Source organism: Lentzea sp. NPDC004782 (genome assembly GCF_040609115.1).
In the GTDB taxonomy this organism is placed as follows: Bacteria; Actinomycetota; Actinomycetes; order Mycobacteriales; family Pseudonocardiaceae; genus Lentzea.
In genome coordinates this window covers 1-57123 of the sequence record NZ_JBEXJN010000008.1, presented here as the reverse complement: position 1 = coordinate 57123, position 57123 = coordinate 1, and the positions used below count along the sequence as shown (strand labels likewise).

General features: G+C 69.3%; 53 protein-coding genes and 1 pseudogene (1 of these 54 only partly in view). 32 read left to right on the top strand and 22 right to left on the bottom strand.

All coding sequences use genetic code 11. The features are described 5' to 3' along the window. Window positions 1–509, top strand: a pseudogene (locus ABZV40_RS09770) (LysR family transcriptional regulator); its annotated part reaches 295 nt to the left of the window's first position; the annotation flags it as partial. Here the strand turns inward: ABZV40_RS09770 and ABZV40_RS09765 are convergent. Together ABZV40_RS09765 and ABZV40_RS09760 are read right to left on the bottom strand one after the other, a co-directional pair. After that, complete coding sequence (locus tag ABZV40_RS09765; protein ID WP_355438325.1) at window positions 411–1421, bottom strand: pentapeptide repeat-containing protein; 1011 nt, start codon at window positions 1419–1421, stop codon at window positions 411–413. The pseudogene ABZV40_RS09770 and the gene ABZV40_RS09765 sit on opposite strands and share 99 nt — an antisense overlap. Window positions 1422–1455: 34 nt before the next feature. Further along, on the bottom strand, window positions 1456–2328 hold the full coding sequence (locus ABZV40_RS09760; protein WP_355438042.1) for a hypothetical protein: 873 nt from the start codon (window positions 2326–2328) through the stop codon (window positions 1456–1458). A gap of 72 nt (window positions 2329–2400) precedes the next feature. Here ABZV40_RS09760 and ABZV40_RS09755 point away from each other — a divergent pair, with 72 nt between their 5' ends. Genes ABZV40_RS09755 through ABZV40_RS09745 form a run of 3 tightly spaced genes read left to right on the top strand, consistent with a single transcriptional unit; the run spans window position 2401 to window position 7271 of the window. After that, window positions 2401–3213, top strand: a complete 813-nt coding sequence (locus tag ABZV40_RS09755) for an SAM-dependent methyltransferase (RefSeq protein WP_355438040.1) — start codon at window positions 2401–2403, stop codon at window positions 3211–3213. Window positions 3214–3273: 60 nt separating this feature from the next. After that, window positions 3274–5439: an EAL domain-containing protein gene (locus ABZV40_RS09750; RefSeq protein ID WP_355438039.1), complete on the top strand. Its 2166-nt coding sequence runs from the start codon at window positions 3274–3276 to the stop codon at window positions 5437–5439. Window positions 5440–5459: 20 nt separating this feature from the next. After that, complete coding sequence (locus tag ABZV40_RS09745; RefSeq protein ID WP_355438037.1) at window positions 5460–7271, top strand: glycoside hydrolase family 15 protein; 1812 nt, start codon at window positions 5460–5462, stop codon at window positions 7269–7271. A 75-nt stretch (window positions 7272–7346) separates the two neighbouring features. On the opposite strand, the gene ABZV40_RS09740 is transcribed toward ABZV40_RS09745, so the two are convergent. Then, the gene (locus ABZV40_RS09740) at window positions 7347–9995 is read right to left on the bottom strand and encodes a glycoside hydrolase family 2 TIM barrel-domain containing protein (RefSeq protein WP_355438035.1); all 2649 of its coding nucleotides are present in this window, start codon (window positions 9993–9995) and stop codon (window positions 7347–7349) included. A 150-nt stretch (window positions 9996–10145) separates the two neighbouring features. Between ABZV40_RS09740 and ABZV40_RS09735 the strand changes: the two genes are divergently transcribed. The 5 genes from ABZV40_RS09735 (at window position 10146) to ABZV40_RS09715 (ending at window position 14974) form a co-directional block, all read left to right on the top strand. Beyond that, window positions 10146–10733 (top strand): DUF3558 domain-containing protein, encoded by a 588-nt coding sequence (locus ABZV40_RS09735; protein WP_355438033.1) that lies wholly within the window; start codon window positions 10146–10148, stop codon window positions 10731–10733. Window positions 10734–10849: 116 nt separating this feature from the next. Next, window positions 10850–11224, top strand: a complete 375-nt coding sequence (locus ABZV40_RS09730; protein WP_355438031.1) for a transcriptional regulator — start codon at window positions 10850–10852, stop codon at window positions 11222–11224. Window positions 11225–11238: 14 nt separating this feature from the next. Beyond that, on the top strand, window positions 11239–12471 hold the full coding sequence (locus ABZV40_RS09725) for a PPE domain-containing protein (RefSeq protein ID WP_355438029.1): 1233 nt from the start codon (window positions 11239–11241) through the stop codon (window positions 12469–12471). Beyond that, window positions 12468–13274 carry an ESX secretion-associated protein EspG gene (locus ABZV40_RS09720; protein ID WP_355438027.1) on the top strand — a complete coding sequence of 269 codons (807 nt, stop codon included), beginning with the start codon at window positions 12468–12470 and terminating at the stop codon, window positions 13272–13274. The genes ABZV40_RS09725 and ABZV40_RS09720 overlap by 4 nt, the downstream gene beginning before the upstream one ends. 56 nt (window positions 13275–13330) lie before the next feature. Then, window positions 13331–14974 carry a glycosyl hydrolase family 28-related protein gene (locus ABZV40_RS09715; protein WP_355438025.1) on the top strand — a complete coding sequence of 548 codons (1644 nt, stop codon included), beginning with the start codon at window positions 13331–13333 and terminating at the stop codon, window positions 14972–14974. Here the strand turns inward: ABZV40_RS09715 and ABZV40_RS09710 are convergent. Beyond that, window positions 14969–16657, bottom strand: a complete 1689-nt coding sequence (locus ABZV40_RS09710; RefSeq protein WP_355438023.1) for an FtsK/SpoIIIE domain-containing protein — start codon at window positions 16655–16657, stop codon at window positions 14969–14971. The two genes, ABZV40_RS09715 and ABZV40_RS09710, sit on opposite strands and share 6 nt — an antisense overlap. Beyond that, a complete protein-coding gene (locus ABZV40_RS09705; protein WP_355438021.1) occupies window positions 16654–18192 on the bottom strand; it encodes a hypothetical protein in 1539 nt (512 codons plus the stop codon). Before ABZV40_RS09705 ends, ABZV40_RS09710 begins: the two co-directional genes overlap by 4 nt. A gap of 58 nt (window positions 18193–18250) precedes the next feature. Between ABZV40_RS09705 and ABZV40_RS09700 the strand changes: the two genes are divergently transcribed. Next, window positions 18251–18628, top strand: a complete 378-nt coding sequence (locus ABZV40_RS09700) for a sterol carrier family protein (RefSeq protein ID WP_355438019.1) — start codon at window positions 18251–18253, stop codon at window positions 18626–18628. Between the two features lie 147 nt (window positions 18629–18775). Here the strand turns inward: ABZV40_RS09700 and ABZV40_RS09695 are convergent, their stop codons facing one another. Together ABZV40_RS09695 and ABZV40_RS09690 are read right to left on the bottom strand one after the other, a co-directional pair. Beyond that, the gene (locus ABZV40_RS09695; RefSeq protein WP_355438017.1) at window positions 18776–20815 is read right to left on the bottom strand and encodes an alpha/beta hydrolase; all 2040 of its coding nucleotides are present in this window, start codon (window positions 20813–20815) and stop codon (window positions 18776–18778) included. Beyond that, window positions 20812–21135 (bottom strand): type VII secretion target, encoded by a 324-nt coding sequence (locus ABZV40_RS09690; protein WP_355438015.1) that lies wholly within the window; start codon window positions 21133–21135, stop codon window positions 20812–20814. Before ABZV40_RS09690 ends, ABZV40_RS09695 begins: the two co-directional genes overlap by 4 nt. A gap of 94 nt (window positions 21136–21229) precedes the next feature. Here ABZV40_RS09690 and ABZV40_RS09685 point away from each other — a divergent pair, with 94 nt between their 5' ends. From ABZV40_RS09685 to arfB, 7 genes are all read left to right on the top strand, one after another. Continuing rightward, window positions 21230–21976, top strand: coding sequence for a maleylpyruvate isomerase N-terminal domain-containing protein (locus ABZV40_RS09685; protein ID WP_355438013.1), 747 nt, complete (start codon window positions 21230–21232; stop codon window positions 21974–21976). Then, window positions 21976–22296: a hypothetical protein gene (locus tag ABZV40_RS09680; RefSeq protein ID WP_355438011.1), complete on the top strand. Its 321-nt coding sequence runs from the start codon at window positions 21976–21978 to the stop codon at window positions 22294–22296. Before ABZV40_RS09685 ends, ABZV40_RS09680 begins: the two co-directional genes overlap by 1 nt. After that, on the top strand, window positions 22296–22421 hold the full coding sequence (locus ABZV40_RS09675) for a hypothetical protein (RefSeq protein ID WP_355438009.1): 126 nt from the start codon (window positions 22296–22298) through the stop codon (window positions 22419–22421). The genes ABZV40_RS09680 and ABZV40_RS09675 overlap by 1 nt, the downstream gene beginning before the upstream one ends. A gap of 114 nt (window positions 22422–22535) precedes the next feature. Beyond that, window positions 22536–24041 carry an amidophosphoribosyltransferase gene (gene purF, locus ABZV40_RS09670; protein ID WP_355438007.1) on the top strand — a complete coding sequence of 502 codons (1506 nt, stop codon included), beginning with the start codon at window positions 22536–22538 and terminating at the stop codon, window positions 24039–24041. Window positions 24042–24071: 30 nt separating this feature from the next. Beyond that, a complete protein-coding gene (purM, locus tag ABZV40_RS09665; protein ID WP_355438005.1) occupies window positions 24072–25133 on the top strand; it encodes a phosphoribosylformylglycinamidine cyclo-ligase in 1062 nt (353 codons plus the stop codon). A gap of 53 nt (window positions 25134–25186) precedes the next feature. Next, the gene (locus tag ABZV40_RS09660; RefSeq protein WP_355438003.1) at window positions 25187–26332 is read left to right on the top strand and encodes a SigE family RNA polymerase sigma factor; all 1146 of its coding nucleotides are present in this window, start codon (window positions 25187–25189) and stop codon (window positions 26330–26332) included. A 10-nt stretch (window positions 26333–26342) separates the two neighbouring features. Further along, entirely contained in the window at window positions 26343–26765 is a 423-nt protein-coding gene (gene arfB, locus ABZV40_RS09655) for an alternative ribosome rescue aminoacyl-tRNA hydrolase ArfB (RefSeq protein WP_355438001.1), read from the top strand. On the opposite strand, the gene ABZV40_RS09650 is transcribed toward arfB, so the two are convergent. Then, entirely contained in the window at window positions 26748–27419 is a 672-nt protein-coding gene (locus tag ABZV40_RS09650) for a response regulator (protein ID WP_355437999.1), read from the bottom strand. The two genes, arfB and ABZV40_RS09650, sit on opposite strands and share 18 nt — an antisense overlap. After that, on the bottom strand, window positions 27416–28951 hold the full coding sequence (locus ABZV40_RS09645) for a sensor histidine kinase (RefSeq protein ID WP_355437997.1): 1536 nt from the start codon (window positions 28949–28951) through the stop codon (window positions 27416–27418). The genes ABZV40_RS09650 and ABZV40_RS09645 overlap by 4 nt, the downstream gene beginning before the upstream one ends. 130 nt (window positions 28952–29081) lie before the next feature. On the opposite strand from ABZV40_RS09645, the gene ABZV40_RS09640 reads away from it, so the two are divergent. From ABZV40_RS09640 to ABZV40_RS09630, 3 genes are read left to right on the top strand one after another with little or no spacing between them, the layout of a single operon-like run. Further along, window positions 29082–30050 (top strand): tripartite tricarboxylate transporter substrate binding protein, encoded by a 969-nt coding sequence (locus ABZV40_RS09640; protein ID WP_355438323.1) that lies wholly within the window; start codon window positions 29082–29084, stop codon window positions 30048–30050. Next, the gene (locus tag ABZV40_RS09635; RefSeq protein ID WP_355437995.1) at window positions 30047–30550 is read left to right on the top strand and encodes a tripartite tricarboxylate transporter TctB family protein; all 504 of its coding nucleotides are present in this window, start codon (window positions 30047–30049) and stop codon (window positions 30548–30550) included. Before ABZV40_RS09640 ends, ABZV40_RS09635 begins: the two co-directional genes overlap by 4 nt. Next, window positions 30551–32068, top strand: a complete 1518-nt coding sequence (locus tag ABZV40_RS09630) for a tripartite tricarboxylate transporter permease (protein ID WP_355437993.1) — start codon at window positions 30551–30553, stop codon at window positions 32066–32068. 72 nt (window positions 32069–32140) lie between these two features. On the opposite strand, the gene ABZV40_RS09625 is transcribed toward ABZV40_RS09630, so the two are convergent. Both ABZV40_RS09625 and ABZV40_RS09620 read right to left on the bottom strand, forming a co-directional pair. After that, window positions 32141–33634, bottom strand: a complete 1494-nt coding sequence (locus tag ABZV40_RS09625) for a CoA-acylating methylmalonate-semialdehyde dehydrogenase (RefSeq protein ID WP_355437991.1) — start codon at window positions 33632–33634, stop codon at window positions 32141–32143. Then, the gene (locus ABZV40_RS09620; RefSeq protein WP_355437989.1) at window positions 33631–34632 is read right to left on the bottom strand and encodes a LacI family DNA-binding transcriptional regulator; all 1002 of its coding nucleotides are present in this window, start codon (window positions 34630–34632) and stop codon (window positions 33631–33633) included. The genes ABZV40_RS09625 and ABZV40_RS09620 overlap by 4 nt, the downstream gene beginning before the upstream one ends. A 134-nt stretch (window positions 34633–34766) precedes the next feature. Between ABZV40_RS09620 and ABZV40_RS09615 the strand changes: the two genes are divergently transcribed. The 10 genes from ABZV40_RS09615 to ABZV40_RS09570 all read left to right on the top strand — a co-directional run bounded on the left by ABZV40_RS09615 (window position 34767) and on the right by ABZV40_RS09570 (window position 45118). Next, entirely contained in the window at window positions 34767–35762 is a 996-nt protein-coding gene (locus ABZV40_RS09615; protein ID WP_355437987.1) for a Gfo/Idh/MocA family oxidoreductase, read from the top strand. Then, window positions 35759–36628: a TIM barrel protein gene (locus tag ABZV40_RS09610; RefSeq protein ID WP_355438322.1), complete on the top strand. Its 870-nt coding sequence runs from the start codon at window positions 35759–35761 to the stop codon at window positions 36626–36628. Before ABZV40_RS09615 ends, ABZV40_RS09610 begins: the two co-directional genes overlap by 4 nt. Before the next feature lie 14 nt (window positions 36629–36642). Beyond that, the gene (locus ABZV40_RS09605; RefSeq protein ID WP_355437985.1) at window positions 36643–37626 is read left to right on the top strand and encodes a sugar ABC transporter substrate-binding protein; all 984 of its coding nucleotides are present in this window, start codon (window positions 36643–36645) and stop codon (window positions 37624–37626) included. Between the two features lie 15 nt (window positions 37627–37641). Then, complete coding sequence (locus tag ABZV40_RS09600; protein ID WP_355437983.1) at window positions 37642–38691, top strand: ABC transporter permease; 1050 nt, start codon at window positions 37642–37644, stop codon at window positions 38689–38691. Beyond that, window positions 38688–39458, top strand: coding sequence for an ATP-binding cassette domain-containing protein (locus tag ABZV40_RS09595; RefSeq protein ID WP_355437981.1), 771 nt, complete (start codon window positions 38688–38690; stop codon window positions 39456–39458). The genes ABZV40_RS09600 and ABZV40_RS09595 overlap by 4 nt, the downstream gene beginning before the upstream one ends. After that, window positions 39455–40387: a 5-dehydro-2-deoxygluconokinase gene (gene iolC, locus ABZV40_RS09590; protein ID WP_355437979.1), complete on the top strand. Its 933-nt coding sequence runs from the start codon at window positions 39455–39457 to the stop codon at window positions 40385–40387. Before ABZV40_RS09595 ends, iolC begins: the two co-directional genes overlap by 4 nt. Next, on the top strand, window positions 40384–41289 hold the full coding sequence (locus tag ABZV40_RS09585; protein WP_355437977.1) for an aldolase: 906 nt from the start codon (window positions 40384–40386) through the stop codon (window positions 41287–41289). Before iolC ends, ABZV40_RS09585 begins: the two co-directional genes overlap by 4 nt. Beyond that, window positions 41286–42173, top strand: a complete 888-nt coding sequence (iolB, locus tag ABZV40_RS09580; RefSeq protein ID WP_355437975.1) for a 5-deoxy-glucuronate isomerase — start codon at window positions 41286–41288, stop codon at window positions 42171–42173. Before ABZV40_RS09585 ends, iolB begins: the two co-directional genes overlap by 4 nt. Further along, window positions 42170–44023 (top strand): 3D-(3,5/4)-trihydroxycyclohexane-1,2-dione acylhydrolase (decyclizing), encoded by a 1854-nt coding sequence (gene iolD, locus ABZV40_RS09575; protein ID WP_355437974.1) that lies wholly within the window; start codon window positions 42170–42172, stop codon window positions 44021–44023. The genes iolB and iolD overlap by 4 nt, the downstream gene beginning before the upstream one ends. A 105-nt stretch (window positions 44024–44128) precedes the next feature. After that, window positions 44129–45118 carry an NADH:flavin oxidoreductase/NADH oxidase gene (locus ABZV40_RS09570; RefSeq protein ID WP_355437972.1) on the top strand — a complete coding sequence of 330 codons (990 nt, stop codon included), beginning with the start codon at window positions 44129–44131 and terminating at the stop codon, window positions 45116–45118. A 73-nt stretch (window positions 45119–45191) separates the two neighbouring features. On the opposite strand, the gene ABZV40_RS09565 is transcribed toward ABZV40_RS09570, so the two are convergent. Then, window positions 45192–45374: a DUF3073 domain-containing protein gene (locus ABZV40_RS09565; protein WP_355437970.1), complete on the bottom strand. Its 183-nt coding sequence runs from the start codon at window positions 45372–45374 to the stop codon at window positions 45192–45194. 173 nt (window positions 45375–45547) lie between these two features. Between ABZV40_RS09565 and ABZV40_RS09560 the strand changes: the two genes are divergently transcribed. Beyond that, on the top strand, window positions 45548–46411 hold the full coding sequence (locus tag ABZV40_RS09560) for a hypothetical protein (protein WP_355437968.1): 864 nt from the start codon (window positions 45548–45550) through the stop codon (window positions 46409–46411). Here the strand turns inward: ABZV40_RS09560 and ABZV40_RS09555 are convergent. The 5 genes from ABZV40_RS09555 to ABZV40_RS09535 form a co-directional block, all read right to left on the bottom strand. Beyond that, the gene (locus tag ABZV40_RS09555; protein WP_355437966.1) at window positions 46354–47532 is read right to left on the bottom strand and encodes an MFS transporter; all 1179 of its coding nucleotides are present in this window, start codon (window positions 47530–47532) and stop codon (window positions 46354–46356) included. The two genes, ABZV40_RS09560 and ABZV40_RS09555, sit on opposite strands and share 58 nt — an antisense overlap. Before the next feature lie 43 nt (window positions 47533–47575). Beyond that, window positions 47576–48145 carry an aerial mycelium formation protein gene (locus tag ABZV40_RS09550; protein WP_112262787.1) on the bottom strand — a complete coding sequence of 190 codons (570 nt, stop codon included), beginning with the start codon at window positions 48143–48145 and terminating at the stop codon, window positions 47576–47578. A gap of 60 nt (window positions 48146–48205) precedes the next feature. Next, on the bottom strand, window positions 48206–49030 hold the full coding sequence (locus ABZV40_RS09545) for a 3-keto-5-aminohexanoate cleavage protein (protein WP_355437964.1): 825 nt from the start codon (window positions 49028–49030) through the stop codon (window positions 48206–48208). 183 nt (window positions 49031–49213) lie between these two features. Then, entirely contained in the window at window positions 49214–50275 is a 1062-nt protein-coding gene (locus ABZV40_RS09540) for a folate-binding protein (RefSeq protein ID WP_355437962.1), read from the bottom strand. Next, window positions 50272–50706, bottom strand: coding sequence for a Fur family transcriptional regulator (locus ABZV40_RS09535; protein ID WP_355437960.1), 435 nt, complete (start codon window positions 50704–50706; stop codon window positions 50272–50274). The genes ABZV40_RS09540 and ABZV40_RS09535 overlap by 4 nt, the downstream gene beginning before the upstream one ends. A 26-nt stretch (window positions 50707–50732) precedes the next feature. On the opposite strand from ABZV40_RS09535, the gene ABZV40_RS09530 reads away from it, so the two are divergent. Then, complete coding sequence (locus tag ABZV40_RS09530) at window positions 50733–51575, top strand: aminodeoxychorismate lyase (RefSeq protein ID WP_355437958.1); 843 nt, start codon at window positions 50733–50735, stop codon at window positions 51573–51575. Between the two features lie 54 nt (window positions 51576–51629). On the opposite strand, the gene ABZV40_RS09525 is transcribed toward ABZV40_RS09530, so the two are convergent. The 5 genes from ABZV40_RS09525 to ABZV40_RS09505 all read right to left on the bottom strand — a co-directional run bounded on the left by ABZV40_RS09525 (window position 51630) and on the right by ABZV40_RS09505 (window position 57033). Then, entirely contained in the window at window positions 51630–54164 is a 2535-nt protein-coding gene (locus tag ABZV40_RS09525) for a glycosyl hydrolase family 18 protein (RefSeq protein WP_355437957.1), read from the bottom strand. 85 nt (window positions 54165–54249) lie between these two features. Further along, window positions 54250–55101, bottom strand: coding sequence for a biotin-dependent carboxyltransferase family protein (locus tag ABZV40_RS09520; protein WP_355437955.1), 852 nt, complete (start codon window positions 55099–55101; stop codon window positions 54250–54252). Beyond that, window positions 55098–55685 (bottom strand): 5-oxoprolinase subunit PxpB, encoded by a 588-nt coding sequence (gene pxpB / locus ABZV40_RS09515; protein ID WP_355437953.1) that lies wholly within the window; start codon window positions 55683–55685, stop codon window positions 55098–55100. The genes ABZV40_RS09520 and pxpB overlap by 4 nt, the downstream gene beginning before the upstream one ends. A 62-nt stretch (window positions 55686–55747) precedes the next feature. Continuing rightward, window positions 55748–56392, bottom strand: a complete 645-nt coding sequence (locus ABZV40_RS09510; RefSeq protein ID WP_355437951.1) for an FABP family protein — start codon at window positions 56390–56392, stop codon at window positions 55748–55750. 410 nt (window positions 56393–56802) lie between these two features. Beyond that, the gene (locus tag ABZV40_RS09505) at window positions 56803–57033 is read right to left on the bottom strand and encodes an HNH endonuclease signature motif containing protein (RefSeq protein ID WP_355438320.1); all 231 of its coding nucleotides are present in this window, start codon (window positions 57031–57033) and stop codon (window positions 56803–56805) included. Window positions 57034–57123: the final 90 nt, after the last annotated feature.

The following is a 57123-nucleotide window of genomic DNA, read 5'->3' as shown; positions in this document are numbered from 1 at the left end:
AGTGTCTGCACGTGGTGCACCTGCCCGCGGTGCTGTCGCGGTTCCACGAGCTGCACCCCGGCGTGGAGATCAGGATGCGGCAGTCCGGCAACGCCGAGCTGGTCGAGGAGGTCCGCGCGGGACGGCTCGACGTCGCGTTCGTCGCGCGTCAGCCGAAGATCGCCGACGACCTGCGGGTGTCCACTTTGGCCAGTGAACCGCTGGTGCTCGCGTGTGCGCCGGAGAACCCGTTGGCGGGCCAGGAGTCCGTCGCGCTGGGAGAGCTCGCCGGGCAGCCGTTCGTCGACTTCAACCCGGACTGGGGCACCCGCGACGAGGTCGACCGCGCGCTCGCCGCGGCCGGGGTCGAGCGGCACGTCGCCGTGGAGGTCAACGACGTGCACTCGCTGCTCGACTTCGTCGGGTTCGGCCTAGGCGTCGCGCTGGTCCCGCAGTCCTTCGCCGTCAAGACCGACCGCGCCCGCTTCGTCGGTCTTCGCGGAGACCTTCCCGTCGCCGAGACCGTCGCCGTCACCCCGAACACCGTCAGCGCCGCCGCGAGCGTCCTGCTCGACATGGTCGCCGAGGCCCGCTCCGGCCGCCTCCGTGCTGCCGGTTAGCTGCCAGCCGAGGTGCCGGGTGCGCATCGCCGTGCCGGGCAGCAACTCCAGCTCGCCGACCTGCTTCGGCGGTGGCGGGTCGACGAGAGCCAGGAACGTGCCGACGGTGGCCGCGCGGAAGTCCACCTCGCGCTTGAACGTGACCTCGGTGAACGCGAGGCCGCCCTCCAGCTTCGCGTCCGTCAGGGAAAGCCGCCCGTGGAAGGTCGCGCCGGAGAACAACGCGGGTTTCCGCACGTGCAGCTCCCGGAACTCGGTGATCCCGTAGAACTGCGCGCGGCGGGCGGTGAACCTGTGCACCCGCCTGCCGTCCAGCCTGAAGTACTCCAGCGCGGCCCCGGTGAGGTCGAGGTCGAAGTACTCCTTCTTCTTGTCGCCCCAGGACAGCAGATCGCGGATCAGCCGTTGGGCGGTGCGCCGGACCTGCTGTTCCTGCTGTTCCTCCAGGGTGAGGTTCTCGGGGAGCTTCGTGTCCGGATCGGCGCCGTCGAGTGCCCACGAGGCGTGGACGAACGGCCGGCGCAGGTACGCGCACAGGACGTCGATCACCGTCTGCTTGTAGCGCGGCGTGGATTTCGCCAGCCACACCAGCGAATGCATCGCACCCACCCGCACCTGGTCGGCCTCGTTGCCGAGCATCTCGACCGAACGCGCGAACCGCTCGTCGGCGACCTTCTCGCTCTCCAGCCAGTGCTTGCGATCGTTGAGCCACAACGCGTACAGCGCCACGACGGCACCGCCCGCGACTCCGGCGGTCTTCACGATGTCGACGGGCGGCGCCTTGAACCACCAGAGGAGTGCCGCGGTGGCCGCGGTGACCACGGCCGCGGAGAGGACCGCGAGCAGCCACTTCACGTCAGTTCCTCCACGCTTCGGGCAGTTCCGGGTCGACCGCGAACGTACAGCCGTCCGCCTTCACGTCCGCCCACTCCGAGCCCGCGAACTTGGTCTCGCCGCCGAACTTCGTGTCCGTGAACAGCGCGGTCCCGGTGGACTTGAACCGGCTGAACCACGCCTTGCCGCGGATTTCCGTGTGCTGCACCTGGAACCGGCCGTTCGCGGTGGCCTCGGTGACGTAGAAGTGGCCGTGGATCAGCATGTGGTGGAAGGAGTTCGACTCCTCGAAGTGCGCGACCCGCAGGTAGAGGTCGCCGACCTGCCGGTAGGACAGGTCCATGAACTCGAGATGGGCCTTGGTCAGGTTGAGGTCGTACCTCGGCGCGTTCTCCTGGTCCCGGCGCGGCAGCAGGTCCTCGATCAGCCGTTGCGAGGTCAGCCGCACCTCCAGCTCGATCTCGGTCGGCTCGTCGTCCTTCTCGTGCCGGAACGGCCGCCGCAGATAGGCGCAGAGGATGTCCAGCACGGTCTGCTTGTAGTCCTCGGGCCTGGACTTGGCCAGGCCGGCGAGCGCGTGCATCGCGCCCACGCGCACCTGTGCCGCGTCGTGCCCCAGCAGCTCCACAGCGCGCGCGAACCGTTCGTCGGCCACGCGGGACCGGTCGTGGTCGATGCGCTGGCTTTCGAGCTCCTGACGGGCCTCTTCGACCTTGCGGCGGCGGTCGTTGAGCCACAACGCGTAGAGCGCCACGATCGCGCCGCCCGCCAGCCCGCCCGTCTTGATCGCCTCGTGCTTCGGCGCGCCGGGATCGATGATCAACAATGTGCCGCCGACCAGCAGAAACGCCGCCAACGAGGCGAGAATGGTGGACAGCAGCAAACTTTTCCTCACGAGGTCGGCATTCTGCCAAGCGGCGGGTGCATGATGGGCTGGAACGGCTCCGGACGCGGATGAGGTGAGCACGTGGAGCGGCCGAACTGGGCGCCGGGTGACATCGACCTGGAACGGCCGAGCGTGGCGCGGGTGTACGACTACTACCTGGGCGGCGCGCACAACTTCGCCGCCGACCGCACCGTCGCGCAGAAGACCATGGAGTCGATGCCCGAGCTGCGCGGTGTCGTGCTGAACCACCGCGCGTTCTTACGCAGGGCAGTCCGCCACCTGCTGAGCTGCGGCGTGCGGCAGTTCCTCGACCTCGGCTCCGGAATCCCGACCGTCGGCAACGTGCACGAGATCGCCCAGGCCGTCGACCCGGCCGCGAAGGTGGTCTACGTCGACATCGACTCGGTCGCCGTCGCGCACAGCCGGTCGCTCTTGTCGGGCAACGATCGGGTGAACGTGCTGCAGGCCGACGTGCGGGACCCCGCGGCGGTGCTGGCCTCGCGGGAGGTTACCGGCCTGCTCGACCTCGGCGCGCCGGTCGCGGTGCTGATGATCGCTTTGCTGCACTTCGTCTCGGACGACGAGAACCCGGCGGCCGTCGTCGGCGGCTACCGCGACCGTCTCGCTCCCGGCAGTTTCCTCGCCATTTCGCACTCGGGTTATGAGCTGGAGGAGGAGACGGAGTCGTATCGCGAGGCACGGGCCGTGTACGAGCGCGACGTCGTGCGGACGACGCTGCGCAACAAGGCCGAGATCACCGCGTTGTTCGAGGGGTTCGAGCTGGTCGAACCGGGCGTGGTGCGGTTGCCCGCGTGGCGCCCCGAGTCCAGCAACGACGTCGAGGCGGCGCAGCGGCCCTTCCCGGGCTTCTGCGGCGTGGGCCGAAAGGCTTAGAGGTGACTCCGCAGGGCGACCGCCCGTATGCTGCGCGTTCGTGGCGTTAGGGCCGAGCAGATGACCGAACGGGTTGACCACCGGGTGCGTGACGACCGCTCTCCTTTGGACCCGGCCGTTTTGGCCGGTGCCGAGTCGTTCGCGCGCAGCTGGGCGACGGCCGTGATCGGGTCGAGCTACGTGCCGATGACGCGCGCCGAGGTCGCCCAGCACCTGCAGGACCTCACCGAGCTGCTGGTCGAGGCGCTCTTCGCCAGCCCGTTCCGCACGGCACCCGGCTACGAGATCGGCTCACGGCTGGTCGACGCGCACTTCACCGGAACCGACACGCTCGGCCGCACGATCCAGCTGCTCGGCGACGACCTGCTGGCCGAGCTGGGCTGCGCGGCCGACGACCGGCTGCAGTCCCGCCTGGCCGCCCTGCAGGGCGCGCTGGCCGCCGGGTACGCCCGTGCGCTGCGCGAACGCACGCTCGCCGAGCAGGAGGCGATCCGGGCGGCCGTGCTGGACGCCCGTGACCAGGCAGAAGCGATGCTGCGGGCCTCGGAGGCCCGGTTCCGCGCGATGTTCACCGAGGCCGCGATCGGCATCGGCATCGCGGACATCGAGGGCCGGATACTGGACGTCAACCAGGCCCTGCAGGACATGCTCGGGTTCAGCGTCGAGGAGATGCGCCAGTACAACGTACGCGACCTCATGCACCCCGAGGACGCGGGCAGCGTGTGGCGGCTCTACGACCAGCTCATCGCGGGCGAGTGCGACCACTACCGCGCCGAGAAGCGCTTCCACCGCGCCGACGGCGAGCAGGTGTGGACGCACCTGACGTTGTCGCTGGTCCGCGACGACCACGGCGAGCCGCAGTACCAGGTGGCGATGATCGAGGACGTCACCGACCGCCACCTGCTGCAGAACCGGCTGCGCTACCAGGCCCTGCACGACCCGCTGACCGGCCTGCCCAACCGCGCGCTGTTCCTCGAACGCCTCGGCCGCGTGTTCACCAACCGCGGCAAGCACCTGAGAGCCGGCCTCTGCTACCTCGACCTGGACGGCTTCAAGGTCATCAACGACTCGCTGGGCCACGACACGGGGGACCAGCTGCTGGTCGAGGTCGGCCGGCGGCTCGACCACTCGGTGTCCGGCGAGGGCAAGCTGGTCGCGCGCATGGGCGGCGACGAGTTCGTGATCCTGGTCGAGGGCTCGACCGGTGAGCAGGACATCGTCGACGTGGCCGACCGCGTGCTGACCGAGCTGGAGGCCCCGATCCGCATCGCTGGCCACGAGCTGTCGATCTCCGCGTCCATCGGCATCGTCGAACGGCAGCTGTCCGGCACCACGTCCGCAGATCTGATGCGCGACGCGGACATCACGCTGTACTGGGCGAAGGCGGACGGCAAGGCCCGCTGGGCGCTGTACGACCCGGAGCGCAACGCCCGCGAGGTCGCCCGCTTCACGCTGTCGGCCACGATGCCGCGCGCGCTGGAACGCGGCGAGTTCTACGTCGAGTACCAGCCGCTCGTGCGCCTGGAGGACTCGACGGTCACCGGCGTCGAGGCGCTGGTGCGCTGGCAGCACCCGGAGTTCGGCCGCCTGGCACCGGACCGGTTCATCGAGCTGGCCGAGGAGACCGGCCTCATCGTCCCGTTGGGACGGTGGGTGCTGCGCAAGGCCTGCGAGGAGGCGCGGCGCTGGCTGGAGGAGTTCGGCGACGCGGCCCCGTTCGTGTCGGTGAACCTCGCCGTGCGCCAGTCCCGCGACCCCGAGCTGGTCCGCGACGTCAAGCGCATCCTCGACGAGTGCGCGCTGCCACCGCACCACCTGCAGCTGGAGCTGACCGAGTCGGCGATCATGGGCACCGCCGACGAGCCGCTGGAAGCGCTGCGGGCGTTGTGCGACATGGGCGTGCGCATCGCGATCGACGACTTCGGCACCGGTTACTCGAACCTGGCCTATTTGAAGCACCTGCCCGTGCACGAGCTGAAGATCGCCGGCTCGTTCATGGAGGGGCTGCGCGCGGAGACCGAGGAGGACCCGGTCGACTCGCAGATCGTCGCCACGCTGGTGCAGCTGGCGCACGCCCTGGGTTTGGGTGTGACGGCCGAGGGAGTGGAGACACCTGCCCAGTCCGCGCGGTTGTTGAGGCTGGGGTGCGACACGGGGCAGGGGTGGTTCTTCGCCCGGCCCGGCCCGCCCGAGGACATCGACAGCCTGCTGCGTGGTGATCTCTAGGTCGGGGAACACCGTGGGTCATGAAGTCATTGGCCCTGGTGGTGCTCCTGCTCGTCATGACGGCCCCGATCGCGCGCGCTGCCGACGTCGTCCCGCTGCCCGCCGACAAGCAGGGCTTCGGGACCGCGCGGTCCGCGGCGAGCCCGGTGTGGTTCACGCTCGGCCACCAGGGCCTGTCCGAGATCTTCCACCCCGACCTGAGCACGCCCGCGACCAGGGAAACCCGGCTGCTGGTCGACGGAAAGCCCGGTCAGGCCGTCACCGAGCCTGCGGACGACCGGTCGCTGACGTTCCGGCAACGGTTGCGCGGCGAAGGCTGGCACGCCGAGATCACCTACGTCACCGACCCGCAACGCGCGGCGGTTCTGGCGGACGTGGGGTTCTCGTCGAGTCGCCCGATGCGGTTGTCGGTCGATCACGTGCCGATGAAGGGCGGCAGCGAGGTGGTGAGCACGTTGCCCACCGAGCCGGTACGGCGTGCGCACGGCACGTTCGCGGTCGGGTTCGGCGCGGGCGTCGCCCAGGCCGCGCTGGACCGCGGGTTCGCTGCGGCACAACGGGAGTACGCGCAGGGCTGGCACACCTACCTGGCCGGGCTGCGGCGGCCGGCGTCGGCGGACCGGCGGCTCTACGACCAGTCCGTGATGGTGCTGGCCGCGACCGAGGACAAGCGCAACCCCGGCGCGTTGATCGCCTCGCCGAGCTTCCCGTGGGCGTTCGGCTTCGACCGCGAGCTCGCGCCGGAGCTCGGCCCGTACGCGCTCGTGTGGCCGCGCGACCTCTACCACGTCGCAACGGCCATGATCGCGGCCGGTGATCGCGGTATTGCCATGCGCGCGTTGGACTTCATGCTGAACAAGCAGCAGCAACCGGACGGCCATCTGCCGCAGAACACCCGCACCGACGGCACGCTGTTCTGGAAGAGCGTCCAGCTGGACGAGACCGCGGCACCGCTGCTGCTGGCCTGGCAGCTGGACCGGCGTGACGCGTCCACTGTGGACCATCTGCGCAAGGCCGCCGACTACCTGCTGAGCTACCCGAACGCGCCGTTCAGCGAGCAGGAGCGGTGGGAGAACCAGAGCGGCTACTCGCCGGCCACGATCGCCTCGGTCGTCGCCGGGCTGGTGTGCTTCGCGGACCTGTTGCACCGCAACGGGGAGAACGCCGACCGGTACCTCGAGGTCGCCGACGAGTGGCAGCGGAAGGCCGGGAGCTGGACCGCGACCACGACCGGCCCGTACGAGCCCAAGCCGTACTACCTGCGGCTCACCAAGGACGGCAACCCCGACGCGGGCACGAAGTACAACCTGGGTGACAACAACCCGGCCGACATCGACCAGCGCGCGGTCGTCGATCCGAGCTTCCTGGAACTGACCAGGCTGGGCGTCAAACGCGCCGACGACCCGACGATCCGCAACACCGTGCGCGTCGTGGACCAGCAGCTCAAGGAGCAGGGCTACTGGCACCGGTTCACGCAGGACGGTTACGGCGAGACGGCGGACGGCAGGCCGTGGAACATCAACTGGCCGACGCCCACGCGCACGTACGGGCGGCTCTGGCCGTTGCTGAGCGGCGAACGCGGCGAGTACGAGCTGCTCATCGGCCAGAAGGCCAGTGCTGCCAAGCGTTTGCGGGAGATCGCGGCAACGGCCAACAGCGGCCTCATGCTGCCCGAACAGGTGTGGGACGGCCGGGGAACCACCTCGGCCACCCCGCTCGCCTGGACGCACGCGCAGTACGTGCGGCTGGCCTGGTCGATCGACGCGGGCCGTCCCGTGGAACGGCCCGACGTCGTCGCGAACCGCTACGAGCCCGCTCACCGCGGTCGATGAAGGGCTCCTTACTCCACCTGGAGTGCATGAAGGAGCCCTTCATCGACGACCGGGTGCGCCCGAACGGGCCCGGTGCTAGCTGAAGGACTTCTTCGTCACGTTGTGGCCGGAGACCTCCACCACCGGCTGGGCCCCGCCGAGGTCGGACGCCCGGTACTCGGCCCGGATCGTCTGGGTCTCACCGGGGAACAGCGTGATGTAGTTGTCCGTCCACTCGGCCGGCAGCACCTCGGCGCCACCGGTTCCCTTGCGCAGCGACGCCCGCAGGAAGAACGCCACGGACGTGCCGGTGTTCTTGATGGTCACGTGCGTGGCCTGCCGGCCGTCCGTGCCGGGCGTCGTGGTCGTGGACACCGAGACCTGGCCGGCCTTGAGCGTGTTGAGCGACTTCAGGTCCGTGTACGCGGACTGCGGCGTGTAGTACCAGTCGCCGCCGCTGTAGTTCAGCGTGTCCGCCTTGGTGGACAGCCAGTACACGTTGCGGTCGACCTCCTTGCCGTTCGCGTCCTTGAGCAGCAGTCGCACGAAGTACGCGGTGGACAGGCCGGACGGCTGCGGCAGGGTGCCCACCCGCACCGACCCGTTGGCCTTGGCCGGGACCGGACGCGTCTCGTTCGCCTTCTGCGTGCCGTCGGAGTTGAAGACGGTCACCTGGAGGCTGAGGCCGTCCTGCGCCTGCAGGCCCATGTTCACGACGGCCAGTGACTTGTCGTCGTAGGAGTACTGCGCGTGCAGGGCCTTGTTGGCCGTCTTGGCACCGAAGTACGACCCCGCGGTCGCGAGGTTGTAGTTGTAGAGGTGCCAGTAGAGCTTGGGCCACGGGTCGTTCTGCATCCAGTAGATGACGCCCTGCGCCTGGTTCGAGCCGGTGTCGGAGAAGTCGCGGCCGAACGCCTCGAACTGCGCGCGGTTCGTTTCGTACTGCTGCAGCTGGGCCTTCTTCACGAAGTCGTCCACGGAGGACGGCTTGCCGTACCGGTTGTCCAGTGCGGTGCCCCAGAAGCCGAGCTTGCTGAACGTGCTCGACGGGGAGAGGTGGTACTGCGAGGCGTTGTAGTCGGTGAGCTTGCTGATCTCGGAGGAGCTGAGGAACTTCTTGAGCTCGTCCATCTCCGGGATCGCCGGGCCGGGGCCGATCTCCGACGCGAAGCCCGCGCTGCCGCCCTTCTGGTTGTTGTACCAGTAGACCGGCGGCTCCCACCAGTACGGACCGTCCATCTTCATGCCGGAGTCACCGAGCTGCGGTGAGCTGCGGCGGGCGGCCGCGGGGACGATCGGGGCCTGCCAGTCGGCACGCTTCAACGCGTCCAGGTAGATCGTCTCGACGGCGGCCGCCGGGGCCTCGTCCGAGCCGATCAGGAACGTGAACACGCTGGGGTGGTTGCGGATCCGCTTGGCCTCGCCCTCGGCGGACGCGCCCGCGACCCTCTTGTCCTCCGCGGAGAAGTTGCTGGTGCTCTGCCACTTCGAGCAGCACTCCCAGCCGGTCATGATCAGGATGCCGAGACGGTCGGCGATGTCGTAGAGCTCGTCGTTCTCCGGCTTGCCTTCGAGACGGATCGTGTTGAGCCCCATGGACTTCGTCAGCATCAGCTCGTCGGCGATCTTCTGCACGTTGGTGCGCAGGAAGAGGTCCGACGCCCAGCCGCCGCCGCGGATCAGGATCGGCTTGCCGTTGATCTGGTACTGGATGTTGCCGCTGACCATCTTCGAGGTGACCTCGCGGATGCCGAACGTGGTCTTCTGCTCGTCCGACTTCGCACCCGCCACGGTCGCGGTGGCCGTCGCGTCGTACAGCGGCTGCTCGCCCATCTGGAACGGCCACCAGAGCCGCGGGTTCGTGACGTTGAGCGGGAACGTGACGGTCTTGGTCTCGTTCGCGGCGAGGCTCACGTTCTGGCTGTAGTTCTGGCCCGCCGCGCTGCCGGTGACGGTCGTGGTGACCGCGCTGCCGGTGTTGTTGCGCGCGTCGACCTTCACGGTGACCGCGGCGCTGTCGAGGTTCGGCAGAGGCAGGTCGGTCAGCACGTGCAGGCCGCGCAGCGAGACCGGGCCGCTCTGGGCCAGGTCGACGTTGCGGAAGATGCCCTGGTTGCGGTCGGGCGGCAGCTGCGACCAGTCGATGAAGTGGATCACCAGGTCCTTGGCCGGGTCGGACGGCGAGGCCTTGATGGCCAGCGCGTTGTCCCCCTTGCGGAGCAGGCTGGTGACGTTGAACTCGAAGTTCGGGTAGGCACCGATGACGGTGTCCGTGCCGGCGACCTTCTTGCCGTTCAGCCAGACCTCACCGCGGGCGATCACGCCGCCGTTGAGCTTGAGGAACGTGTTGACGCCCGGCTGCGGATCGGCCTGGAAGACCTTGCGGTACCACCACGGCACCTGGAAGTCGGCGCGGTTGGCCTTCTTCAGGTTCTCCGAGTAGTTGACGTCGCCGTACTTGTTGTTCGCGATCAGACCGGCCATCACCGTCGACCGCGCGGGCACGGTCAGCCATCCGGAGTCCGAATAGGCCGGTCCGGAGATCACCTCACCGGACTGGGTGGCGGTCTTGCTCGTCTGCATCCGCCAGTCGGGCACGGTGGAGACCTGACCGGGGCCGGCGGCCACCTTGAGCGCCGCTCCCGTGCCGGGTACGGGACCCGCGTTGGCTGAGGTACCTGGCACGAGCAAGGCCAGACCCACCGCCGCCACGACCAGGGTCGGTAGTGGTCGGTTGCGCAGCATGTCGCTCCTCGACGCATCGGGGCGGCGGCGCTTCGGGGTATGGTAAAGAAGGTTTCCTTTTTATTGGGTAACCGGCAATGCGCCTTATGGGTGACGTGGGCCACACCAATTGCAACACTCCGTGCGCGACGATCCGATACGTTGACCGTCATGCGTCGACTTGTCGTCCCGTTCGTGCTGGCAGCGGTCCTGACCGGGTGTTCTTCGACCGAACCGGGAACGCCCACGGCGGGGAAGCAGGCGCCGAAGACCGGAACGTCGACCGGGACTGCCCCGGTGAACAGGCCCAAGGCCGTCGACATGAAGACCCTCGACCCCTGCTCGCTGATCACGCCGGAGGCGAAGGCCAAGCTCGGCATCCGCACGGTCGAGCTGGGCACCCCCGATGCGGACTACGGCGAGGGCAGCAAGTCATGCGGCACCAGCTACGAGGACCGCAAGTTCACCTACAGCATCGACACGCTGGTCAACGGCGGCGTCGACCGGTTGAAGAGCACGGAAGGCAAGGTCAAGCAACTCACCGAGCTCAAGGTCGCCGGCTACCCCGGCTATCTCACCAAGGGGCCGTCGCAGGCGACCGGCTCTCCCGAGTGCGATGTCTACATCGACGCGAACGACCAGCAGTTGCTCCTGGTGTCGGTGATCGGTGGATGGGGCAGTGACGGCACTTTGGACGGTGCCTGCGAGCGCGCCAAGGGGCTGGCGGAGGCGGCGGGTGCGGTGCTCGCCAAGAAGTGAGCAGAACTACGCGCCTTGTACCGGGAACCGGTCACCCGCGTCACGCATCAGAGCTAAAGTCGTCCCAAATGCACACGCGGCCCGTCCCTTGAGGGCCGTACTGAGGAGGGTGTGCCGTGTATCTCGCGGATGGTGGTGGCGGTGGTGCGTCCACGCCCACGGAGTTCGGTCAGCGCAAGCTGAAGGTGGACCCGTCTGCCATTCCGGAGGCCAGAAAGGCCTTCGAGCACGCGCTCGACGAGTTCGATGACAAGATCAAGAAGGCGGTCGAGCACCTGCCCACGAGGCCCTGGGCGGGGGACCCGATCAGCAGCGAGACGTCGAAGGCGTTCAACGAGCAGACCTCTGACAAGGCGCTGGCCGCGCTGACCTTCTACCGCGCGCAGCTCGTCGGCGTGATCGACCAGCTGAAGATGATCGAGGAGCAGTACCGCAAGGTCGAGGGCGACAACACGGCCATGTGGGGCAAGCACCAGCGGGACCTGGGCTGAGAGGGGGCTGACCGATGACCGACCACCGCTTTCAGGGGTACGACCACCCCGAGCTGTACAAGATGATCAACTCTGGTCCCGGCGTCGCCGCCTCCATCCCGGTGGAGCAGGGCTGGAAGACGATCAAGGACTCGCTCACCCAGATCGACGCCGACCTGCACGCCGCGCTGGCCAAGATGGGCGCGGGCTGGGAGTCCGACGCCGCCGACGCCGCGAAGGGCGCGCTGTCGCCGCTCGCCGAATGGGCCAGTTACGCGGCCAGCGGTTCCGGCACGATGGAGAGCTCCGCGCGGTTGCAGGGCGAGTTCATCGCCGACGCGCGCAAGAAGATGCCCGAGGTCGTGCCGGTCACCACCGAGAAGCCCGGCTTCATGGACATGGCGGTCGGCGCGCTGACCGGTCCCGTCGGCATGGCGCACGTCGTCGGCCAGCAGATGGACCACGAGAAGCAGGAAGCCGCGGCGGACAACGCGGCCGCCCAGGCCGTCAAGGTCATGGAGGACTACCAGTCCGACAGCCGCTGGAACTCCTCGACGCTCGGTGAGTTCCCGCAGCCGCCGCAGGTCGTGATCGACACGCCTCCGCCCAGCTCGTCCGGCACGGAGAACACGCGCGTCGGCTACACCTCGACCACTCCGCACACGCCGACCGGCACCAACGGCACGACCAACCCGTCGTGGACGACGCCGCCGGCGACCCAGCAGCACGTGCAGCCGGCCTGGACTCCGCCGCCGCCCACGGACACCACCCACACGTCGTGGGTGCAGCCTCCGTCGACGCCGCCGGTCACGCCTCCGTCGACCACCCTGCCGCACCCGACGCCCACCCCGACCCCGACGCCTTCGGTGACGTCCGGCCCGGTGTTCACCCGGCCGACCTCCGGTGGCGCTGGCGGCCTGCGCGGTGGCGGTGCCGGTGGTCTGCGCGGCGGTCAGCTGGGCAGCGGCAAGGCGTTCGGGCCGATGAGCGGTTCGCTCGGCTCGTCCGGTCAGCAGGGCTCCGTCAAGGGCGGCCTGCCCGGCATGGGCTCCGGTCCGGAGGGCATGCGCGCCGGTGCCATGGGCTCCGGTGCGGGTGCGGGCAAGGCCGGTGGCGCCGGTGCCGGTGCCGGTGGCGCGCACGGCCAGAAGGGCGAGGGCGAGGACGACCTCGAGCACAAGGCCGCCGACTACCTGGTCGAGACCGACGACGTGTTCGGTGACGAGCGCCTGGTCGCTCCGCCGGTCATCGGAGGCTTCTCGGAGTGAGCCTGTTCGGCGCTGCGGTGGAGAGGGAGCCGATCACCCTCTCCGCCGAGGAGTTCGACGTGGTGTGGGAACGGATGAACGTCGGCCCGATGCCGCTCGTGCTGAAAGTTCCCACGCCGGGCAAGACGCGGGACGAGCGCATCCAGCTCGAGAACCGCGTCTACCAGCAGTTGGACCACCGTCGGCTGGGCAACTCGCGTGGCCTGTCGTCCGAGCTGGACGGGTTGCTGCGCATGTTCGTCAAGCCCGAGCGGGAGGCGGACGGCCGCCTCTGGCTCGGGTACAGCCTGCGCGTCCTCGCCGTCGCGAACGGCGATTGGGGCGCGCTCGCGACGTTGCGGGACGACCAGCTGACGTTCCAGCCGTGGGCGGGCTCCGGGCTCGCCTCGGCGGTGCTGTCCGTGCTGCCCGCGCACCCGGCCGGAACAGGGCTTTCGGTGACGTTGCCGAGCGCGGACATCGAGAAGGCGATCTCGCGGACCGACGGTTCGCCGAAGTCGATGGAGGCCGCGTTCCGGGGTGTCGGACTGCGCGAGGACGACGCGAAAGCGCTGGTCAAGATGTTCACCGGGCTGGTGCACACCGGCAACTTCGGTGCCGCCGCCCGCGACAAGTACGGCAAGCGCTGGCGGCCCGACCGGGTGGTCGCGTTCTTCGACACCGAAGAGGGTCGTTACCTGCAGCAACGTCGTGCGTCGAACGGTCAGCCGCCGTGGAGCACGTTCACGCCGACCGACGCCCGCAGGATGATGCACCAGGTGGACGAGCTGATCTCCGAGGCGGTTCGTTCCGCGGGCGGCTGATCTCTGGTTTGATCTGACCACCGCCGCCGTGGCCAAGACCCCTTGGAGACGGCGAAATGAACATCGACAGAAGGCGATTCCTGCTGGCTACAGGGGTCGCACTGGTCGGAACGCAAGCGTTGACGGGGACCGCTTCCGCCGCGTCCTCCGCCTCGTTGTGGCAGGAGTTCGCGGCGAACCCGTACAACCACCCGCAGATCCCGAACATCGCGTATGCGGGCTACCGGACTGGTGAGCGGCCTCCTCGTCGTCCCGTGCTGGCGAACGTGCAGTTCTTCGGTGCGCGCCGGGACGGCTCGGCGGACGCCTCGGTGGCCATCAACCGCGCTGTCGAGTTCGTCGGCAAGCTGGGCGGCGGCACCGTGTTCGTGCCGCCGGGCCGCTACCGGATCGACGACATCATCCGGGTCGGCCACGACAACGTGGTGCTGCGCGGCGCGGGCAGCGACAAGACGACGTTCTACGCGACCAGGTCGCTGGAGGAGATCGTCGGCATCAACCGCAGCCGCTACGGCTCGGAGAACTCGGCGTGGAGCTGGTCCGGCGGCCTCGTGTGGGTGTGCCACCGCGACCGCTTCCAGCCGTTGGTCGACGCGATCAAGGCGCACAGGTGGCCGTTCGAGGGCTGGACGGGCAACGAGCTGGAGCTGGGGTCGACCCTGACCGCGGTCACCGGCTCGGCGGCGCGCGGTTCGTTCGTCGTGACCGTCGAGAACGGACGGAACCTGCGGCCCGGTCAGCGCGTGTTGCTGCGGCTGGACGACGACAACTACTCACTGCCCAAGCACATGTGCGGTGACATCCCCGGCACGGCCACGTACAAGTGGGACGACAAGGACAAGCTCCTGTCGTACTTCCCGTTCCTGTGGCCGGTGCGCGTGGAGTGGGTGCGCGGCAACAGGGTCAAGCTCGCGCAGCCGCTGCCGGTGGAGATCCGCCCGGAGTGGAAGGCGCGCCTGACCACGATGGCCCCGGTGATCACGGGTGCGGGCGTCGAGGGCATCAAGATCGAGATGGCCAAGGTGCCGGCGCCGAAGCACCTGCAGGACAAGGGGCACAACGGTCTGGTGTTCCAGTGCGCGTGGGACTGCTGGGCCGACGACGTGCACGTCCAGGACGTCGACAACGGGTTCTTGCTGGTGTCCTCCAAGGGGGTCTCGCTGCTGAACACACGGGTTTCCGGACGCGGTCACCACCACGCCTACGCGACGCGCGAGCAGTCGCACGACAACCTGACCGACGGGTTCGTGATCGAGGCACCGTCAGAGCCCTCGCAGCCGGGCGCGGGCAACCACGGGCTGAACGTCGAGGGCCTGTCGTGCGGCAACGTGTGGACGCGTGGGCGGATGGACTACGACGTCTTCGACACCCACCGCGGTCTGCCGTTCGGCAACGTCCGCACCGAGATCACCATCAACAACGTCGGCGCGCACGGCGGCAGCGCCAACGCGGGTCCGTTGTACGGCGCGCGTTTCACGCACTGGAACGTCACCGTCACGAACCAGCGCGCCGGCAACGTCCGGATCGACCAGGTTGCGCCGTGCAGCGCCACCGTGGCGATCTCCGAGGTCCGCGACTTCGGTCAGATCGACAAACCGGACTTCACCGGCCCGCTGAACTCGCGCCTGGAGCTCTACGGCACGACCGACGTGACACCGCCCAACCTCTATGACGCACAACGGAAGTTGCGCCGCTCATGAGGTAGCCGCGTACATCGCGACCGGCAGTGACCGCACGACCGAGGCGAGGTCGGTGGGGAGCACGAAGCTCTCCACCGATCTGCCGATGCGGCGTTCCCAGCCCTGCTCGGTGAGCTCCAGGCGGTACGTCGTGTGCAGTCGTGGCAGGTCGCGGACCGAGGTCGTGTCGGAGAGCAGCAGGTGCTGGCCGTAGGTGCGGCCGACCTCGGTGAGGGTCTGCAGCGTGGTGAGGAACCCCGGTTTCGCTTCGATCAGGCCGTGGACCCCGTCCACGCAGACGAGCAGCCGCGGTGGTGCGTTGCCGTCCACCAGCATGCTGATCCGGCGTTCCAGGTCGTCCATCAGGTCGTGCGGCTGCACGTGCGGTGCGTGCTCCAGGCCCGCGAACACGCCCGTGCCGTGGAAGTCGACGAGAACCACCTGCAGCTCGTCCGGCGAGTGCCGCAGCATCAGGCCGAGGATCAGCGCTTTCAGGGCGTCGGCACGACGTTCGGGAGGCGCGACCACCTCGCCGTGCGGGCCCATCCCGTCCTCCGCCAGACCCGCCTTGACGTCGATCTCGACCGGTTGACCGTGCTCGTCCACGCCCACCGCGGTCCGGTACCGCAGCTTGGCCGGTCGCGGTCGCCACGCGTGCGCCGGGTCGAACTTCGGCATGTCGTGCAACGTGAAGAAGTCCGGCGGCGGTTCGGGCTGGTGCATCAGCCGGGGCAGTTCGTCGGCGTGCTGGTCGAGGTTGGCCGGCGTGGTGCAGTCGTCGATCTGGAGGTTCGTCAACTCGTGCGGGGCGTCCAGCAGCAGCTGCATCCCGGATCTGCCGACGTCCCGTGCGATGGTGGTGAGGGCGTTGCCGAGTTCTGTCGCCGCGAGGTCTGTGAACCCGTTGACGCAGATCAGGAGTTGCGGCAGCACCTGGCCGAGTGAGCGGTGGTCGAAGATCGTCCAGGTGTTGCCGACGAGCTCCAGCCGGCGTTCCGACTCGGCCAGGAGAGCCTCTGCGAGCGGCACGGGATCGGCTTTGGCGTTGCGGTGATGAGCCTGCACGTGCGGTGCCTGGTCGAGTCCGGTGAAGATGTTCGTGTCGTGCGCGTCGATGAAGATCGCCTGGAACACCTTGGGCGAGTGGGTGGTCATCAGCCCGAGCACCAGACTCCGGAACGCGTCCGGCGCGGTGACGGCGAGGTGCGATCCGGTGCGCCACTTGCCGTCCGCGAAGTGGGTGAGCTCCACGACGACCGGCTGACCGCTGCCATCGATGCCGATCGGCACCTTCCACCACCGGCCCCGCCACACGAGCGCCTTGCTGAACCGGCTCAACCCGTGCAGCGCAAGGAAGTCCACGACCTCCACGTGCAGCGGCACCCGTGCCGGCAGGTCACCGAGCGACCGGGCGGTGACGACCACCCGCACGCCGCGCGCGGTCGCGGTGATCCACCTGACGGCGTCGGCGAGGCCGGGATCGCTGTCCGCGCAGAGCTTCCAGTCGTCGACCAGCAGCGTCGCGCCGGGTTCCGCCCCGCGTTCGAACCACGTCAGCAGGTTCTGGCACCGGCGCTGGTCGCTCGGGTCGAAGCTGACCGCCGCAACCGGTGACTCACCGTGCCCGATGCGGTAAAACCCTTGCGCCGCAGGGATTCGCGGCTCGGTGAGGTGCGGCGGTCCGACGAGCGCGAGATGGGTCACGGCAGCGCGATCTGGGCGTGCAGGCGGTCCGGCACGGACAGGCAGAAGCCCGGCTTGTCCGGCACGCGGGCCGCCTCGCGAGCACCGACGAGCGAGGTGGCCGGGTCGTCGAGCCGGAACTCGATGCCGAACGCCAGGCTGTCGCGGATGAACGGCGGCACCTGGTCCCACGACCGGGCGGTCACCACGATGTGGCGCTGCGGGTCGAGGGGTTCGCCGGGACCGTCGAGGAGCTGACAGCGCGCCAGGTCGTCGCCGAGGACGCCGGCCAGGGTCCGCAGCGTCGTGCTCTTGCCGGTGCCGGGTTTGCCGACGATGGCGCCGTGCCGCAGCTCGTCGGTGAAGCCGGGGACGAGAACGTCACGGCGTTGCTCGAACGGCTTGTCGACCAGCCCGATCGCGCCCGGTGGCAGCATTTCCAGCGTCAGGTCGACGTAGCTCTTGTGCAGCGGCGGCAGCACGATCGGGCGTGCGGGCGGCGCGGATCCGACCAGTGCCTGCGGCAGGACGTTCACCCACTCGGCGAAGTCGTGCGGCGGCGTCGCGAACGGCCACTCCGGTACCCGGAACGGCAGCTGCGGCGGGAAGGCGTCGCCGGAGTAGAGCAGGTGGATGCCGAGGGTGCGGCCCGCACGCGTGAGCGACTCCAGGACGTTCTGGAACCCCGGCTGCCGTTCGACCAGCACCTCGGCGCTGTCGACGCAGATCAGCAACGCGGCCAGGTCGTCCGCCTGCTCGCGGTAGTCGGTGAAGCTCCGGCACCGGGCCTGGTGCAGGAGCTGCTGCCGCCGGTTGAGCTCGCCGGCCAGCCCCTCCTGGAACCGTTCGAACAGCTCGTCCTCGTCCTCGCCCTTGAGCGCGAACGACACGTGCGGCGCAACGCTGAGGCCGTCGAACACACCGGAGTTCTTCAGGTCGAAGAGGCCGAGGTTCAGGTCCTGGGGCGAGTGCGTGACCATGAGCCCCAGCAACGCGCTGAGCAGCTTCTGCCCGCGTTGCGGCCCGTAGTACGCACCCGTGAGCCCGTCACCGTCGACGCTGATGTCCAGGTGCACCGGCCACCCGCGCTCGTCGACGCCCACCGCCGCCTTGAGGTCGCGCCGCTGGTACTTGTCGCTCAGGTCGGCCTGGATCCCGTGCAGCGCGAGGAAGTCCGTCGCCTCGCCGTGCAGCTGCCGCCGCAACCGTTCCGGCACCTCGTCCCACGTCCGTGCCGTGACGACCACCTGCACGCCCCGCGCTGGCCCGAACGCCGCGACCCACTCGACGACCCGGTCGAGCTCGGGGTCCTGCTCGGAGCACAGCCCCCAGTCGTCCACCAGCAGCACCGCACCGGACGGCGCCCCGCGTTCGAACCAGTCCAGCAGGCTCCGGCAGCCGGCCTGGTCGGACGGGTCGAAGGTGGCCGACACGGGCAACGGGTCGGCCCCGCGCCCGATCCGGTAGACGGAGGTGTCCGGCGCGGCCGCGAGAGCCGCCTTCAGCCGCTCCCTGGTCGCCTGCCCGGGACCGACGACGGCGAAGTTCCTGATCACCGTCCAGATATACCAACAGCGCCCGGACCGCCGCTGCCGCTTCGCTAATGTGGGCGACGTGCCAGCCAAGCCCGTCGATCCCGCCGAGATGCGCGCCGCGGTGCAGGCCGTCCTCCCCTGGCTGCGCGGCGAGGCCGACCAGCCGGAACGCCCGGCGCTGGCCGCCGCCGTCCGCCTCAGCCTGCGCACGCTGGAACAGGTCGCGCCGGGCCGCAGCGTCGAGGTGCGCGTGCCGCCGTTCGCCGCGGTGCAGTGCGTGGAGGGCCCGCGGCACACCCGCGGCACGCCCCCGAACGTCGTGGAGACCGATCCCCGCACGTGGCTGGAGCTCGCGACCGGCGCCCTGGCCTGGACCGACGCCCTGGACGGCGCTCGGGTCACCGCGTCGGGGACCCGAGCCGACCTCTCCGCACTGCTCCCGGTCGTGAAGTTCTGAGCGGCTTGCCAGAGGTCTTGTCCCCGTAACCCGCCTGCCGGTCAGTTACGTGGATGAAGGGCGCCTTCCTCCACCTGGTGTGGATGAAGGAGCCCTTCATCCACCTCACCAGACGGCGAGCTGCGAACACGACTTCCGGCTACCTGCTCAGAACCACGAACCGATCGTGTTGTCGTAGACGGACTTCGCACCGCCCGCGATCGCCCCGCCGACGTCCTTGACGACCCCGACACCGCCCTCGACGACGGCCTTGCCACCCTCGTACACGTCCCGGCCGAGCTCACCGGCGTTGCCCAGCGTGTCGGCCACCACGTCCACGGCGTCACTGCCCAGCTCGCCCACGGTGCCCACCGCGTGCCGCCCGGCGTCACCCCAGTTGCCGTGGACGATGTCGCCGGCGACCTGACCACCGCCGCGCCACACGTCCTCGCCCATGTCGACGACTTCCTTGCCGGTGTTGACCGTCCAGTCGAGGACCGGCCCCACCCCGGGCAGGTTCGAACCGGGCACCTCGACCGGCGTGGGCGAGTCCTGCCACCGCTGCGCGCTGACCTCGCCGCCGTGCCCGGTGGCGATCTTCGCCAGGTTGTCCAGCGACTCGGAACCCTTGTCGTAGTACGAAGAATGCGCGTGCCCGACCCAGGCCTCGCCGGACGTGCCGAACTGCCGCGCACCGAACGACGAGTCGTACGGCCCGGTCGACGACCCGTCCTTGGTGAACCAGTCACCGCTGGTCGCCTGGATGACCGGGTCGTGCTCGGCACCACCGACGTAGACGTGTCCACGGCCGGCCGACAGCTGGTCCACATTGGACGCACCGACACCCGGCGAGCCGACGAACGCGATGTCGTCCGCCTTCAGCCCGTTGTCCATCGCCGAGTAGCCCACCACCGTGCTGCCGTAGCTATGCCCGATCACCGTGACATGTGCGCCGGGGTTGCGGTCGCGATACTCCGCCACATCGTTGGCCAGCAGCGCCGCGCCTTCCTTGGCCTGCGCGGGGTCGTCCACCTGACCTGGCAGGAACTCCGGGGCGTCGTAGCCGAGCCACTGGATCGCGGCGCCGTCCTCGCCCATCGCTCCGCTGAGCTGCGCTGCCTGGTCCATGCTGAAGCCGCTGAGCTTGGAGGTCGTGCCCGGCACGCAGACCGCGAGGTTCTTGGCGGTGTCCGGGTTGCCGAACGCCACCGCCATCGTGCCTTCCTCGGCACCGGGCCCGTCGGGGTTCCACGCCAGGACGTACGGCTTCTTGCCGTTCTCGACGCCCAGCCGGTCGGCCTCGATCAGTGCGCCATCCGCGTCGGTGGCGTTCTTGGCGCGCCGGGCCGCGTCGTCGTACTCCGACATGAGCCGCGCACTCTCGGGGTCGTTGCGCAGCGCACGCTGACCGTCGGAGGAATTCGGGTCCACGCCGAGCTCGCGGGCTCGGTCGTCGAGTTGCTGCTTGAGATCCTGTTTCTGCGCCTCGAACCGCGTCTTGTCCTGCCTGATGCGTTCGCGGTTGGCCATGTCCAGGCCCTCGGCGGGCAGACCCCTGATCTTGGCAAGTTCCTCGGGCTTGGCCTTGACCAGCGCATTCTTCTGCTCGTTGCTGAGGCTGTCCCACCACTTGCGCACGGCTGCCGGGTCGCTGCCCGGTGGCGGCAACGGAGGCAGGGCGCCGTCGGCACCGGAGCGCTGGGCAGCACGGTCCCAGCCGCAGTCGGTCCTGGCGGACTCCTCGAAGCCCGGCGGGATCTTGGTGAGCGCGCCGGCGTATGAGCGCAGCACATTGTCGTAGCCGGACTTCACCTTGTTCAGCGAGTCGTTGACCTGGTTGGCGAGCGCGCGGGTCTGTCCCTCGTCGAGACCCGGCGGACGGCTGCGCCACACGTTGATCGCCTGGTCCGCGGCCCCGCGCATCTGGCCGTAAGCCCGAGACGCCGCCTGCACGATTTCCGCACCGGCCCCGAGTCGTTCGGCGGCAGCCTTGGCGGCGGTCGCGGACAGCTCCGCTCGTGCGGTGAACTTCGTGGCCGCGTCACCGACCCAGTTGCTGACCGCGGTCCTGCCACCCTTGGCCAGCGAATCGCCTGCGCGACCGACAGCACTGATCGCACCGGTGATCGGGTCGGCGGCCGCGGCGATCCGGCCGGCATCACCGGACGCCAGCCTGCCGTACAGATCTTCCGGATCCGGGTAGCTCACTCGCCGCCCCCGAGTCCCCGCAAGAGCTTCACCAGAACCGACGCGTGCTCGTCGTCCGTGCGCTGGTAGGCCTCGGCGTTCGAGACCAGGCCCTCAGCGGCGTCGGTGATCCACGCGGAACCGTGCTGGAGGTCCTGGGAGTGCGTGCCGACGAACTTCGCCAACGCGTCCGCGAACTCCGTCGCCGAGTCGACCTCGCCGAGCGCGCCGGCGTCGAGCTTGAGCATCGAGATCATCTCCGCTGCTTCGCGCACCGCGTCGGAGCCGTTGCCGAACTCCTTGGACGCGTTGCGCAGCAGTTCCGGCTCAACGCCGAACATCGCCACCCCCTGTTGGTCCTCGATCACTGCGACGCGCCCACATCATGGCCGGTTCCCACCTCGCGACTGGAGCATCTCGGGCACGATGTCGCTCATGGCGCAGACAGGGTGGACGGCCGAGCGGTGGACCGCTGTGTTCATCGAGCAGGCGGAGATGTTCCGCAAGGCGGTGGCGGACGCGGATCCGGCCGCCGAGGTGCCGACGCGTCCCGGATGGACCGTGCAGGACCTGGTCGTCCACCTCTCGCGCTTCCTGGAGACCTCCACGGCGTACCTGCGCACCGGCAGCCGTCACCCGATGCAGCCACCGCCCGCCCAGACCGGCCTGACGCCACTGGAGTACCTCGACCTGCAGCTGACGGCCGCCGGCGAAATCCTCACGGCCGTGCCCGGTAACCGCCCGGTGTGGACGTTCTCGCCGTCCGCACCTGACCTCGCGTGGGTGTGGCACCGCCGCATCGCGCACGAGACGGTGCTGCGCCGGTTCGACGCGCAGGCGGTCGTCCGTCAAGTCGTCGCCACGGACGCCGACCTCTGCGCCGACGGCATCGACGAGGTGCTGACCACGATCGTCGCGGCCAAGGTCGCGGGCGACGTGCCGAGCGAGGTGTCGGGCAGCGCCGTGGTGCGACCGACCGACGTGCCGGAGGCGTGGCTGATCACCCTCACCGCGGGCGAGGTGCCGGAGACGCGTGCCGCCGCTCCCGGCGAGGAAGGCGACGCGTCCGTCGTCGGTGATGCCGAGCTCGTCTACTTCTGGCTCTGGAACCGGATGAACCTCACGGAGATGACCGGCGACCGCCGCGTGCTGGACGTTCTGCAGGTCGGACGGGGGCACTGATGCGCAAGATCGCCGCGGCCCTGCTGGGCTGTCTCCTGCTGGCGGGGTGCGCGTCCAGCTGGGAGCAGCAGCTCCGCTACAAGATCGTCTCGGTCGACAACACCACACCGACCGAGTTCTTCAAGCTCGAGCTGGTGGGCGACGTCCCGAAGGACGTCCTGTGGCAGGACAGGGTGGCTTCTCAGCTCCAGCCGCCGGGTGACATCAGCGGTGACCCGAAGGTCGGGGACGAGGTGATCTGCACCGCCACGCAGAAGCAGGGCAGTCCGTTCGCGTCGTGGTCCAAGGACACCAAGCTGAGTGGGTGCAAGAAGGCCTGATGCGCGAGATCAGCGGAGGCGCGGTTGTCGGTGACGAGGTCATCTGCACGATCAAGCAGGAGAAGGGCAGCGCGTTCGGGAACTCGAACGTCCAGACTCACCTGACGGGGTGCAGAAAGGCCTGAAATGGGCCGAAGGCATGAGTTTCGTCACCTCACCAGGGGTGCGATGGGGGTGGTTGACCCCCTGCTCCACTTACACTCGGGAAGCATCCAGCGCGAGCGTGAGGGAGCCACTCGGTGGTCGCCGACCAGTCCCAGCCCGAACAGGAACCCCGTGAGGAGTGCGGCGTCTTCGGCGTCTGGGCTCCCGGTGAGGACGTCTCGAAGCTGACCTACTACGGGCTCTACGCCCTGCAGCACCGCGGCCAGGAGGCGGCGGGCATCTCCGTCGGCGACGGGTCGCAGGTCGTCGTCTTCAAGGACCTCGGGCTCGTCAGCCAGGTGTTCGACGAGCAGGTCCTGCAGAGCCTCAAGGGCCACGTGGCGGTCGGGCACTGCCGTTACTCCACCACCGGGTCCACGACCTGGGAGAACGCGCAGCCCACGTTCCGCACGACGGCCGCCGGCAGTGGCCTGAGCCTCGGCCACAACGGCAACCTGGTGAACACCGCCGAGCTGCTGGAGAAGGCCAAGGAGCTCGGCATCGTCGAGCGCAACGGCGCGACGACCGACTCGGACATCCTCTGCGGCCTGCTCGCCCACGCGGCGGCCGACAAGGGCATCGAGCAGGCGGCCCTCGAACTCCTCCCGATGGTCAAGGGCGCGTACTGCCTGACCTTCAGCGACGAGTCCACGCTCTACGCGGCGCGTGACCCGCACGGGGTGCGTCCGCTGGTGCTCGGACGGCTGGAGCGCGGCTGGGTCGTGGCGAGCGAGACGGCGGCGCTGGACATCGTCGGCGCGAGCTTCGTGCGCGAGGTCGAGCCGGGTGAGCTGATCGCGATCGACGGTGACGGCCTGCGCAGCAGCAGGTTCGCCACCCCGGAGCCCAAGGGCTGCATCTTCGAGTACGTCTACCTGGCGCGGCCGGACACGACGATCTCCGGGCGGTCGGTGCACGCGACGCGCGTCGAGATCGGTCGCCGGCTCGCCAAGGAGCATCCGGTCGAGGCCGACCTGGTGATCCCGGTGCCCGAGTCCGGTACGCCGGCCGCGATCGGGTACGCGCAGGCCAGCGGCATCCCGTACGGATCGGGTCTGGTCAAGAACGCCTACGTCGGCCGGACGTTCATCCAGCCGTCGCAGACCATCCGCCAGCTGGGCATCCGGTTGAAGCTGAACCCGCTGCGCGACGTCATCCGCGGCAAGCGGCTGGTCGTCGTGGACGACTCGATCGTGCGCGGCAACACCCAGCGCGCGCTCGTGCGCATGCTGCGCGAGGCCGGTGCGCTCGAGGTGCACGTGCGGATCGCGTCGCCGCCGGTCAAGTGGCCGTGCTTCTACGGCATCGACTTCGCCTCGCGGGCCGAGCTGATCGCGAACGGCCTGGACGACGACGGCATCCGCCGCTCGGTCGGTGCCGACTCGCTCGGCTACGTGTCGCTCGACCAGCTCGTCGCGGCGACCGAGCAGCCCAAGACGCGGCTGTGCTCGGCGTGCTTCGACGGCGAGTACCCGATCGAGCTGCCGCAGGACGCGCTCATCGGCAAGCACCTGCTCGAAGGCCTCAAGGGCGTGGCGGGCTCGGCCGCTCCCGTCCTGGCCAACGGCTATGGTGCCGAGGACGCACTGCGTCGTCCCTGAGGCCTCCAAGATCAAGTGGAAGAAGTTGACGTGACCGACAGCGCCAAGGCCACCTACGCCGCCGCCGGAGTCAGTATCGCCGCAGGTGACGAGGCGGTGGAGAAGCTCAAGCCGTGGGCGGCCAAGGCGCACCGGCCAGAGGTGCTCGGTGGCATCGGCGGCTTCGCCGGGCTGTTCCAGCTCAAGCTCGACCGCTGGAAGGAGCCGGTCCTCGCCTCCTCCACGGACGGTGTCGGCACCAAGATCGCGGTCGCGCAGGCGCTGGACAAGCACGACACGGTCGGCATCGACCTGGTCGCCATGATCGTGGACGACCTGGTCGTCTGCGGTGCCGAGCCGCTGTTCGTGCAGGACTACATCGCGGTCGGCAAGGTCGTGCCGGACAAGATCGCCGCGCTGGTCAAGGGCATCGCCGAGGGCTGTGTGCAGGCCGGCTGCGCGCTGCTCGGCGGCGAGACGGCCGAGCACCCCGGCCTGATGGGCGACGACGACTACGACATCTCCGGCACCGGCGTCGGCGTGGTCGAGCAGTCCAAGCTGCTCGGTCCCGACCGGGTGCGCGACGGCGACGTCGTGATCGCGATGGGCTCGTCCGGCCTGCACTCGAACGGCTACTCGCTCGCCAGGCACGTGCTGCTGGAGATCGCGCGCATGCCGCTGGAGGGTCACGTCGAGGAGTTCGGCCGCACGCTCGGCGAGGAGCTGCTGGAGCCGACCAAGATCTACGCCAAGGACTGCCTCGCGCTGATCGCCGAGACGGAGGTCCGCGGGTTCTCGCACGTCACCGGTGGTGGCCTGGCCGCGAACCTGGCCCGCGTGCTGCCCGACGGCCTGCACGCGACGCTCGACCGCGGCACCTGGACGCCGCCCGCGGTGTTCCAGCTCATCGCCCAGCGCGGCCGGGTGGAGCGCGAGGAGATGGAGAAGGCGTTCAACATGGGCGTCGGCATGGTCGCCGTCGTCGCGCCCGAGGACGTCGACCGCGCGCTGGCCGTGCTCACCGCGCGCCACGTCCCGTCGTGGGTGCTCGGCGAGGTCACCAAGGCCGAGGTCGGCGGGGCCGCACTCGTCGGAGACCACCCGCGTTTCTGAGGCAACCCCCTACGGTCGTCGTTGCGTACTAAGCGGCGACCGAGGAGGGGGACTTGGACCGTCGGGATCTCTGGGACCGCGAGTTCGGGGAGTTCGTCGACGCACGTGCTCTCGTCATGCGTCGCACGGCGTACCTGCTGTGCGGTGACTGGCACCGCGCCGAGGACATCGTCCAGACCGCGCTGATCAAGCTCTACGTGGCCTGGTCACGCGTGCGCAAGGACAGCGTCGACGCCTACGCGCGCAAGGTGCTGGTGCGCACCGCCATCGACGAGGGCCGCCGCGGGTTCTTCCAGCGTGAACGGTCCGTCGACGCCGTGCCCGAACTCGCGGTGACCGACGACTCGGCGGACTTCGACCTGCGGCTGGCGCTTGACGCGTTGCCGCCGGGACAACGCGCCGTCGTCGTGCTGCGGTACTGGGAGGACCTGAGCGTCACCGAGACCGCCCGCATCCTCGGCAGGACGGAGGGCACGGTGAAGAGCCAGGCCGCCAAGGGGCTGGCGGCGTTGCGCGAACTGCTGGAGGACGAGCCGAGGCTGCGGATCTACCGCTCGGAGGTCATCCGCAAGGGCAAGGCCAAGCTCGCACGCAGGCGCGCGGCCATCGCGGGTGCGCTGGCGTTCGTGCTGCTGGCGGGCCTCGGCACGGTCGGCTACCTGGCGTCGCCGCAGCGGACCTCCGACAGCGCGGGGATGGCCGCGGCGGACTCGGTGGTCGATCGCAACACCCGCCTGACCGCGGTCCTGCGCGCCGCGAACGTCGTTCCCGCCGGGATCACCGCACAGGACGTGCCGGGCGCGAAGGCGTTGGAGTTCTTCGAGCGCGACGGCCGGAGCAAGGCGGCGGCGTTGTTCGGGGACGCGCGGGGCACGAGCGCGTTCACGATCATGCTGTACCGCGGCCCCGGTACGAGCGTGCCCGAGTGCCTTGCCGGCGAGGACTGCAGGATCGAGAAGGTCGGCGCAGCCATGGTGCGGTCCGGCGTCGCACGGCGCGAGGACGGCGCCTTCGCGTACGACGTCCGCGCGTATCGCCCTGATGGCACGTACGTCGAAATCCAGAGCGCCAACATCGGCACGTTCCTCGCCGACGCCCCCGGCGTGCTGGACTGGAGCGCCCCGGTCAGCCGGCCGGAGCCCGTGCTCGACCGCGAGACGCTGATAAAGATCGCGACTTTGCCGGGCCTCACCTATTAGCCTGACAGGCATGAACGACGTGACCGTGACTCGGACGCTGGTGATCCCGGCGTCCGAGTTGCGCGAACGTTTTTCCAGGTCAGGTGGGCCGGGCGGGCAGGGAGTGAACACCGCGGACAGCCGCGTGGAGCTCTCGTTCGACCTGGCTGCCTCGCCGTCGATCCCCGAGCACCTCAAGCGCAGGATGCTCGACCGCCTGGAGAGCAGGCTGGTCGACGGCGTGCTCACGATCGCCGCGTCCGAGCACCGCGCGCAGCTGCAGAACCGCGCCGCCGCACGGGAACGCCTCGCCGCGATCCTCCGCAGCGCCGCCGCCCCGCCACCGCCGGTGCGCAAGCCGACCAAGCCCACCAAGGGTTCGAAGGAACGCCGCATCGCGGGCAAGAAACGGCGCGCGGAGACCAAGCGCGGCCGGTCAGGCTCCTGGGACTAGCGCGTAGATCCTCTCCGGCCGCCCGGTTCCGCCGTAGCGCAACCGAACCTCGGCCCGGCCGGACGACACGAAGTGCTCCAGGTACCTGCGCGCGCTCACCCGTGCCACGCCGGTCGACGACGCGCACTCCGACGCCGACAGCCCGTCCGGACGCGACCGCAAGGCGTTCTCCACGAGCCGCGCGGTCTCCGGCGTCAACCCCTTGGGCAGCAACGGTTTCGACGACGGACGAGCGCCGAAGACCTGGTCCACGTCGGCCTGTCCGGCCGAACCCAGCCGGTGCAGCTTCTCGTGCAACGACGCGAAGTGCGCGAGCTGGTCGCGCAGCGCCGAGTAGTCGAACGGCTTGATCAGGTAGTGCAGCACGCCACCGCGCATCGCACTGCGCACGGTCTCGACGTCGGTCGCAGCGGTGATCACGATAACATCGACATCCTCGTTGGCGCGCAACGACTTCAGCACATCCAGCCCGCTCTGGTCGGGCAGGTAGACGTCGAGCAGCACGAGGTCGGGTTTCAACGACGCGACGAGCTTCAACGCGTCGGCGCCGTTGTGCGCGACGCCGGCCACCTCGAAGCCCTCGGTGCGCGCGACGTACCCGCTGTGCACCTTGGCCACCATGAAGTCGTCGTCGACGACGAGCACCCGGATCACCAGGGCAGCCTTGCGGTGAAGACGGAGCCGGACACGCTCACCGAGCCACCGCGCCGCAGGCACGCCCGCCTGATCAGCGCGAGCCCGATGCCGCGTTCGCCGTGCGATGCCGCCTTGGTCGTGAACCCGTGCCGGAACACCTCTTCGGCCAGTTCCGGCGCCACGCCGGGACCTGAGTCGCGCACCACGACCTGGACCTCGTCGTCCAACTGCATCACACCCACCTCGATCCACTTCTGAACGCCGTTCGTGCTCAGCGAGCCCAACGCATCCAACGCGTTGTCGACGAGATTTCCCAGCACCATCACCAGATCCGCCGACAACGCCTCGTCGACGCGTCCCAGCACGCTGTCCGGTGCCATGCGCAGCGCCGTGCCGCGTTCGGCGGCCAGCGAGGCCTTGGCGATCAGCAACGCGGCCACGGCCGGGTCGCCGATGCGCGAGCTGACCTCGGTCCGCCACTGGTCCTGCGCCGAGCTGATCTGGTGAATGTAGTTGCTGACCTCGTCGTACTCCTTCAGCGCGATCAGCCCGGCGATGGTGTGCAGGCGGTTCGCGAACTCGTGCGCCTGCGCCCGCAACGTGTCCGTGGCGTGCTGGGACGCGTCCAGTTCGTGTTGCAGCGCAAGGAGTTCCGTGCGATCTCGCAACGTCACGACCGCTCCCGCACCCTTGATCGGCATGCGGTTCAACGTCAGCACGACGCCCTGCCGCAGCACCAGCTGGTCCACACCGGTCGCGCGCCCGGTCAGCACGTCCCGGAGCCGGTCGTTGAGCTCCAGCTCCTCGACCGACCGGCCGACCGCGTCCTCCGGCAGCGCGAGGAGGTCCCGGGCGTGGTCGTTGACCAGCGTGATCCGGTTCTGCCCGTCGAGGCCGACGACGCCTTCCCTGATGCCGTGCAGCAACGCCTCGCGGTTCTCGACCAGCGCGGTGATCTCGTGCGGCTCCAGCCCGAGCGTCTGGTTCTTCACGCGCCGCGCCAGCAGCAAGGATCCGGTGACGCCGATGACCAGCGCGATCGCCAGGTACCGCAGCACGTCCTCCGGCTGGTCCAGCGCGCCCGCGAACAGGCCGGGCTCGATCACGCCGGCGACCACCATGCCGTCGACCTTGCGGGTCCGTTCGTCGAACACCGGCACGTGCGCCTCGATCGAGCCGTTGATCGTGCCGACCCATGCCTTGCCGTCGAACGCGGTCGTCGGAGTGTCCAGTGTGGACCCGATCTGGGCCGGGTCGGGTGACGCGATCACGATCCGTCGAAGGTCGACGATCAGCACGTAGGAGGCGCCCGAGAGGCTCCGCGCGGTCTCGGCGGGCGCGGCCAGGACCCGCCAGTTGCCCATCGACGTCTGCACGACGTTCGTGGCCGCGACGTTCTCCGCCACGGACAGCATCCGGCGTTCCTCGTTGGAGCGAAAGTTGCTGCCCGTCTGGACGACCGTCAGCGCGCCGACCGCGCACAGTAGCAAGGTGACAACTACGAGTTGCCACACCAGGAGCTGGCTGGCCAGGGAACGGCGGCGGCGCATGAGACCTCCCGTGACCAGAAAGACCGAAAGAAACCTTAGAAGCGCAAGAGCGACATCAAGGTTTACACCAGAGCAACATGTCGAACCACGTGGACGAGAGGCGGGGATCACAGTGTCGGTGAAGGTGTGGGTGGCGGTGGCGACGGCGTTGCTCGCCGTCCTGCTGGTGCCACCGCTGCTGACGCCGGGTGCGGACAGCGGCGAGACCAGCCAGGTGCGGTCGCTGCGCGTGCTGGTGCCGAACCAGCCGGGCGGCGGTTACGACATCACGGCCCGCACCGCGGCGAAGGCCATGGAGGACGCCGGCCTGCTGCGCAACACCGAGGTGTTCAACCTCCCCGGCGCGGGCGGCACGGTCGGGCTCGGCCGCACGGTCGGTGAGCGCGGCAACGGCAAGCTGATCATGTCGATGGGCCTGGGCGTCGTCGGCGCGGTGTACACGAACAAGTCGCCGAACTCGCTGCTCGACACCACCCCGATCGCGAGGCTGATCGAGGAACCGGACATCGTCGTGGTCGCGAAGGACTCGCCGTACACGTCGTTGCAGCAGCTCGTGGACGCGTGGAAGGCCAACCCCGGCGCGGTGACGGTCGGCGGCGGTTCGGCACCAGGTGGTCCCGACCACCTGGCGCCGATGCTGATGGCCAAGGGCGTCGGGCTCGCGCCCAAGAGCGTCAACTACATCCCGTTCGACGGCGGCGGGGAGCTGCTGGCTTCGGTGCTCGGCGGCAAGGTCGCGTTCGGCGTCTCCGGCGTCGGCGAGTACCGCGACCAGATCCAGGCGGGCACGTTGCGGGTGCTCGCGGTGACGAGCGGCAAGCGCGTCAGCGGCATCGACGCGCCGACGCTCAGGGAGTCCGGTGTGGACGTCGAGTTCAGCAACTGGCGCGGCATCGTGGCTCCTCCCGGCATCACGCAGACCGACCGCGACAGGCTGGTCGACCTGCTGCAGCGGATGCAGAAGACACCGCAGTGGGCAGAGGCGTTGCAGCGCAACGGCTGGACCGACGCCTTCGCGCCGGGAGACCAGTTCAAGACCTTCCTGGACAACGAGAACAAGCGGGTGGCAACGGTGCTGAAGGACTTGGGGCTCGCATGACAGCGACGAAATCCTGGTTGCGGGAACGATCTGAGCTGGGCATCTGCGCCCTGCTGGTCGTACTCGGCGTGCTGGTGCTGACCGACGCGCTGCGCATCCCCACCGACTTCGCCCAGCGCGGCCCGGTCGGTCCGAAGGCGGTGCCGATCCTGGTCGGCTCGCTGCTGCTGGTCGTCGCGGTGCTGCTCGCCCGTGACGTGCTGCGCGGCGGCCGCGGCGAGGCGGAGGGCGGCGAGGACGTCGACCTGACCGCGCCCGCCGACTGGCGCACGGTTCTGCTGCTGTGCGGCGCCTTCCTCGCGAACGCCGCGCTGATCGGCGTGGTCGGGTTCCCGATCTCCGGCGCGATCCTCTTCTGGGGCGCGGCCTACGCGCTCGGCAGCCGCAACCTCGTCCGCGACCCGCTGATCGCGGCCGGCATGTCGATCGTGACGTTCCTGGTGTTCAACAACCTGCTCGGCGTCCCGCTCCCCGGTGGCCCGTTGATGGAGGTGTTCTAGGTGGAACAACTGCTCAACGGCTTCGCGACCGCGCTGACGCCGACCCACCTGCTGTTCGCCGCGATCGGCGTGCTGCTCGGCACCGCGATCGGCGTCCTGCCGGGCATCGGACCGGCGATGGCGGTGGCACTGCTGCTGCCCGTCACCTACGGCATGGAGCCGACCGGCGCGTTCATCATGTTCGCGGGCATCTACTACGGCGGCATGTTCGGCGGCTCCACGACGTCGATCCTGCTGAACACACCCGGTGAGAGCGCGGCGGTCGTCACCGCGTTCGAAGGCAATCCCATGGCCCGCAAGGGACGCGGCGCGCAAGCGCTTGCCGCCGCCGCGATCGGCCACTTCACCGGCGGCATCATCGGCACGACGCTGATCGTCCTGCTGGCGCCGTTCGTGGCCAAGCACGCGGTCGACATCGGTGCACCGGACCTGTTCGCGATCATGGTGCTGGCGTTCATCGCGGTGACGTCGGTGCTGGGTTCCTCGCGGATCCGCGGCGTGGCGTCGTTGCTCATCGGTCTCACCATCGGCCTGGTCGGGCTCGACGAGATGACCGGCCAGCAGCGCCTCACGTTCGGTTCGCTGCACCTCGCGGACGGCATCGACGTCGTCGTGGTCGCGGTGGCGTTGTTCGCGGTCGGCGAGGCCCTGTGGGTCGCCGCTCACCTGCGGCGCAAGGCGTTCGAGCCGATCCCGGTCGGTCAGCCGTGGCTGTCGAGGGCGGACCTCAAGCGCACCTGGAAGCCGTGGCTGCGCGGGCCGGTGATCGGGTTCCCGTTCGGCGCGATCCCGGCCGGTGGCGCGGAGATCCCGACGTTCCTGTCGTACGTGACGGAGAAGCGGCTCTCCAAGAACAAGGACGAGTGGGGCAAGGGCGCCATCGAGGGCGTGGCCGGTCCGGAGTCCACGGCATCGGCGTCCGCGGCCGGCACGCTGGTCACGATGCTGACGCTCGGTCTGCCGACCACCGCGGTCGCGGCCGTGATGCTCGCGGCGTTCCAGACGTACGGCATCCAGCCAGGCCCGTTGCTGTTCCAGCGCGAAGCGAACCTGGTGTGGGCGTTGATCGCGTCGCTGTTCATCGGCTTGACGCTGTTGCTGGTGCTGAACCTGCCGCTGGCACCGTTGTGGGCGAAACTACTGCGCATCCCGCGGCCGTACCTGTACGCGGGCATCCTGTTCTTCGCCTCGGTCGGTGCCTACGCGGTGAACGCGGACATCTTCGACCTGCTGCTGATGTTCGTGATCGGCGTGCTGGGCTTCGCGATGCGCCGCTACGGCCTGCCGGTGCTGCCCGCGATCATCGGCGTGATCCTCGGACCGTCCGCCGAACAGCAGATGCGCCGCTCGCTGCAGCTCTCCGACGGCTCGCTCACCGGCCTGGTCAACAGCCCGATGGCCGTCATCGTCTACGTGATCATCCTCTTGATCGTCTTCTTCCCGCTGCTCAAACGCCTCCTCCCCAGCCCAACCCCTCCTGCCGCTCCCACTCCCGAGCGCGAGAAAATCGACGCCTGAAGACTGCACGCGGGGAGCTTTCGTTCGCTCTGAGAGCACGAAAGGGCCCCGCGTGCAGGCTTGAAGCAGGGGTTAGCCGTGGGTGGGGAAGCCCAGGTTGACGCCGTGCTGCTGGGGCCAGCGGGCCGTGATGGCCTTGGCGCGGGTGTAGAACTTCACGCCCTCGGCGCCGTGGACGTGCGTGTCGCCGAACAGCGAGTCCTTCCAGCCGCCGAACGAGTAGTAGGCCATCGGCACGGGGATCGGCACGTTGATGCCGACCATGCCGACGTGCACCCGCCGCTGGTACTCGCGCGCGGCCAGGCCGTCACCGGTGTAGATGGCCGTGCCGTTGCCGTACGGGTTGGCGTTCACCAGTTCCACGGCGTCCTCGAACGTGTCGGCGCGCACGACCGACAGCACCGGGCCGAAGATCTCGTCGGTGTAGATCGTCATGTCCGGCGTGACGTGGTCGAAGAGCGTCGGTGCGAGCCAGAAGCCGTCGGCGTGACCCTCCGGGGCGTAGCCGCGACCGTCGACGACCAGCGTGGCACCGGCCGCCTCACCCGCGTCCACATAGGACCGGACCTTGTCGCGGTGCACGCCGGTGACCAGCGGGCCCATCTGGGCGTTCGGGTCGGTGCCTGGCAGCACCGCCGGGTGCAGGTCGCGGGTCCGTGAGGCGATTTTCTCGACGAGGGCGTCGCCGGTCTCGCCCACCGCGACGACCACCGAGATCGCCATGCAGCGCTCACCCGCGGAGCCGTAGCCGGCGGAAACCGCGGCGTCGGCGGCCACGTCGAGGTCGGCGTCCGGCAGCACGACCATGTGGTTCTTCGCGCCGCCCAGCGCCTGCACGCGCTTGCCGGCCGCGGTGCCGCGCGAGTACACGTGCCGCGCGATCGGGGTCGAGCCGACGAACGACGCCGCGGCCACGTCCGGGTGGTCGAGCAGGGCGTTGACCGCGAAGGCGTCACCCTGCAGCACGTTCAGCACGCCGTCGGGCAGCCCGGCCTCCTGGAACAGCTCGGCCAGCCGCACGGACGCGGACGGGTCGCGCTCGGAAGGCTTGAGCACGAAGGTGTTTCCGCAGGCGATGGCGATCGGGAACATCCACATCGGCACCATCACGGGGAAGTTGAACGGCGTGATGCCCGCGACGACACCCAGCGGCTGCCGCACCGAGTACGCGTCGACGCCACGCGAGACCTGCTCGGAGTGCTCGCCCTTGAGCAGCTGCGGGATGCCGCACGCGAACTCCACGACCTCCAGGCCGCGCTGCACCTCACCGGCGGCGTCGGAGAGCACCTTGCCGTGCTCGGACGTGATGATCTCCGCGAGCTCGGCACGTGCCTCGTGCAGCAGGTGGCGGTAGGCGAACAGGATCCGCGACCGCGTCGACAGCGACGACTCGGACCAGGACTGCGCTGCCTTCAAGGAGGAAGAGACCGCGAGGTCGACATCGGCCTGCTCGGCCAGCACGACCTGAGCCGCCACCTGCCCGGTCGCGGGGTTGAAGACGTCCGACGTGCGGGACGACACCCCTGTGGTGCGGGCGCCGTCGATCCAGTGGGGGATGGTGCTCAACGCAAGCCTCCTGGTGGGGCGGTGGTGTTGCGGACTACGAGAGAGGGGTTGAGGAGATGGCGCACGGGTTCGGTGCGCCCGTCACGAACTCGCTGCAGCAGTGCGAGCGCCGCCAACCGGCCGAACTCGGCACGGGGCTGGTCGATCGTGGTCAGCGAGACGTGGCGAAGAGCCGCCAGCGACGTGTTGTCGTACCCCACGACGGAAACGTCGGCAGGCACGCGCAGCCCCGCGTCCTCAAGGGCAGAGATCGCACCGACGGCGTTGAAGTCGTTGCAGGACAGGATGGCCGTGGGCAGCGTGCCGGACTCGATCAGCGAACGGATCGCCCGCGCACCGGCCGTGTCGGTGTACTCGGACGACACGACCTGGGGCGTGAGCCCGTGCGCCTCCATCGCGGCGACGTAGCCACGCCGGCGCGGCCCGGCCTGCGTGCCCTCACCGCCGTCCAAATGGGCAATGCGCCGGTGCCCCAACGACACCAGGTGGTCGATCGCGAGCCGCGCGCCCTGCTCGCCGTCGTCGTTCACCGTATCCACAGTGGACACACGTGACGACCGGGCCACGAGCACGATCGGAAGTTGTTCGGCCGCCTTGGAGATCGCCGTCGCGGGCACCACCGGCGAGAGCAGGATCAGCCCGGCGGGCCGGAAGGACTGCAACGACTCCAACGCGCGGCGCTCGCGGGCGGGCGAGCGGCCGCCGGTGTTGATGATGATGTCGAACCCCTGCTCGCGCGCGACCTCGTCGATGCCGTCCACGACCTCGGCGAAGAACGCGTTGTGCAGGTCGGACACCATCACGCCGAGAACGGTCGACGTGCGCGAGGCCAGCGACCGCGCCATCGCGTGCGGCGAGTACCCCAGTTCTTCGGCCGCCTTCAGCACAGCGGCGCGTCGCGCATCGCTCACCTTGGGTGAGTTGCGCATCACGAGTGACACCAGTGCGCGGGACACGCCCGCACGCAGAGCCACGTCCTCCATCGTCGGTCTGACCACCGGTGACCACCTCCCCTCACGTCACGGGCGGGAAACACACCCTTGACACCCGTGTGACGGAAGCTACAGCATTAGAGCGCTCCAACCAATAGAGCGCTCTAACACATTACGGCCGAGAACAGGGGAAACCTGCGATGCGGATCGGAGTAGCGGGTGTCGGCAGGATCGGCACCATGCACGCGACCAACCTCGCCGCACTGGATCGAGTCGACGAGGTGCTTCTCTTCGACCCGGTGCCCGGTCGTGCCGCGCAGGCGTCGGCCGAGCTGAGCGGAACCAAGGCGGTCGACGACCTCGACACGTTGCTCGGCAACGTCGACGGCGTCCTGCTCGCCACCCCGACCAACACCCACCCGGAGATGCTCCGCGCGGCGATCGCCCGTGGCGTCCCGACCCTGTGCGAGAAGCCGATCGCGAGCGATCTCGCCGAGATGACCGCGCTGGTCGAGGACGTCGAGAAGTCCGGCGTGGAGGTCTTGGTGGGCTTCCAGCGCCGCTTCGACCCGGCCATCTACGAGCTGAACCGCCGCATCCGCGCGGGCGAGGTCGGCGACATCTACCTGGTCAGGGCCGTCGGCAACGACGCGAACCCGCCGGACTTCTCCTACCTGCCCGCGTCCGGCGGCATCTTCCGCGACCTGCTGATCCACGACCTGGACTGCGTGCCGTGGCTGGTCGGCGAGCCGGTCGTCGAGGTCTACGCGAGCGGTTCGGTGCTGGTGCACCAGGCGTTCGCGGACGCCGACGACGTGGACAACGCGGTCGTCGTGCTGAAGTTCGCGGGCGGCGCGCACGCCACCCTGGCCGGCGGCCGGCACGACCCGGTCGGCTACGACCACCGCATCGAGGTGCTGGGCAGCAAGGACTCGCTGGTCGCGGGCGTCGACCCGCGCACGCCCCTGAACTCGCTGGAGCCCGGCGGTCACGTGGCCGGACCGGACGCCTACCCCGGTTTCCCGGAGCGCTTCCACCGCGCGTACGTCAACGAGATGAACCTGTTCACGCAGGTCATCAAGGGCGAAGTCGCGAACCCGTCCCCCGCGCGGGAGAGTCTGATCAGCCTTCGCCTGGCTGAAGCGTGTGAGCAGTCGCGCCGCACCGGCGCACCGGTGCAGATCGAGGGGAACTGACGAGCATGGCGAAGATCGCTGGGGCACCCATCTCCTGGGGCGTGTGCGAGGTTCCGGGCTGGGGCAACGTGCTGCCGTCCGGCACGGTGCTGAGTGAGATGCACTCGCTCGGCCTCACCGCCACGGAGCTCGGACCGCCGGACTACCTCCCGGCCGACCCCGAAGCGTTGAAGACCCTCCTGATCAGCCACGAGCTCACCCTCGTCGGCGGTTTCCTCGCCGTCACGCTGCACACGGACGTCCAGTCCACTCTGGACGAAGCCGACCGCGTGGCCGGAATCCTCAAGGCGGGCGGGGCCGAGGTGCTCGTGCTCGCCGCCGCGACCGGGCTGGACGGTTACGACGAACGACCGCAGCTCACCGACGACGAGTGGAACACCCTCGTCGACACCTGCGCGAAGATCCGTGAGATCGCTGCGGAGCACGGGCTGAGCACCGTGCTGCACCCGCACGTGGGCACCCACGTCGAGCGGGAGGCGGAGGTCGACAGGTTCCTCGCGGACTCCGATCTCCAGCTCTGCCTGGACACCGGCCACCTGCTCATCGGTGGCACGGACCCGGTCGAGCTGGCGCGCCGCTACCCGGACCGGATCGGTCACGTGCACCTCAAGGACGTGCGTGACGAGATCGCGGCGAAGGTGCGCAGCGGCGAGCTCAGTTACACCGATGCCGTGGAACAGGGCATCTACGTGCCGCTCGGGGACGGCGACGTGGACGTGGAAGCGCTGGTGAAGCTCGTTCAAGAGGCGGGCTACACCGGATGGTTCGTGCTTGAGCAGGACACGCAGCTCAAGGACGGCAGTCCAGTGGACAAGCCACTGAAGGACACCGCGCGCAGCCTCGCGCACCTCAGCAAGATCCTCTGAAGGGACTGGAGACGATGAAGTCTCGCTTGGTCATCCGCGCGGGCGTTGCTCTCGCCGGTGTTGCTCTACTCGCCGCCTGCAGCGGTCCCACTGGTACTAACACCCAGAACACGCAGAACAACAGCGCGCCGGCGACCGGAGACCTCAAGGTCGCCGTCATCACGCACGGCACCGCGGGCGACGCGTTCTGGAGCGTCGTGAAGGTCGGCGCGGAGGACGCGGGCAAGCAGCTCGGCGTCGGCGTCACCTACAACTCCGACGGCGACCCCGGCGCCCAGGCCAAGCTGATCGACAACGCCGTGTCGCAGAAGGTCGGCGGCATCGTGGTGTCGATGGCGAACCCGGACGCGTTGAAGACCTCCATCCAGAACGCCGTCAAGGCCGGCATCCCGGTCATCACGATCAACTCCGGCAGCGCGAAGAGCGCGGAGTTCGGCGCCATGGCGCACGTCGGCCAGGAGGAGTCGATCGCGGGTGAGGAGGCCGGCAAGAAGCTCAAGGCGGCCGGCAAGACCAAGCTCCTGTGCGTGATCCACGAGGCCGGCAACACGGGCCTCAACCAGCGCTGCGACGGTGCCCGCACCGGTTTCGGCGGCACGGTGGAGAACCTCCAGGTCGACATCTCCAACCCGACCGACATCGAGTCCCGGATCAAGGCCAAGCTGCAGTCCGACACGTCGTTCGACGGTGTGCTCGCGCTGAACCCGCAGGTGGCCGTGAACGCCGCGTCGGCGATCAAGGGCGCGGGCTCGAAGGCGCAGGTCGCGACGTTCGACCTGAACGCCGACGTGGTGAGCGCGATCAAGTCCGGTGACGTGCTGTTCGCCGTCGACCAGCAGCAGTACGAGCAGGGCTACCTGCCGATCGTGATGCTGAAGCTCTTCCACGACAACGCCAACACCCTCGGCGGTGGTAAGCCCGTCCTGACCGGTCCCGGCTTCGTCGACAAGTCCAACGTGGACAAGGTCGCGGAGTACGCCAAGGCCGGAAAGCGCTAGGGAGGACAGGGAGAGATGACCGTGACGGCTCAAGCGCCACCGGCTGCCGACGAACGGCTGGGCAAGCCGAGGTTGCTCGACCAGCTGGTCGTGCGTCCGGAGATCGGCGCCCTGCTCGGTGCACTGCTCGTGTTCCTGTTCTTCTCCGTGGTCACCGAGCAGTTCCTGAGCCTGGGCGGTGCGGCCACGTGGCTGGACGACGCCTCGATGCTCGGCATCATGGCGGTGGCCGTGGCGTTGCTCATGATCGGCGGCGAGTTCGACCTGTCCGCCGGCGTCATGACCGCGTCCACGGCGCTCGTCACGGCCATCCTCTCCACCCAGCTGGGTCTCAACGTCTGGCTGTCGTTGCTGGTCTCGCTCGCCTTCGCGCTGGCGGTGGGCGCGTTGAACGGCTGGCTCGTGATGCGCACGGGCCTGCCGAGCTTCATCGTCACGCTGGGCAGCTTCCTCGCGTTGCAGGGCCTCAACCTCGGCGTGACGCGCCTGATGACCGGCAGCGTGCAGGTGTCGGGCATGCGGGACACCGTCGGCTACGAGTCGGCGGGCTTCCTGTTCGCTTCGACGTTCCAGATCGGCGGCCAGAGCTTCTACGTGTCGATCATCTGGTGGGTGCTGTTCACGGTCATCGCCTCGACCGTGCTGGTGCGCACCAAGTTCGGGAACTGGATCTTCGCGATCGGTGGTGCCGCGCAGAGCTCGCGCGCGGTCGGTGTGCCGGTCGTGCGGTCGAAGATCCTGCTGTTCATGACGACCGCGTTCGCCGCGTGGCTGGTCGGGTCGATCAACATCCTGCGGTACGCGAGCGTGCAGGCGAACCAGGGCATCGGCCTGGAGTTCCAGTACATCATCGCGGCGGTGATCGGCGGCTGCCTGCTGACCGGCGGTTTCGGTTCCGCGGTGGGCGCGGCGATCGGCGCGCTGATCTTCGGCATGGCCCGGCAGGGCATCGTCTACGCCGGGTGGAACAGCGACTGGTTCCAGCTGTTCCTCGGCGTGATGCTGCTGGCCGCCGTGCTGGTGAACAACATGCTGCGGCGCCGGGCGGAAAGGGTGAAGCGATGACGTCCCTGATCGAAGTCGAGAACATCGGCAAGACCTACGGCAGCGTCATCGCGTTGAGCGACGTGTCCACTGTGGTCAACGCGGGTGAGGTCACCTGCGTGCTCGGCGACAACGGGGCCGGCAAGTCGACCCTGATCAAGATCCTGGCCGGAGTCCACCAGCACGACCAGGGCTCGTTCAAGGTCGAGGGCGAGGAGATCAGGTTCTCGTCGCCGCGCGAGGCCCTGGACCACGGCATCGCGACCGTGTACCAGGACCTCGCGGTCGTGCCGCTGATGTCGGTGTGGCGCAACTTCTTCCTGGGCTCCGAACCGACGACCAGGTTCGGTTTCCTGGACCGGAAGAAGGGCCGGGAGATCACCAAGAAGGCGTTGTCCGACATGGGCATCGACCTGCGGGACGTGGAGCAGCCGGTCGGCACGCTCTCCGGCGGTGAACGGCAGTGCGTCGCCATCGCCCGTGCCGTGTACTTCGGCGCCAAGGTGCTGATCCTGGACGAACCGACCGCGGCGCTCGGCGTGAAGCAGGCCGGTGTCGTGCTGAAGTACGTGGCCCAGGCGCGTGATCGCGGCCTCGGCGTCGTGCTGATCACGCACAACCCGCACCACGCCTACCCGGTCGGCAACCGGTTCCTGCTGCTCAAGCGCGGCCGCGCGCTGGGCAGCTACGAGAAGTCGGAGATCGGCCTGGAGGAGCTGACGCGGCAGATGGCAGGTGGAGCGGAACTCGAAGCGCTGGCTCACGAACTGCGGGGTGTCGAGGCGTGACGTCTCTGGAAGTGCTGACCGTCGGCCGGGTCGGGGTCGACCTCTACCCCGAGCAGTCGGGGGTGCCACTGGCCGAGGTCAGCACCTTCGCCAAGTCGCTCGGCGGCACCGCGACCAACGTCGCGGTCGCCGCCGCTCGGCTGGGGCGGAAAGCCGGCGTGCTCACGAAGGTCGGTCCGGACGGGTTCGGAACCTATGTGCGGCAGGCGCTGGAGAGCTTCGGAGTGTCGTCCGAGCACGTCGGCACCTCGCCCGACCTGCTGACGCCGGTGGTGTTCTGCGAGCTCAACCCGCCCGCGGACCCGCCGTTGCTGTTCTACCGGCTGCCGATCGCGCCGGACCTGACGTTGAACGAGGACGACGTGCCGTGGTCGCTCGTGCGCGACGTCCCGCTGTTGTGGGTGACGGGCACCGGGGTGTCCGCCGAACCGGCCCGCTCGACCCAGCGGGCGATGCTCGGCAGCCGGGCCCGGCACGGGCACACCGTGCTGGATCTCGACTACCGGCCGATGTTCTGGCCGGACGTCAAGACCGCGCGTGCCGAGATCAGCTGGATGCTCGACCACGTGACGGTCGCCGTGGGCAACCGGACGGAGTGCGAGATCGCGGTCGGCACGTCCGATCCCGACGAGGCCGCCGACCGGCTGCTGGCTCGCGGAATCTCGTTGGCGCTGGTCAAGAAGGGCGCCGAGGGCGTTCTCGTGGCCACGCCGGAAGGTCGTTGGACCGTGGAACCGAACCCGGTCGAGGTCGTGTGCGGCCTCGGTGCCGGTGACGCGTTCGGCGGGTCGTTGGTGCACGGCCTGCTGTCGGGCTGGGACCCGGTGAAGATCGCCCGCTACGCCAACGCGGCCGGCGCGATCGTGGCGTCCCGGCTGGCCTGCGCGGACGCCATGCCGGACCAGAAAGAGATCGAGGAACTGCTGTGATCACTGACGAGCAGTGGGCTTCTTTGCTGGAGACCCGCGCGACCGACCCCGGCGCGATGCGGCGGGCGTACCAGGCGCGGAGGCGGCGGAACTCGTTGCTGAACGGCAAGTCCACGCTGTTCCTGGTCGCGGCGGACCACCCGGCACGCGGTGCTCTCGGCGTCGGCGGCGACCCGCTGGCGATGGCCGACCGGCGGTCGCTGCTCGGCAGGTTGCTGACGGCGCTGGCGAACCCCGAGGTCGACGGCGTCCTCGGCACGCCGGACGTCATCGAGGACCTGTTGCTGCTGGACGGCCTGCACGAACGCGTGGTCATCGGTTCGATGAACCGCGGTGGCCTGGCCGGCGCGGACTGGGAGATCGACGACAGGTTCACCGCGTACGACGCGTCGTCCATCGCCGCGTTCGGGCTGGACGGCGGCAAGATGCTGCTGCGCCTGGTCGACTCGGACCCCGGCACGATCCCCACGCTGGAAGGCTGCGCGCGGGCCGTCACCGAGCTCGCCGAGCACGGGTTGATGGCGATGGTGGAACCGTTGCCGTACAAGCGTGATCACAACGACAAGCTGGTGCTGCAGAAGGACGCGGCGGCGCTGTCGCGTGCCTCGGCCGTGGCCGCCGGGCTGGGCGCGACCTCCGCCTACACCTGGCTGAAGCTGCCCGCGCCGGACGAGCCGGACGTCGTGCTGGACACCACCGCGTTGCCCGCGCTGGTGCTCGGTGGCGTGCCGTCCGAACGGCCGGAGGACGACCTCGCGTCGTGGGGCCGCTCGTTGCGCCACCCGACCGTGCGCGGCCTGGTCGTCGGTCGCGCGTTGCTCTACCCGCCGGACGGCGACGTCGCCGCCGCGGTCGCCGCCGCCGCTGAAGTTCTGCGCACCGCGAGGGGAATCACGGTATGACTTTGCACCGTCCACACGGGACGCTCTCGACCTCGACGGACGTCATCCACCTGACACCGGAGGACGCGGGCTGGACCTGCACGGGACTGCGCGTGCTGAGGATCGAGGCCGGTTGGGTGCGCACGATCGAGACCGGTGAGTTCGAGGCGTTCGTGCTGCCGCTCGCCGGATCGCTGACGGTCGAGGTCGACGACGAGAGGTACGAGCTGCAGGGCCGTGACTCGGTGTTCACCCGCGTCACGGACTTCGCCTACGTGCCGCGTGACGCCTCGGTGAAGCTGTCCTCTGTGGGTGGTTGTGAGGTCGCGCTGCCGATGGCTCGGTGCTCGCGGCGGCTGACGCCGAAGTACGGCCCGGCCGACGGCGTTCCGGTCGAGGTGAGGGGTTCCGGCAACGCCACCCGCCAGGTCACGAACTTCGGCGTGCCCGGCGTGTGGGACCACGCGGACAAGCTCAACGCGTGCGAGCTGATCACCCCGGACGGCAACTGGTCGTCGTACCCGCCGCACAAGCACGACGACACCGAGCCGTGCCTCGTGAACAACGAGGAGATCTACTACTTCCGCATCGCCGACCGCGACCAGGTCACCCCGTCCCGCACGGGTTTCGGTTTCCACCGCACGTACACCGACGACGGCACGATCGACGAGGACGTGACCGTGCGCGACGGTGACGTGTTCCTGATCCCGCGCGGCTACCACGGTCCGTGCGTCGCGGCGCCGGGTTACCCGATGTACTACCTGAACGTGCTGGCCGGACCGGGCGACGAGCGTTCGATGGCGTTCTGCGACGACCCGGCGCACACCTGGGTCCGCGACAGCTGGGCGACGCAGGAACTGGACCCGCGCTGCCCGGTCACGACCGCAGAGGGGCGGGTCAAGTGAAGCTCACGACCGCACAGGCGCTGGTCCGCTGGATGCTGGCGCAGCGCACGGAGTTGTTCGACGGCACGCAGGCGCCGCTGTTCCCCGGCGTGTTCGGGATCTTCGGTCACGGCAACGTGCTCGGTCTCGGCAACGCGCTCGAAGAGGTCCGCGACCGCCTGCCGGTCTGGCGCGGTCACAACGAGCAGGGCATGGCGCTGGCCGCGGTCGGCATCGGCAAGGCCACCCACCGCCGCCACGTCGGCGTGGCCACCTCGTCGATCGGACCGGGCGCGCTGAACATGGTGACCGCGGCGGGCGTCGCCCACGCGAACCGCCTGCCGTTGCTGCTCCTGCCCGGTGACACGTTCACCGGCCGCGCCCCCGACCCGGTGCTGCAGCAGGTCGAGCACTTCCACGACCCGACCGCGACGGTGAACGACGCGTTCCGCGCGGTCAGCCGCTACTTCGACCGCATCACCCGTCCCGAGCAGCTGCTGTCGACGTTGCCGCAGGTCGCGCGCGTCCTCACCGACCCGGCCGACTGCGGTCCGGTGACCCTGGCGCTGCCGCAGGACGTCCAGGCCGAGTCCTACGACTTCCCCGACGCGCTGTTCACCCCGGTCGTGCACCGCCTGCAACGGCAACGCCCGGACCTGCACGCCCTGGCCGACGCCGCACGGGCGATCCGCGGCGCGTCCCGCCCGTTGCTGGTCCTGGGCGGCGGCGTCCGCTACTCCGGCGCTGCCGGACGGGCGCTGCGGTTCGCCGAGCAGCACAACATCCCGATCACCGAGACCACCGCAGGCCGCACGCTCGTCCCGCACGACCACCCGCTGCACGCCGGCCCGCTCGGCATCACGGGTTCGACGTCGGCCAACGTCCTCGCGGGGGAGGCGGACCTGGTCATCGCCGTCGGCACCCGCCTGCAGGACTTCACCACGGCGTCCTGGACCGTCTTCGCGCCGGGTGTGCACCTGATCTCGTTGAACGCGGCCCGCTTCGACGCCGTGAAGCACGGCTCGTTCGCCCTGGTCGCCGACGCCGACGAGGGCCTGCGCGAACTGACCGACGTCCTCGGCACCTGGCAGGCCCCCGCCGACTGGGCTCGTCGGTCCCAGACCGAACGCGCGAAGTGGGACCGGCACATCACGTCACTGCGCGAGCCTTCCGCGGGCCTGCCCACGTACGCCCAGGTCGTCGGCGTCGTGAACGACGTCAGCGGTCCCACCGACTACGTGATGACCGCGTCCGGCGGCCTGCCCGGCGAGCTGATCGGGGGCTGGCGCGCGACCGGCGAGGCCACCATGGACGTCGAGTACGGCTTCTCCTGCATGGGCTACGAACTGGCCGGTGCCTGGGGCGCCGCCATCGCGCACACCGAGGGCGTGGTCACCACCCTGCTCGGCGACGGCTCGTACCTGATGCTGAACGCCGAACTGTTCTCCGCGGCCTTCGCGGGCCACGGCTTCGTCGCGGTCGTCTGCGACAACGACGGCTACGCGGTCATCCACCGCCTGCAGACGGGCCAGGGCGGCGCGGGCTACAACAACCTCTACGCCGACTGCACCACCAGTCACGCCGAACCCCCGCGCACGGACTTCGCCGCCCACGCCGCCGCGATGGGCTGCGCGGTCTTCCCCGTGGAGTCTTTGGGCGACCTCGAAGGCGCCTACCGCAAGGCCCGCGAGGTGGCGGTCAGCGAGAAGCGCCCGGCTGTCGTCGTGATCCGCACGCACCCGTCGTCGTGGACCGAGGCCGGGGCGTGGTGGGAGGTCGGTGTGCCGGAGGTCTCGCACCGGCCGGAGATCGCGGCAGCGCGCGAGGAAGTCCTGGAGGGCAAGGCGCGGCAGGTGCGCTACTTGAGCTGAGCGTCACCGCCCAGTGACTGAGACAACCGCACGCAGGGGAACAACGCGCGCACGAGCTCCCTTGAACAGTTAGTTAGGTCTACGAACTGTTCGAGGGAGCTTCTCGTGAGCCTGCTCTTCTCCCCGCTGACCCTGCGGTCGGTCACCCTGCCCAACCGCATCGCGGTGAGCCCGATGTGCCAGTACTCGGCCACCGACGGCGTGCCGAACGACTGGCACCTCGTCCACCTGGGCTCCCGCGCCGTCGGCGGCGCCGGCCTGGTGATCGCCGAGGCGACGGCAGTCGAGCCGCGTGGCCGGATCTCCGCGCAGGACGTCGGCATCTGGAACGACGAGCAGGTCGCGGCGTGGCGGCGGATCACCGCGTTCGTCAAGGAGCAGGGCAGCGTCCCCGGCATCCAGCTCGCGCACGCAGGCCGCAAGGCGTTCGGCGACTGGGTCCCGGTCGCGCCGACGACCGAGCCGTTTCCCGGCCTGAACACGCCGGAGAAGCTCACCGAGCACGGCAGCGTCGTCAAGGCGTTCGTCGAAGGTGCACTCAGGGCGGTCGAGGCCGGGTTCGAGGTGCTCGAGATCCACGCCGCCCACGGCTACCTGCTCCACGAGTACTACTCGCCGCTCACGAACGAGGGCAGCACCGAGGAACGCATCGCCGTCCCCGTCGAGGTCACCGCCGCCGTGAGGGCAGCGGTCGGCCCGGACGTGCCGGTGATCGTCAGGATCTCCGGCACCGACTGGGTGGAGGACGGCTGGACCGCCGACGACAGCGTTGTGCTGGCGCAGGCGCTCAAGGCCGCGGGTGCGGACCTGATCGACGTGTCCAGCGGTGGCAACACCGCGCAGGCGGACATCCCGATCGGGCCCGGCTACCAGGTGCCGCTCGCCGAGGCGGTGCGACGCAAGGCAGACGTGCCCACGGGTGCGGTCGGCCTGATCACCGAGGCGAATCAGGCCGAACAGGTGTTGAACGACGGTTCCGCCGACCTGGTCCTGCTCGCGCGCGAACTGCTCCGCGACCCGTACTGGCCGCTGCACGCGGCACAGCAACTGGGTGTGGAGGTCAAGGCGCCGAGGCAGTACGCCAGGGCGTTCTGAGGGCGCCCTCAGAGTTCAAGGGTTGGGCACCGATGATCGGTTTTGCCCAACCCTTGAACTCTTCAGGCTGAATTCAGCGACGGTAGTCGTCATAGTCGTCGTACGGGTCGTCGTGGCGTTCTTCGCCACCACTCCCGTTCGACGACGGTTCGCCAGACAGCTCGCGCTGCAGAGCAGCGAAGTCGGTCTCATGGGAGCTGTACTTGAGCTCCCTGGCGACCTTCGTCTGCTTGGCCTTCGCTCGGCCGCGCCCCATGGCTCGACCCCCTCGCACAGGGACGGGGGCGGCCGGGGGAACGGCGGCCCCACTCGTCTCGACAACTAGTTCCTGGTAACTACCGTACCGTGCCGATGGGGTTCCTCGCGACGCGGTAGGCGTGACACGTACCGCCAAATCTCGCCGCCACCCCCGCGTGGAAGGATGCACAGGTGCCCAGACCGTTCGTCGCCTACCTTCGGGTGTACGAACCGTTATCGGCAATGGACGCACCGCTAGCGGACAAAGTCCGAAAAGCCCTGGAAACAGGCCCGATACCTAGATCTGAGGTCGGGGACCTGGAACGGGAGCTGTGGTTGCGATCACAGTTGGCCGAGAAGATGCTTCCCGGCGACGCCCACTTCGACGTGATGACGATCAGTCCGGCCGAGGTTCCGACGTCTGACGCCGCGCGTGTCGGCCCCGGACCCCTCGTCTGCCCGCTCGACCTCAGGGCGCGGTCCGCGGCGGCTCTGGTGGGCTTCCTGGCTTCTTCTCCGCCGATCCTGCAGGACGCGGCCCTCAACGTTTCTCCGGAGACGGTGCGAGCGCGCGCGTCCGCCGTGATGGCGGAGCTCGCGGGAGGGGCGGTCCACGTCATCTCCACGACCTGGACGGTGCCGCTGCCCTGGTTCGCCCTCGTCGACCCGGCCCAGCGCCGCGTGGTGCTCGCCAGCGCCCAGGACGACCCGGAACGGCAGGTCTCCTGGCGCGTTGCCATGGCCGACGCGCGCCGCCGCATCGCACGGGCGTTGAAGGTCGTGAAGGCGTCGCTGGGCGAGGAGGGGCCGGCCAAGGTTCTCGCCGACACCGGACGCTGGCTGGAGCACTTCCACCCGCACTCGGCGGTCGAGCTCGACTACGGCGGCCTGGTCCAGCTGCTGGAGGACAAGGACCTCCTGGAGGACAGCTCGGCGGCCGACGTCAACGCCATCGTGGACGCCCTCGAAACCGGTGACGCCGAAGAGGTCGCTTTGCGCTACGAGACGCTGCGCGAGTTCTGGGGCGAGCTGGCCCGCAGGGAACGCCACGGCTGAAGCAGCACCCTCGCGGCCACCGCCGCGACGGCGGCAAGCAGCATCGCCGCCGGCCACGCCACGTGCACCGCGACCCAGCTCGCGACGAACGGCGTGATCGACGCGCTGAGGTAGTTGGCCGAGTTCTGCATGGCGATCGCGGTGGCGCTGCGGCCGTCCGGCGCGAGCTCACCGGCCTCGGTGACCGCGAGACCGTTCCAGCACACCGCCAGCGCGGTCGTCGGGACCAGCACGGCGACGAGCACGGGCATCGGTGCCTGGTCGAGCACCGCGACCAGCGCGAACCCCACCGCCGTGGCAACCGCGACGATCTTCAACGGCCCCACGCGGCTGCGCACCCGGTCCGACCACACGCCCACGGCCAGCCTCCCGGCGCCGCCCAGCGCCTGCGCCACGCCGAACACCACCGCGGCGGCCGTGACGGTCATGCCGTGGGTGCTCAGCAACGGCACGAGCAGAGCGGTCGCGGTGAACTGCGGTACCACGAGCAGCCCGCTGGCCAGCGACAACCTGAGCAGCTTCGGATCGGAGAGGATCAGGCCGTGGTCGCTGCCCGCCCTGGTCGCGCCGGGCGGCTCGCGGACCAGCAGTGCCACGGCCACCGCCACGAAAGCGGTCACCGAGGCCAACGCCACGAACGCCGCCGGGACGCCGCGGGCGATCGCGACCCCCGGCAGGAACGCCGCGGTGAGCGCCGCGCCCAGTGGGGTCGCCGTCTGCCGCACCCCCATGGCCAGCCCGCGGTTGCCCGCGCTGAACCAGGACATGACCGCACGGCCGCTGGCGGCGTTCACGCTCGCCCCGAAGAGCCCGGCGCCGAGCAACGCCACACCCGCGAGCCACGCGTTGCCGAGCGCCACCCCGAGCAGGCAGGCGGCCGCGCCGGCACCGCCGATGGTCATGGCGACCCGTTCGCCGCGGCGGTCCGCGAAAACTCCCCAGGGGACCAGCGCGACCATGGTGCCGAGGTTCACGGCGCCGAGAAGCAACCCCACCTGGGGCAACGTCAGGGAGAAGTGCTGCTGGAGCTGGGGGCTGATCGCCGGCAGGCCGAGGAAGACGGCCGCGTTCACACCCTGCGCCAGAGCTCCGATGCACAGCACGACCCAGCGGTACCCCATGAGGGCACGCTAGGTCTGCTGTTCAAAAAGTGGAACGTACTTCTCATCTCTTGGGACGGTGGTGGCCACGCTCGGCCGCCAGCAGCTCGTCCACCGACGCGCTCCCGCGCTGGTAGCGGGAAGCGATCTCGGCGTTGAGCTTGTCCACGACCACCTGCACCTCGCGCCGCCGCACCGATACCGAGGCCTCTTCCGAGATGAACGTCTCCAACGCCTCGGCGAGCCGATCGTCGGACAACTTGCTCACGTCGGAGAGGTCCACGTCGGAGACCAAAGCCTCAACGTGCCGTTGATGTGCATCAGCACGTGACGGCTCATGGGTCTGGTACCGGCCGAGGCCGGTCGCCGGACCAACGGCGTTCGTGGAGAGGATCGTGGCCAGCTGCTCGACCACCGCCGAGCCACCGGAACTGCGGCGCTCCTGCTCCGCGCGCACGATGTCGATCCGCGCGTGCAGCAGCCGCCGCAGGTAGGACAGGTCGGTCTCTTCCTGCGCTGCCTCGTCGCGGAGTTCGCGCACCTCGACGAGCGGGCGCTGCTCGACGCCCTCCGTGTAGTCGGGGGCGAGCACCCGGTCGATTCGGCGGCGCCCGCCAGGACGCACCTCGATCACGTGTCCATCCTGCGGTAGATCCTCCTCACCCGCCAACACATCCCATGCACCAAACTTGTCTCAAATGTGCACGCCTAGGAGCTTTCGCGTCTCATCTGGCGTCAAAGCAGGTCGTTGTGCGATCTTGGCCAGACCAGCGGCACGCGCTACGAGCTGTGCGTTGTCCCTCACCGGCACGCCACGTGAGTAGCTGATGGTGTCTTCCATACCCACTCGGAGATGGCCCCCCGCACCCAATGCGGTGAACATCACCGGAAGAGTGGTACGACCGATCCCGGTGGCGGAAAACGTTGCCCCGTCTGGCAGAGCGTTGACCGCGGCGACCAGTGTGGCGGCATCACCGGGCATGCCGCCCGGCACTCCCATGACGAAGTCCACGTGCACGTGGCCGCCCGCGGGCAGGCCGTGCTGGTCCAGCAGCCGCTTCAACGACGCGAGCTGGCCGATGTCGAAGATCTCGTACTCCGGCACGATCCCGCGTTCCTGCATGCCCTTATGCAGCGCGACGATGAACTCCCAGCGGTTCAGGAACACGTCGTCGCCGAAGTTGACCGTGCCCATCGTGCAGGACGCGGAGTCCGGCATCGCCTCCAGCACGCGCAGCCGGTCCGACTCGGGGTCGTGCACCGACCCGCCGGTGGACAGCTGGACGACCAGGTTGGTCTCCGAGCGCAGGGCCTCGACGGTCGCCTTCAGGCGGCCGAGGTCCAGGGTCGGCTTGGTGTCCTCGCCGCGGATGTGGACGTGGATCATGGCTGCGCCGACCTGCTCGCAGCTCTGCGCCGTCGCGACCAGCTCTTCCAGGGTCACTGGAAGCTGCGGGACGTCGGCCTTCGCGTGTTCCGCTCCGGTGGGAGCGACGGTGATGAGCGTGCCCAAGGACATAACCTCGGACTGTAGCGGGCCGACCACCAGCCTTCACCGTCGCTTTCGGCGCTCAGCAGGGCACCTCACGGCACCGGCCCCGCGCCCCCATATGCCCGATATGAGGGCGCGGGGCCGGCACCGCGATGCGCCCGTCTGAACGTCGAAAGCGCAGGCAAAGGCTGGTGGTCGACCCGCTGGGCCTCATCCCCGCAGGTTGCGAACGGCTTCCCGGCCCAGACCGGGGGTGTCCGGCGGCACCGAGTCGGGGTCGATTCGTGCCTGGACCTCCCGTTCGGGAGCTCCGGCGACGAGGTCCGACTCGATCGGTACGGACCGCTTGATCAGCGCCAACGCGATCGGGCCCAGCTCGTGGTGCAGGACCACGCTGCCCACCCGGCCGACCACGCGGCCGTCCAGCGTCACCGGGTCACCGGTCTCCGGCTGGGCGTCCGCAGAACCATCCAGGTGGAGCAGGAGCATCCGGCGCGGCGGGCGTCCCACGTTGTGGACCTTGGCGACCGTCTCCTGGCCGCGGTAGCAGCCCTTGTTCAGGTGCACGGCCTGGTCGACCAGGTTGACCTCGTGCGGGATCGTGCGCTCGTCGGTGTCCACGCCCTGGCGCGGCCGCAGGGCCTCGACCCGCAGCGCCTCGAACGCGAAGCTGCCGGCCGGTCGCGCGCCCGCGTCCGTGATCTTCTGCCACCACTGCGCCAGCTCACCGCGCGGCACCAGCAGGTCGACCGAGACCTGGCCCGGCCACGACGTCCGGCGGACGAAGCCCTCGCCGAGCGCGTCGACGTCCGACGGCATCGGGATGTTCAGCTTCTCCAGCAACGCGGGCGTGTCCGGTCCGATGACCGACAGCAGCGCGAACTCCGCCGTGGCGTCGCGCGGCTCGACCTTCGACCAGAAGACCATCTTCTTCAGGTACGCCAGCAGGTCGTCGACCTTCTCGACGTCCAGGAACACCGTGCCGCCGACGTTCGCGACGACCAGGTGGTGCTCCAGCCTGCCCTGCGCGTCGAGGATCAGCGCCTCGGTCGCGGCACCCTCGCCCAGCTGCTCGAAGTGCTGGCTCGTCAGCTGGTGCAGCCACTTCAGCCGGTCCTCGCCGGGGATCGCGATGACACCCCGGTTGGAGCGATCCACGACCACGACCGACCGCGCCGCCGAACGTTGCTCGGCAAAGGGGTCGCCGTAGTGCCAGGCAACGCCTGCGTCGGTGGAATCGTCGGGCGGTGGGACGGCTCCGGGGAAGGTCACTCTGTCTCCTGCTCCTGCTTCAGGCAGTCGCGGCACGTGCCGGACAGCGCGAGGTGGCTCGCATCCAGTTCGAACCCGTCGCGCTCCCGCAATGTTCCGACCAGCGGGTCGAGAAGCTCACACGGGATCTCGTCGATCCGGCCGCAGACGTGGCACACCAGGTGCACGTGCTGGTGGTCGTCGACCGAGTAGTTCGGCGCGCCGTGACCCAGATGGGTGTGCCGCACCAGCCCGAGCCGGTCGAGCAGGTCGAGCGTGCGGTAGATCGTGGTGATGTTGACCGTCGGCGCGGTCTCCTGGACGCGCTGGCAGATCTGCTCGGGCGTCGCGTGCCCGAGCGACCTGACCGCGTCCAGCACGAGCTGGCGTTGCGGCGTCATCCGCATGCCGCGGTCGTGCAGCGTTTTGCGCAGCCCTCTTGCGGTCTCCACACCACCGATGTTAGTAGGCTCCTTCCATGCGCGTGCTCGCACTGCTCGACGGAACCCTCGCTGACCCCGACTCGCCGCAGATCCGCGTCGACGACCTCGGGCTCATGCGCGGTGACGGCGTGTTCGAAACGATCCTCGTGGTCGACGGGAAGCCCCGCGAACTCACGCCGCACCTGGACCGGCTCGACCGGTCCGCGGCCATGCTCGACATGCAGCCCCCTCCGCGTGCGGAGTTCGAGCGCGCGGTCGAGCTCGTCATCGGCAACTGGGCCGGCGGCAGGGAGTTCGCTCTCAAGCTCGTCTACACCCGCGGTATCGAGGGCGGTGACGGCACGCCCACCGGTTTCGCGCTCGGCATGGAGATCGGCGCGAAGGTGCTCACGCAGCGCGCCGAGGGCCTGTCCGCGGTGACGCTGGACCGCGGCATCGACGCCGACCTCGCCGACCGGGCGCCGTGGCTGCTGCTGGGCGCGAAGTCGCTGTCGTACGCGATCAACATGGCCGCGGTCCGCGAGGCCGAGCGCCGCGGTGCCGCCGAGGTCATCTTCACGACCTCGGACGGCTCGGTGCTGGAAGGCCCGACCTCCACGGTGATCCTGGTGCGCGGCAAGACGCTGGTCACGCCGCCGTCGAAGCTCGGCATCCTGCCCGGCACCACTCAGTACGCGTTGTTCCGCGCCGCCGAGCGCGCCGGCTGGACCGTGCTCGTGGAGCCGATCCAGGCCGGCGAGCTCTACGACGCCGAGGGCGTGTTCCTCGCGTCCAGCGTCCGCAAGATCACGCGCGTGACCACGCTGGACGGCAAGCAGCTGCCCGACTCCTCGGCCCTGCTCACCGAACTGCAGGGCCTGTACGAGTCCGAGTACTGAGGTCGATGAAGGGCGCCTTCCTCCACGTGAGGTGGATGAAGGCGCCCTTCATCGTCAACGGAGTCCGGAGTCGACCGCGGTCATCAACGGGCCGCGGTCGCCCGACATCTCCCAGATCATCGCGCCCAGCAGGTTCTTCGACCTCAACCACGCGGTTTTCTTCTGAATGGACCACGCGTCGTCGAAGGTCCACCACTGGTTGCCGGTGTAGCAGTAGGTCGCCACGGCCTGCTCGTCGTGGTGGACGGTGCAGTTCGGCACGGACGCGACGAGGTTGGCGTATCCGCGGGTGCCCGCCTCCTCGGCGAACTGGCCCGGTGCCGCGCCACCCGCCGCCTGCCACTCGCCGTTCTTGCCGCCGTCGGTCACGTTCTGCCAGCCACGACCGTAGAACGCGAGTCCCACGGTGATCTTGCGCGGCGGCACGCCGGCGTCGAGGTACTGCTGCACCGCGTTCTCCACGCTGAAGTGGAACGAGTACGGGTCGTCGGTGTCGGCGTACAGGTTGCCCTGGTGGCCGGTCCGGTTCGGCTCCCACGAGTTGTCGCTGCCCGCGCCGTGGAAGTCGTAGCCCTGGACGTTGAAGACGTCCATCGACTGCGCGACCCGGCCGAGCTCCCAGCCCGCCGCGATCTTGGCGGGGTCCGCCGGGGTGAACGCGGTGAGCTGGTAGCGCTTGCCGGTCGTGACGCCGAGCGCGTCGAGCTGACGCCGGAACTCCTCGATCAGCAGCGAGTTGTTCACCTTGTCCTGTGGCCCGAAGTGGTTGCCCGCGTGGCCTTCCGCGCCCGGCCACTCCCAGTCGAGGTCGATGCCGTCGAAGATGCCGGCCGCGCTGCCGGGACCGCCCGCACCGTTGTAGGTGGGCAGGTTGCCCTTGATGTAGACGTCCAGACACGACGACACGAACTTCTTGCGCGCCGCGTCGGTGGCCGAGACGTCGGAGAAGTACTTCGAGTACGTCCAGCCGCCGATCGAGATCAGCACCTTGAGGTCCGGGAACTTCGCCTTGAGCTTGCGGAGCTGGTTGTAGTTGCCGCGCAACGGTTCCCAGCCCGAGTCCGCGACGCCGTCGACGGACTGCGCCGCGCTCATCGGCCTGCTGTAGTCGGCCTCCGCGTCCCCCGCGCCGTCACCCTGGCTAGGGTCCTGCGGGTTGGACGTCGTGCCCTTCGTGACGCCCTGCAGGCACGTGAGGTTGACCGGGTCGATGTTGCCGAACGCGTAGTTGACGTGGGTCAGCTTCGCGGCGTCCATGTCCTTCACGAAGTACTGACGACCGTAGATGCCCCACTGCACGAAGTACCCGACACGGGCGTAGCCGCCGACGATGTCACTCGTGCTCTCGGTCAGCGCGTTGCTCGGTCCGGACAGGTTGTCGTAGGTGTCGCGGGCTCGCACGGTGAACGTGTAGCTGGTCGACGGCCCGAGACCGGAGACGGTCGCAGTGGTGCCGGAGACGGTCAGCTTCACGGTCGTGCCGACGTAGACGTCGTAGTTCGCGACACCGTTGTTGTCGGTGGATGCGTTCCACGCCAACGAGATGCTGCCCGCGTCCTTGGCGGTGGAGCGCAGGTTCGCCGGCGCGGTCGGCGGTGTCGTGTCGTTCGCGGGGTTGTTCGTCGTCACGCTCAGGGCCGTGCTCGGTGCCGATTGCGTGCCCTTGGTGTCCTTGGCCCGCACCGTGAACGAGTACGCGGTGTTCGGGTTCAGCCCGGTGATGATCGTCGACGTCGTGGTGGAACTGCCGGCGAGTGCCGTGCCGTTGTAGACGTCGTAGCCGGCGATCGGCAGCGAGCCCGCGGTGGAGGCGTTCCACTGCAGCGTCACCGTGCGGGTGGTCTTCGACGGTGACGTCAGACCCGTTGGGGCGCTTGGCGGAGTGTCCGGCGCCCCGCTGCAGTTCGCGTTGTTGATCCGGCAGGTGACCGGGTCGACGTTCGAGCTGATCGAGAACGTCGGGCTGTACGGCTCGGTGCTGCCGCCCGCCGCGACGCTCTTGTTGTAGTAGGCGGGAGTGAGCGTGACCGTGTTGCCGGACTGGGAAACCGCGCCGTTCTGGCCGTTGCTGACGGTTACGCCCGCGGGGAGCGTGAAGACGATCGACCAGTCGGAGATCGCGGCGGTGGTGTTGTTGCGCACGATGAACTTGGCCGTGCCACCGGCGACCGAGTAGTCGGCCGTGACACCGCTCGGCGCCGGCGCGGGGTCACCGCTGCCGTCGCACGCCATGTTGTTGATCGTGCAGGTGGTCGGGTCGGCCGCCGAGCTCAGCGTGAACGTCGGGCTGTACGGCTCGGTGTTGCGTCCGGCGGGGATGTTGTTGATGTAGAAGGCAGGAGTGAGCGTCACTCTCGTGCCGTTCTGGGTGGTGGTGGCGTTCTGGACGTTGCTCACCGTGACTCCGGCGGGCAGGTCGAACTTGATCGACCACCCGTTGAGCGCGGCCGTGCTCGCGTTGGCGACCACGAACTTGCCGCTCGTGCCGGTGCGGGAGAACGTCGCGGTGATGCCCGTGGCGGCCTGTGCGGGGACCGCCAGTGCGAGCACGGCGACCAGAACCGCCAGCAGGGCGGGGATTCGGCGCATGCGGAACTCCAGGTTGGTAGAGATTCCGCGGCGGCCCGGCAGTTACGGTATTTGGTCTGGACCACTTACGTCAACGTTGTGGACCTCAGCTGATCGGGCGGAACCGGACGCTCGTCCCCGGCCGCGCCTGGCCGAGAAACCGCAGGTGATCACGGTCGACGACACCGATGACGGGATACCCGCCCGTCGTGGGGTGGTCGTTCAGGAAGACCACCGGCTGCCCGTCGGGCGGCACCTGAACGGCGCCGGTGATCATCCCTTCGCTGGGAATCTCGCCGTCACGACGATTCAGCTTCGTGCCGTTGAGGCGTGCCCCGACCCGGTTGCTGCGGTCGGACACCGTCCAGGCCCCCTGGCGCAGCTGGGTTTCCGCGTCCTCGAACCAGTCGTCCCTCGGGCCGAGCCGGATCGGGATGACCAACGTTTGCAGCGCTCGGACCGGCGGCACCACGTCCGCGCCGGTGGGGACGTTCGGCTTACCGAGTGGCAGAACGTCGTTGTCCCGCAACGGTTCTGGACCGATTCCGGACAGCAGGTCGGTCGACCGGCTGCCCAGCTCTTCCGGAACGTCGACGCCCCCCGAGATCGCGAGATAGGTGCGCAGGCCGGTGTCCGGGGTGCCGATCCGCAGCGTCGAGGCCTTGGGGAGGTGCAGCGGCTGATGGGAGTCGGCGAGCCGGTCGTCGATCCAGACCTGCACCGGGGGACCGGTCACCGCGACCGTGCACGACACGTCGGTGGTGATCTCCGCACCGCCCAGCAGCAGTTCGAGCCCTGCGGCGGTCTCCTCGTTGCCGACGAGCCGGTTGGCGAGGGTGAGCGAGTGCGCGTCGAGCGCGCCGGACGGCGGCACGCCGAGGTGGGCGTGACCCGGCCTGCCGAGGTCCTGGACCAGGGCCTGCGGGCCGGTGCGGATGATCGTGACGGTGCGCTTCACGCCACCACGAACCTGACCCGGTCGCCCGGCTGGAGAAGTGCCGGGGTCTCGGCCTTCGGGTCGAACAGGGTGATGTCGGTGCGCCCGATCAGCCGCCAGCCGCCTGGGGTGGCCCTGGGGTAGGCCGCGGTGAACTCGCCGGCGATGCCCACGCTGCCTGCCGGGACCTTGGTGCGCGGCGAGTCGAGCCTGGGCTGCTGCAGGCTGGGCGGGAGGCCGGTCAGGTAGCCGAAGCCGGGCGCGAAGCCGCAGAACGCGACCTCGTAGGTGGCGCCCGTGTGGAGCCTGACGACTTCTTCCGGGCTGACGTTCGCCGTTTCGGCGACCAGGTCGAGGTCCGGCCCGTCGTAGGTGACCGGAATGGTGACCTCGCGGGACCTCGTCTCGGGCACGTGCGTGAGGTCGACGGTGGCGAGAACGTCCCTGACCTGGGCGAGAGCGCCCTTGACCAGCACCGTCCTGGCGGCCGGCACGAGCTCCTCGACCCCGTCGAGGCCCTGCAGGACTGCCCGGACGGCCGCCACCTCGGTCAGTGAGTCGACCTCGACGAGGAGCGCATCGGTTCCGCAGCGCCGTAGCAGCATGGACCTATGCTACGGGGAATCGTGGGATTGTTGAACAATCCCACGACCCGGAGTTTCGTGCGTCAGCCGACGACGCGCTTGAGGTGCGCGGACGCGTGCGGCTGCATCGGCTGGCCGACCATGGCCCGCTCCTCGACGTACGCGAGGTCACCGCTGTTGACGATGCCGTACAGGCGCTGCGCGCCCACGACTTCCTTGGCGGTCGCGGTGCGGACGACCGCGTCCGTCTCGAACTCCCAGGAGGTGTTCGTCCGCGGCTTGCCGTAGTACAGCTCGACGATTCCCGTGTTGTGGGTGAGCAGCAGCTCGATGGTGTCGTCCTGCTGCGGCCGCCAGAACCCCTGCTCACGCGCGGCGGGCCGAATCACCTCGCCGGCCTCGTTGAGCAGCCAGCTGCGCGCCTCGTAGACGAGGAACGGCCGCCCGTCGTGCGCGAAGGTGATCTGCTGACCGAAGCGGAACGGCCCGTCGATCGTCGGGTAGACGATCTCGCCCTCGCCTCGCCAGACACCCACGAGCGGAAGAACCGACAGCAGCGCGTCGTTGAGGTTCGCCCCCTCGCGCAGGTTCGCCGTGTCGCCCGGGATGGGCATGTCGGTGAACTGCGGGAGGTTGCGCTCACGCGTCGCCGCCGCTCGTTCCTCGGCCAGGCGGATGGCCTCGTCGCCGCTGCCGGGGATGGGGGCGGCGCCCGGGGTGGTCGTCATCGCTGGTCGGAGTAGAGGCGGTAGACGACGTAGCCCGCGAACCACATGACTGCGATTGTCACTAGGACCAGGAGTCCGGTGAAGATGTGTGCCACGGGGGTGAGGATATCTCTCGTGGGCTGACGTGCAGGGTTGTGGTGGTGCAGGACACCGGGCATCGGCCGCCGCGGCCGGTCGCCTGCCGTGCGGGCGGTCACCTTGCGTCGGTGGTCGGGTCGGGTCGTTCTGACGGGCCGGGTCATTTCATCGCCGCTTCGCGACGATTGCGATCGGGGCTTGACTTCGAGCCTCTGGCGAGATGCTTGTCGGCCTTCAAAAGCCGGGCACAGTAGCATCTCGCACTCAAAGTCAAGCCCCAATCGCGTGGGCTGGGCACGTCACCATCGCTACCTGGGTCGGCATTAGGCCGATCACGCGACCGTGTTGATGACGTTACGTCTCGGTTTTTGCTGCGGGTCGAGCCAGCTGGGTGCGTAGAACGTCGGGACGCCGTGCACCATTTTCACTTCCCACTCACTCTGGTGAATGAGCGTGTGGTGGTGGCGGCACAGCAGCACGGCATTCTTGACCGACGTGTCGCCACCATTCGCCCAGTGATGGACATGATGGGCGTCGCATTGTTTGGGTGGTCTGCCACAGATGGGTCGACCTTGAGCGCGCCTTCCGAGTTTCCTCGGGCACGTTTCTCAAGGTCGCCCGCCGAACCGGACGTGCGCCTCTCAACGCATCCG

Excerpts from the sequence above, each read along its gene's own strand:
- ABZV40_RS09750 (WP_355438039.1), top strand. The coding sequence starts at position 3,274 with ATGACCGAACGGGTTGACCACCGGGTGCGTGACGACCGCTCTCCTTTG.
- ABZV40_RS09745 (WP_355438037.1), top strand. The coding sequence starts at position 5,460 with ATGAAGTCATTGGCCCTGGTGGTGCTCCTGCTCGTCATGACGGCCCCG.
- ABZV40_RS09740 (WP_355438035.1), bottom strand. The coding sequence starts at position 9,995 with ATGCTGCGCAACCGACCACTACCGACCCTGGTCGTGGCGGCGGTGGGT.
- ABZV40_RS09735 (WP_355438033.1), top strand. The coding sequence starts at position 10,146 with ATGCGTCGACTTGTCGTCCCGTTCGTGCTGGCAGCGGTCCTGACCGGG.
- ABZV40_RS09725 (WP_355438029.1), top strand. The coding sequence starts at position 11,239 with ATGACCGACCACCGCTTTCAGGGGTACGACCACCCCGAGCTGTACAAG.
- ABZV40_RS09715 (WP_355438025.1), top strand. The coding sequence starts at position 13,331 with ATGAACATCGACAGAAGGCGATTCCTGCTGGCTACAGGGGTCGCACTG.
- ABZV40_RS09690 (WP_355438015.1), bottom strand. The coding sequence starts at position 21,135 with ATGTTCGGCGTTGAGCCGGAACTGCTGCGCAACGCGTCCAAGGAGTTC.
- ABZV40_RS09685 (WP_355438013.1), top strand. The coding sequence starts at position 21,230 with ATGGCGCAGACAGGGTGGACGGCCGAGCGGTGGACCGCTGTGTTCATC.
- ABZV40_RS09680 (WP_355438011.1), top strand. The coding sequence starts at position 21,976 with ATGCGCAAGATCGCCGCGGCCCTGCTGGGCTGTCTCCTGCTGGCGGGG.
- ABZV40_RS09675 (WP_355438009.1), top strand. The coding sequence starts at position 22,296 with ATGCGCGAGATCAGCGGAGGCGCGGTTGTCGGTGACGAGGTCATCTGC.
- arfB (WP_355438001.1), top strand. The coding sequence starts at position 26,343 with ATGAACGACGTGACCGTGACTCGGACGCTGGTGATCCCGGCGTCCGAG.
- ABZV40_RS09645 (WP_355437997.1), bottom strand. The coding sequence starts at position 28,951 with ATGCGCCGCCGCCGTTCCCTGGCCAGCCAGCTCCTGGTGTGGCAACTC.
- ABZV40_RS09635 (WP_355437995.1), top strand. The coding sequence starts at position 30,047 with ATGACAGCGACGAAATCCTGGTTGCGGGAACGATCTGAGCTGGGCATC.
- ABZV40_RS09615 (WP_355437987.1), top strand. The coding sequence starts at position 34,767 with ATGCGGATCGGAGTAGCGGGTGTCGGCAGGATCGGCACCATGCACGCG.
- ABZV40_RS09605 (WP_355437985.1), top strand. The coding sequence starts at position 36,643 with ATGAAGTCTCGCTTGGTCATCCGCGCGGGCGTTGCTCTCGCCGGTGTT.
- ABZV40_RS09600 (WP_355437983.1), top strand. The coding sequence starts at position 37,642 with ATGACCGTGACGGCTCAAGCGCCACCGGCTGCCGACGAACGGCTGGGC.
- ABZV40_RS09595 (WP_355437981.1), top strand. The coding sequence starts at position 38,688 with ATGACGTCCCTGATCGAAGTCGAGAACATCGGCAAGACCTACGGCAGC.
- iolB (WP_355437975.1), top strand. The coding sequence starts at position 41,286 with ATGACTTTGCACCGTCCACACGGGACGCTCTCGACCTCGACGGACGTC.
- ABZV40_RS09565 (WP_355437970.1), bottom strand. The coding sequence starts at position 45,374 with ATGGGGCGCGGCCGAGCGAAGGCCAAGCAGACGAAGGTCGCCAGGGAG.
- ABZV40_RS09555 (WP_355437966.1), bottom strand. The coding sequence starts at position 47,532 with ATGGGGTACCGCTGGGTCGTGCTGTGCATCGGAGCTCTGGCGCAGGGT.
- ABZV40_RS09545 (WP_355437964.1), bottom strand. The coding sequence starts at position 49,030 with ATGTCCTTGGGCACGCTCATCACCGTCGCTCCCACCGGAGCGGAACAC.
- ABZV40_RS09530 (WP_355437958.1), top strand. The coding sequence starts at position 50,733 with ATGCGCGTGCTCGCACTGCTCGACGGAACCCTCGCTGACCCCGACTCG.
- ABZV40_RS09525 (WP_355437957.1), bottom strand. The coding sequence starts at position 54,164 with ATGCGCCGAATCCCCGCCCTGCTGGCGGTTCTGGTCGCCGTGCTCGCA.
- pxpB (WP_355437953.1), bottom strand. The coding sequence starts at position 55,685 with ATGCTGCTACGGCGCTGCGGAACCGATGCGCTCCTCGTCGAGGTCGAC.
- ABZV40_RS09510 (WP_355437951.1), bottom strand. The coding sequence starts at position 56,392 with ATGACGACCACCCCGGGCGCCGCCCCCATCCCCGGCAGCGGCGACGAG.